Annotated in this window: 41 protein-coding genes and 1 pseudogene (1 of these 42 cut by a window edge); 22 read left to right on the plus strand and 20 right to left on the minus strand. The window is 63.4% G+C overall.

Going from position 1 to position 57,671, the window contains the following annotated elements:
* Window positions 1–115: 115 nt before the first annotated feature.
* The 4 genes from ASD22_RS15170 to ASD22_RS15185 are packed head-to-tail and all read left to right on the plus strand — an operon-like array spanning window position 116 to window position 6,159.
* On the plus strand, window positions 116–3,736 hold the full coding sequence (locus ASD22_RS15170; protein WP_056085375.1) for a response regulator: 3,621 nt from the start codon (window positions 116–118) through the stop codon (window positions 3,734–3,736).
* Window positions 3,733–4,611 carry a protein-glutamate O-methyltransferase CheR gene (locus ASD22_RS15175; RefSeq protein ID WP_056085377.1) on the plus strand — a complete coding sequence of 293 codons (879 nt, stop codon included), beginning with the start codon at window positions 3,733–3,735 and terminating at the stop codon, window positions 4,609–4,611. Before ASD22_RS15170 ends, ASD22_RS15175 begins: the two co-directional genes overlap by 4 nt.
* Window positions 4,598–5,164 (plus strand): chemotaxis protein CheB, encoded by a 567-nt coding sequence (locus ASD22_RS15180; protein WP_056085379.1) that lies wholly within the window; start codon window positions 4,598–4,600, stop codon window positions 5,162–5,164. Before ASD22_RS15175 ends, ASD22_RS15180 begins: the two co-directional genes overlap by 14 nt.
* On the plus strand, window positions 5,161–6,159 hold the full coding sequence (locus ASD22_RS15185) for a diguanylate cyclase (protein WP_235577663.1): 999 nt from the start codon (window positions 5,161–5,163) through the stop codon (window positions 6,157–6,159). Before ASD22_RS15180 ends, ASD22_RS15185 begins: the two co-directional genes overlap by 4 nt.
* Window positions 6,160–6,219: 60 nt before the next feature.
* Here ASD22_RS15185 and ASD22_RS15190 read toward each other — a convergent pair whose 3' ends face one another.
* Window positions 6,220–8,712, minus strand: coding sequence for an acyl-CoA dehydrogenase (locus ASD22_RS15190; protein ID WP_056085380.1), 2,493 nt, complete (start codon window positions 8,710–8,712; stop codon window positions 6,220–6,222).
* Between the two features lie 4 nt (window positions 8,713–8,716).
* A complete protein-coding gene (locus ASD22_RS15195; protein ID WP_056085382.1) occupies window positions 8,717–9,622 on the minus strand; it encodes an alpha/beta hydrolase in 906 nt (301 codons plus the stop codon).
* Between the two features lie 109 nt (window positions 9,623–9,731).
* On the opposite strand from ASD22_RS15195, the gene ASD22_RS15200 reads away from it, so the two are divergent.
* The 4 genes from ASD22_RS15200 to ASD22_RS15215 all read left to right on the plus strand — a co-directional run bounded on the left by ASD22_RS15200 (window position 9,732) and on the right by ASD22_RS15215 (window position 12,308).
* A complete protein-coding gene (locus tag ASD22_RS15200) occupies window positions 9,732–10,310 on the plus strand; it encodes a TetR/AcrR family transcriptional regulator (protein WP_007080640.1) in 579 nt (192 codons plus the stop codon).
* A 93-nt stretch (window positions 10,311–10,403) separates the two neighbouring features.
* On the plus strand, window positions 10,404–10,949 hold the full coding sequence (locus ASD22_RS15205; RefSeq protein WP_056085592.1) for a sigma-70 family RNA polymerase sigma factor: 546 nt from the start codon (window positions 10,404–10,406) through the stop codon (window positions 10,947–10,949).
* On the plus strand, window positions 10,946–11,389 hold the full coding sequence (locus ASD22_RS15210) for a hypothetical protein (protein WP_056085384.1): 444 nt from the start codon (window positions 10,946–10,948) through the stop codon (window positions 11,387–11,389). Before ASD22_RS15205 ends, ASD22_RS15210 begins: the two co-directional genes overlap by 4 nt.
* A 16-nt stretch (window positions 11,390–11,405) precedes the next feature.
* Complete coding sequence (locus ASD22_RS15215) at window positions 11,406–12,308, plus strand: DUF4097 family beta strand repeat-containing protein (protein WP_056085593.1); 903 nt, start codon at window positions 11,406–11,408, stop codon at window positions 12,306–12,308.
* Window positions 12,309–12,383: 75 nt separating this feature from the next.
* On the opposite strand, the gene ASD22_RS15220 is transcribed toward ASD22_RS15215, so the two are convergent.
* Entirely contained in the window at window positions 12,384–13,274 is an 891-nt protein-coding gene (locus ASD22_RS15220; protein ID WP_056085385.1) for a hypothetical protein, read from the minus strand.
* 241 nt (window positions 13,275–13,515) lie between these two features.
* On the opposite strand from ASD22_RS15220, the gene ASD22_RS15225 reads away from it, so the two are divergent.
* Window positions 13,516–16,416, plus strand: coding sequence for an EAL domain-containing protein (locus ASD22_RS15225; protein WP_056085387.1), 2,901 nt, complete (start codon window positions 13,516–13,518; stop codon window positions 16,414–16,416).
* Between the two features lie 24 nt (window positions 16,417–16,440).
* On the opposite strand, the gene ASD22_RS15230 is transcribed toward ASD22_RS15225, so the two are convergent.
* Window positions 16,441–17,340 carry an Hsp33 family molecular chaperone HslO gene (locus ASD22_RS15230; protein ID WP_056085389.1) on the minus strand — a complete coding sequence of 300 codons (900 nt, stop codon included), beginning with the start codon at window positions 17,338–17,340 and terminating at the stop codon, window positions 16,441–16,443.
* Between the two features lie 181 nt (window positions 17,341–17,521).
* Between ASD22_RS15230 and mtgA the strand changes: the two genes are divergently transcribed.
* Both mtgA and ASD22_RS15240 read left to right on the plus strand, forming a co-directional pair.
* Window positions 17,522–18,253, plus strand: a complete 732-nt coding sequence (gene mtgA / locus ASD22_RS15235; protein ID WP_200946386.1) for a monofunctional biosynthetic peptidoglycan transglycosylase — start codon at window positions 17,522–17,524, stop codon at window positions 18,251–18,253.
* Window positions 18,254–18,339: 86 nt separating this feature from the next.
* Window positions 18,340–18,768 carry a CBS domain-containing protein gene (locus tag ASD22_RS15240; protein WP_007080632.1) on the plus strand — a complete coding sequence of 143 codons (429 nt, stop codon included), beginning with the start codon at window positions 18,340–18,342 and terminating at the stop codon, window positions 18,766–18,768.
* Between the two features lie 46 nt (window positions 18,769–18,814).
* Here ASD22_RS15240 and ASD22_RS15245 read toward each other — a convergent pair whose 3' ends face one another.
* The 3 genes from ASD22_RS15245 to ASD22_RS15255 all read right to left on the minus strand — a co-directional run bounded on the left by ASD22_RS15245 (window position 18,815) and on the right by ASD22_RS15255 (window position 22,768).
* The gene (locus ASD22_RS15245) at window positions 18,815–20,113 is read right to left on the minus strand and encodes an MFS transporter (RefSeq protein WP_082520321.1); all 1,299 of its coding nucleotides are present in this window, start codon (window positions 20,111–20,113) and stop codon (window positions 18,815–18,817) included.
* A 133-nt stretch (window positions 20,114–20,246) separates the two neighbouring features.
* Window positions 20,247–22,130, minus strand: a complete 1,884-nt coding sequence (locus ASD22_RS15250; RefSeq protein WP_056085392.1) for a M48 family metallopeptidase — start codon at window positions 22,128–22,130, stop codon at window positions 20,247–20,249.
* Between the two features lie 50 nt (window positions 22,131–22,180).
* Window positions 22,181–22,768, minus strand: a complete 588-nt coding sequence (locus ASD22_RS15255) for a LemA family protein (RefSeq protein WP_056085393.1) — start codon at window positions 22,766–22,768, stop codon at window positions 22,181–22,183.
* 55 nt (window positions 22,769–22,823) lie between these two features.
* Between ASD22_RS15255 and ASD22_RS15260 the strand changes: the two genes are divergently transcribed.
* Window positions 22,824–24,131: a serine hydrolase domain-containing protein gene (locus tag ASD22_RS15260; protein ID WP_056085395.1), complete on the plus strand. Its 1,308-nt coding sequence runs from the start codon at window positions 22,824–22,826 to the stop codon at window positions 24,129–24,131.
* 91 nt (window positions 24,132–24,222) lie between these two features.
* Here the strand turns inward: ASD22_RS15260 and ASD22_RS15265 are convergent, their stop codons facing one another.
* The 8 genes and pseudogenes from ASD22_RS15265 to ASD22_RS15300 all read right to left on the minus strand — a co-directional run bounded on the left by ASD22_RS15265 (window position 24,223) and on the right by ASD22_RS15300 (window position 33,725).
* Window positions 24,223–25,230, minus strand: coding sequence for an energy transducer TonB (locus tag ASD22_RS15265; RefSeq protein WP_056085397.1), 1,008 nt, complete (start codon window positions 25,228–25,230; stop codon window positions 24,223–24,225).
* A 719-nt stretch (window positions 25,231–25,949) separates the two neighbouring features.
* Window positions 25,950–26,204, minus strand: a pseudogene (metJ, locus tag ASD22_RS17150) (met regulon transcriptional regulator MetJ); the annotation flags it as partial.
* Between the two features lie 554 nt (window positions 26,205–26,758).
* Window positions 26,759–27,154: a glycine cleavage system protein GcvH gene (gene gcvH, locus ASD22_RS15275; protein ID WP_007080625.1), complete on the minus strand. Its 396-nt coding sequence runs from the start codon at window positions 27,152–27,154 to the stop codon at window positions 26,759–26,761.
* Between the two features lie 97 nt (window positions 27,155–27,251).
* Window positions 27,252–28,352, minus strand: a complete 1,101-nt coding sequence (gcvT, locus tag ASD22_RS15280) for a glycine cleavage system aminomethyltransferase GcvT (protein WP_056085399.1) — start codon at window positions 28,350–28,352, stop codon at window positions 27,252–27,254.
* Between the two features lie 109 nt (window positions 28,353–28,461).
* Window positions 28,462–29,082 (minus strand): alpha-ketoglutarate-dependent dioxygenase AlkB, encoded by a 621-nt coding sequence (locus ASD22_RS15285; RefSeq protein WP_056085402.1) that lies wholly within the window; start codon window positions 29,080–29,082, stop codon window positions 28,462–28,464.
* A gap of 122 nt (window positions 29,083–29,204) precedes the next feature.
* Window positions 29,205–31,112, minus strand: coding sequence for a sulfate adenylyltransferase subunit CysN (gene cysN, locus ASD22_RS15290; RefSeq protein WP_056085405.1), 1,908 nt, complete (start codon window positions 31,110–31,112; stop codon window positions 29,205–29,207).
* Complete coding sequence (gene cysD, locus ASD22_RS15295) at window positions 31,112–32,026, minus strand: sulfate adenylyltransferase subunit CysD (protein WP_056085407.1); 915 nt, start codon at window positions 32,024–32,026, stop codon at window positions 31,112–31,114. Before cysD ends, cysN begins: the two co-directional genes overlap by 1 nt.
* Before the next feature lie 301 nt (window positions 32,027–32,327).
* Window positions 32,328–33,725, minus strand: a complete 1,398-nt coding sequence (locus ASD22_RS15300; RefSeq protein ID WP_056085409.1) for an amidase — start codon at window positions 33,723–33,725, stop codon at window positions 32,328–32,330.
* A gap of 211 nt (window positions 33,726–33,936) precedes the next feature.
* Between ASD22_RS15300 and ASD22_RS15305 the strand changes: the two genes are divergently transcribed.
* The 10 genes from ASD22_RS15305 to ASD22_RS15350 all read left to right on the plus strand — a co-directional run bounded on the left by ASD22_RS15305 (window position 33,937) and on the right by ASD22_RS15350 (window position 46,867).
* Window positions 33,937–35,544 (plus strand): electron transfer flavoprotein-ubiquinone oxidoreductase, encoded by a 1,608-nt coding sequence (locus ASD22_RS15305; RefSeq protein WP_056085411.1) that lies wholly within the window; start codon window positions 33,937–33,939, stop codon window positions 35,542–35,544.
* Window positions 35,545–37,632, plus strand: a complete 2,088-nt coding sequence (locus tag ASD22_RS15310; RefSeq protein ID WP_235577664.1) for a glycosyltransferase — start codon at window positions 35,545–35,547, stop codon at window positions 37,630–37,632.
* 50 nt (window positions 37,633–37,682) lie between these two features.
* Window positions 37,683–39,743, plus strand: coding sequence for a glycoside hydrolase family 99-like domain-containing protein (locus ASD22_RS15315; RefSeq protein WP_056085414.1), 2,061 nt, complete (start codon window positions 37,683–37,685; stop codon window positions 39,741–39,743).
* Between the two features lie 113 nt (window positions 39,744–39,856).
* Window positions 39,857–40,603: an electron transfer flavoprotein subunit beta/FixA family protein gene (locus tag ASD22_RS15320; RefSeq protein ID WP_056085416.1), complete on the plus strand. Its 747-nt coding sequence runs from the start codon at window positions 39,857–39,859 to the stop codon at window positions 40,601–40,603.
* A 103-nt stretch (window positions 40,604–40,706) separates the two neighbouring features.
* Window positions 40,707–41,651, plus strand: coding sequence for an FAD-binding protein (locus ASD22_RS15325; RefSeq protein WP_056085419.1), 945 nt, complete (start codon window positions 40,707–40,709; stop codon window positions 41,649–41,651).
* A 204-nt stretch (window positions 41,652–41,855) separates the two neighbouring features.
* Window positions 41,856–42,593 (plus strand): class I SAM-dependent methyltransferase, encoded by a 738-nt coding sequence (locus tag ASD22_RS15330; RefSeq protein WP_082520295.1) that lies wholly within the window; start codon window positions 41,856–41,858, stop codon window positions 42,591–42,593.
* On the plus strand, window positions 42,590–43,711 hold the full coding sequence (locus tag ASD22_RS15335; protein ID WP_056085423.1) for a glycosyltransferase family 4 protein: 1,122 nt from the start codon (window positions 42,590–42,592) through the stop codon (window positions 43,709–43,711). The genes ASD22_RS15330 and ASD22_RS15335 overlap by 4 nt, the downstream gene beginning before the upstream one ends.
* Window positions 43,704–44,630: an NAD-dependent epimerase/dehydratase family protein gene (locus ASD22_RS15340; protein ID WP_056085426.1), complete on the plus strand. Its 927-nt coding sequence runs from the start codon at window positions 43,704–43,706 to the stop codon at window positions 44,628–44,630. Before ASD22_RS15335 ends, ASD22_RS15340 begins: the two co-directional genes overlap by 8 nt.
* An 81-nt stretch (window positions 44,631–44,711) precedes the next feature.
* Window positions 44,712–45,665 carry a lysylphosphatidylglycerol synthase domain-containing protein gene (locus ASD22_RS15345; protein WP_162245080.1) on the plus strand — a complete coding sequence of 318 codons (954 nt, stop codon included), beginning with the start codon at window positions 44,712–44,714 and terminating at the stop codon, window positions 45,663–45,665.
* A gap of 233 nt (window positions 45,666–45,898) precedes the next feature.
* Window positions 45,899–46,867 carry a glycosyltransferase family 2 protein gene (locus ASD22_RS15350; RefSeq protein ID WP_056085429.1) on the plus strand — a complete coding sequence of 323 codons (969 nt, stop codon included), beginning with the start codon at window positions 45,899–45,901 and terminating at the stop codon, window positions 46,865–46,867.
* Window positions 46,868–46,872: 5 nt separating this feature from the next.
* On the opposite strand, the gene ASD22_RS15355 is transcribed toward ASD22_RS15350, so the two are convergent.
* The 5 genes from ASD22_RS15355 to ASD22_RS15380 all read right to left on the minus strand — a co-directional run.
* Window positions 46,873–49,377 carry a hypothetical protein gene (locus ASD22_RS15355; RefSeq protein ID WP_156459038.1) on the minus strand — a complete coding sequence of 835 codons (2,505 nt, stop codon included), beginning with the start codon at window positions 49,375–49,377 and terminating at the stop codon, window positions 46,873–46,875.
* 211 nt (window positions 49,378–49,588) lie between these two features.
* A complete protein-coding gene (locus ASD22_RS15360; protein WP_082520296.1) occupies window positions 49,589–51,499 on the minus strand; it encodes an LTA synthase family protein in 1,911 nt (636 codons plus the stop codon).
* Between the two features lie 334 nt (window positions 51,500–51,833).
* Complete coding sequence (locus tag ASD22_RS16515; protein ID WP_082520297.1) at window positions 51,834–52,679, minus strand: methyltransferase domain-containing protein; 846 nt, start codon at window positions 52,677–52,679, stop codon at window positions 51,834–51,836.
* A gap of 171 nt (window positions 52,680–52,850) precedes the next feature.
* The gene (locus ASD22_RS16940) at window positions 52,851–56,681 is read right to left on the minus strand and encodes a glycosyltransferase (protein ID WP_200946381.1); all 3,831 of its coding nucleotides are present in this window, start codon (window positions 56,679–56,681) and stop codon (window positions 52,851–52,853) included.
* 4 nt (window positions 56,682–56,685) lie between these two features.
* Window positions 56,686–57,671, minus strand: partial view of an ABC transporter ATP-binding protein gene (locus ASD22_RS15380; RefSeq protein WP_235577665.1) — the 3' portion only. 310 nt of this gene lie beyond the right edge of the window; the window shows 986 of its 1,296 coding nt (coding positions 311–1,296); the start codon falls outside the window, past its right edge; it ends in the stop codon at window positions 56,686–56,688.

Genomic DNA, 57,671 nt, shown 5'->3' on the forward strand with positions numbered 1-57,671 from the left:
GCCGCAACCACGCTGTTTTCCCGGCAGGGCCTACGCTAATCTTCGCGATGTCGGATCCACCTGCGAAACACGAGGTGGGGCGCAGGGGACGTCCTTCCAGACGGCGGGTGGGGGCATGCAGACAAGATCACGAAATCGATGGCTGACCCGGCTTCCGGGTCAGAAGAAAATCCTGCTGGCGGTGGTTCCGCTGCTGGGCCTGTTCCTGCTGACCAGCGTGGTGACCCTGGGTGCGCTGCAACGCCAGGAAATCACCCGCAGCTGGGCAAAGCACACCTACGAGGTCCGATTGGCCATTGCCGACACGCAACAGGCCAGCCAGGCCATGGCGACCGGTGCCCGCGGCTACGCCCTGTCCGCAACGCCGGCCGACCTGACCACCTTCAAGACCGGCCGCAGCCAGTTCGACGAAAACCTCGCGCGGTTGCGTGACCTGGTTGCCGACAACCCGCTGCAACAAGGCCGTGTCGATCAGCTGCAGACGGTCGGGACGCAATGGGCGAATGGCCTGAACCAGACCATGGACGCCATGACCGCCGCCAGGCCGGCCGACGCCGACGCAAACCGGCACCGGCTTGCGGCCGAGCGGCTCGCGTCGCATGCCGCGCAGGCAAGCACCGTCGCCGACCTGCTCGGGCGGATGTCCGAGACCGAGCAAAAGCTGCTGGAGCAGCGGCATCACGGCCTTGTCGGCGCGCTGGACAAGCTCCGCATCTTCACCCTGCTGGCGGCGCTGGCCGGCGTACTGTTCGGCCTGTATGTCATACGCCTGACCAACCGGCTGATCATCCTGCCGGTATTGCAGATCACGCGGCAGATGAATCGCGTGGCCTCCGGCGACACCTCGATGACGGTGACGCGACTGAGCCGCCCCGACGAAATCGGCGAGCTGTCGCGGGCGCTGCAGGTGTTCAAGCAGATGGTGATCGCCACCACCGACCAGGACTGGGTGAAATCGCATCTCGCCACGATCGCCCAGGACCTGCAGAAAGCCACCACCTACCGGGATTTCGGCCAGTCGCTGACCAGCCATCTGGCACCACTGCTGAAGACCGGCGTGGCGCTGTACTACACCCACGACGCGCGCCACGAGCGGCTCGAATTGCGCGGCGCCTACGGCCTGCACGCATCGTCCGATCCCATCCAGACTTATGCCTCCGGTGACGGCCTGGTGGGCCAGTGCCTGCAGGAGCGCGCGCCGATCGTGCTCGATCGGGTACCCGAGACTTACGTGCGGGTGCATTCGGCCAGTGGCGAAGCCGTGCCTTCGCACGTGATGATCCAGCCCATCCTGTACCGCGGCCAGGTCACCGGCGTACTGGAGCTGGCCGGCTTCGAGCCGATCACCGGCTCGCCGATGGAGTTGCTGACCGAACTGCTGCCGCTGATTGCGCTGACCCAGGAAAACCTCAGCCGCGCCATCAACACGCAGGAGCTGCTGGAACGCAGCCAGCAGCAGGCCGACGATTTGCGCGCGTCGGAATTGCTGATGCGCCAGCAAAAGGAAGTACTGCGCCAGAGCAACGAGGCGCTGCACATCAAGACGCTGGAGCTGGAAGAGCAATCGCAGCGGCTGACCGTGTCCGAAGAGGAACTGCGGGTGCAGGCGGAGGAGCTGCAGGCGTCGAACGAGGAACTGCGCGACAAGACCGACAGCCTGAACCGGCAGCGCCAGGTGCTGGAAGACCTGCAACTGGATACCGAGCACAAGGCCGAGGAACTGGCCCGCGCCAGCCAATACAAGTCCGATTTCCTGGCCAACATGTCGCACGAGTTGCGCACGCCGCTGAACAGCCTGCTGATCCTGTCGCGCAGCCTGGCCGACAACGACACCGGCAACCTGGATGCGGAGCAGATCGAGTCGGCGCGCATCATCCACGACGCCGGCAGCAACCTGCTGCGGCTGATCAACGACATCCTGGATCTGTCCAAGATCGAAGCGGGCAAGATGGAGCTGGTCATCGACGACCTGCCGCTGGCCGACTTCGAACGCTCCCTGCGGCGCACCTTCAGTCACGTGGCGCAGGAGAAGAAGCTCGATTTCGACGTCACCATCGACTCCGACCTTCCGGCCGTGCTGCGCACCGACGGCGCCCGGCTGGAGCAGGTCGCCAACAACCTGATCGGCAACGCGTTCAAGTTCACCGTGAGCGGCGGCGTCAGCATCCGCATCGGGCGGCCCGACCCCGCCCTTGGGCTGTCGGAAAAATTCGCCGGCCAGCCACTGCTGGCCATCAGCGTCATCGACACCGGCATCGGCATTCCCAGCGAAAAATTCGAACACATCTTCCACGCCTTCGAACAGGTCGACGCCAGCACCAGCCGCCAGTACGGCGGTACCGGCCTGGGCCTGGCCATCTGCCTGCGCATTGTCGAGCTGCTGGGTGGCGACATCGTGCTGCAAAGCGAAACCGGCAAGGGCAGCGTGTTCACCGTGGTGTTGCCGGAGCGGCCTCCGGAGCTGGCGGCCATGCCGGGCGATTCGACGTCGCCGACACCGTGGACGCCGGCGCCGCAGCCGCAACTGCCGACCTTGCGGCCCGAAGCGATCGAGGACGACCGGCATCACCTGGTACCGGGCCGGACCACGATCCTGGTGATCGAGGACGACCCCGCCTTCGCGCGCATCCTGACCGACATGATCCATCGCAAGGGCTACCAGGTACTGGCGGCCGCCGATGGTGAAACCGGCCTGGCGCTGGCGCACGAATACGCACCGACCGGTATCCTGCTCGACGTGATGCTGCCGGGGATGGACGGCTGGACGGTGATCGAGCGCCTCAAGGCCGACGAGGCCACCCGCCATCTGCCAGTGCATTTCATCTCCGCCTCCGGCGATGCCAACCGCGGCCGCGAGATGGGCGCCGTGGGGTTCCTCACCAAGCCGGTGAGCCGCGAAGCGATCGGCGCGGCGTTCGAACGCCTGCTGCATTTTGCCGAGGGCCGTACGCGGCATCTGCTGATCGTGGATGACGACCGCGACTCCCGCACGGCGGTGCGCACCATGCTGCATCGCGACGACCTGGACATCGACGAGGCCGAATCCGCCGAGGACGCGCTGGAGAAGGCCAGCCACACCCGCTACGACTGCATCGTGCTCGACCTGGGCCTGCCCGGCATGTCGGGCGTGGAGATGCTGCAGCACATGGCCGACAGCGACAGCGGCGTGCCGCCGGTGGTCATCTATTCCGGGCGCGAACTCGACCGCGAGGAGAGCCGCAAGCTGCGCCAGTACACCGACTCCATCGTGGTCAAGGGCGCGCGCTCGCCCGAACGTCTGCTGGATGAAGTCAGCCTGTTCCTGCACAGCATCCAGCACAACGGCCACCGCTCCAGCACGAAAGCGCCGGTCGGCGACGAGTTGAAAGGCCACAGCGTATTGCTGGTGGACGACGACATGCGCAACCTCTTCGCCTTGTCCAAGGTGCTGCGCGGCTGGGGCCTGCTGGCCACGATGGCGCAGGATGGCGAGAAGGCATTGAAGACATTGGCGGAGAACCCGCCACCCGACATCGTGTTGATGGACATCATGATGCCGGGCATGGATGGCTACGAGACGATACGGGCGATCCGCGCCCAGCCTGCGTTGGCGCAGTTGCCGATCATCGCGCTCACCGCCAAGGCGATGCGCGGCGATCGCGAGAAATGCATCGAGGCCGGTGCCAGCGATTACCTTTCCAAGCCGATCGACATCGACAAGCTCGGTTCGATGATTCGCGTGTGGCTGCCGCAATGAACCCGGTCGCGTTGAATCTGTCCGGCATCGACCCCGAACTCGACGACATCGAGTTGAACCTGTTCGTGAGCGCGATGCGCCAGCGCCACGGCTACGATTTCGCGCAATACGCACCCGCCTCGCTGAAGCGGCGCGTCTATCAGCTGGTCGAGCAGCACCACACCACCAACATCAGCACGCTGACCGGGCGTCTGCTGCACGACCCCACCTTCCTGCCGCAGGTGCTGGAGGGGTTGTCGGTGCCGGTCTCGGACATGTTCCGCGATCCGCCCGTGTTTCGCGCGTTGCGCGAACAGGTGCTGCCTGCGCTGTCGGTACATCCGCGCATCACGATCTGGCAGGCGGGCTGCGCCCGCGGGCAGGAAATCTACTCTCTGGCGATCCTGCTGGAAGAAGCCGGGCTGTACGACCGTTGCCAGATCTACGCCACTGACTTCAACGACGCCGCGCTGCGCCAGGCACGCGAAGGCATCTATCCGGCGCGGGAGGCGCAGGCGTGGTCGCGCAACTACCAGGCGGCCGGAGGAACCTGCTCGCTGGCCGACTATTACAGCGCGCGCTACGACTTCATCAAACTCGATCAGCGCCTGCGCCGCAACGTGGTTTTCGCCGACCACAACCTGGTTACCGACGCGGTGTTCTGCGAGGCGCAGCTGGTGCTCTGCCGCAACGTGCTGATCTACTTTTCGAACCCGCTGCAGAATCGCGTGCTGGCGATGTTCCGCGACAGCCTGCTGCCGGGGGGCTTCCTGTGCCTCGGTCTGCGCGAGAACCTGGCGCTGGCGCCCGCCGCACGCGACTTCGAGGCTCTGGACAGCTCGCTGCGCCTGTTCCGCCGTTGCCCCGAGCCGGTTCACGATCATGAAGGCGGTTGAAACCATCGTCATCGGTTGCTCCACTGGCGGGCCGGGCGCGCTCGCGCGACTGCTCGGGGCGCTCGACCATCGGCTGCCGGCATCCGTCGTCGTGTGCAGCCACGCCGCCAGCAGCCCCCACACCTTGTGCCAGCTGCTGGCGCAGCACAGCACCCTGCCGGTGATCGAGGCTTGCGAACGCGAGCCGGTGCGTGGCGGCATGGTTCAGGTGGCGCCACCTGATTACCATTTGCTGATCGAGCGCGGCCGCCGATTCGCGTTGTCGATCGATGAACCCGTCGGCTTCTCGCGGCCCTCGATCGACGTATTGTTCAGCAGCGCCGCCGAAGCCTACGGCGCAGGCCTGATCGCTGTAATACTGACCGGCGCCAACGCCGACGGCGCGGCGGGCCTGGCGTGCGTGCGGCGCGCGGGCGGCGTCGCCATCGTGCAGCAGCCCGACGACGCTGCAGCGCCCGCCATGCCGCGGGCGGCACTGGAACTGGCGGGTGCCGACCATTGCCTGACGCTGGACGAAATGGCTCCCCTGATCAACCGGTTGTGCATGACGTGAACACGGCGATATCCCCGAAAATCCTGGTGGTGGACGACACCCCGGCCAACCTGGTCGCCATGCGCCGCCTGCTGGCGCGCTGCGGTGCCCAGTTGCTGGAGGCCGGCAGCGGCAACGAGGCGCTGGCCTTGTGCCTGGACCACGATTTCGCGCTGATCCTGCTCGACGTGAACATGCCGGACATGGACGGCTTTGAAGTGGCCGCGCTGCTCAGCGAGACCGAGCAGATGCGCGACACGCCGATCATCTTCGTCACCGCCGCCTACGCGGACGATCTCAATCGCCTCAAGGGCTACCGCTCCGGCGCGGTCGACTACATCGCCAAGCCGATCAACGACGCGATCCTGCAGTCGAAGGTGCGGGTCTTCCTCGACCTCTATTCCGCCCGCGTGCAGTTGCAGCAGGCGATGGACGAGCTGACCGAACGCAACCAGCAGCTGCAGGTGGAAATCACCGAGCGCAAGCGGGTCGAGGCGCAGGTGCGACACCAGGCCACCCACGACATGCTCACCGGCCTGCCCAACCGCGTGCTGTTCCACGACCGCCTGCAGACCGCCATGCAACGAGGCGCGCGCCAGCACCACCCGTTCGCGCTGGCGTTGATGGACATCGACGGGTTCAAGGCGGTAAACGATACCTACGGACACCCCGCCGGTGATGCACTGCTGCAGGCGATCGGCATGCGCCTGCGCGGGCACCTGCGCTCCAACGACACCGTGGCGCGCCTGGGCGGCGACGAGTTTGCGCTGATCCTGGAGGACGTCACCGACGTGGCGCCAATCCTGGAACGCTGCCAGCAAGTGTGCGACCTGCTGGCCCGACCGTATCCGCTGGAAGGCCGCCACGGCCCCTTCGAGGCGAACATCAGCGCCAGCATCGGCATCGCGCTGTGGGAGGAAAAGGCGGACGACGAGGAGCTGATCCAGGCCGCCGATCGCGCGCTTTACCGGGCCAAGGACGGCGGCCGCAACCGCTGCGCGATGGCAACGGACTGAACGCGTTACAAAGACGGCGCGGCCATGCTGCAATGGCCGCGCGTTGCCTCACGGCGAAGATCAGGCCGTGCCGTTTTCAGCCTCGCTCCCGGCCGCGGCCTGCTGCCCGCGGTCGGCCCGGGTCACCTTGGCGCGCAATTCGGACGTATCGAAGTCGTCCACCGAGATGAACTCGAACACGCCTTCGCGCACCCGCTTCAGCAACTCCAGTTCGGCCGTCGAAATGACGCCCTGATCCAGTGCCTCGTGCAGTTGGCCGGCATAGTCGTGCGACTTGAACTGGCCCGCCTTCTGCGCCTTGCCGAACTTCCGCTCGACCGGCTCGGCAGCAATCACCTGGGGCAGCAAGGCTTCCATGCGACCGACGGTGTTGTTCGGCGTGGGCGTCAGGTAGATCCATTCCAGCAGGCGGTCGCGCGCCTCGCCCGGCGCCGTGATGATCGCCGCCACCCGGCGCCCCAGCCGGTCGGACGGCGGCACTTCGCGCCGGCCGAACGGAAACACCAGCACGCGCAGCATCCACGCTACCGGCCGCACCGGGAAGTTGCGGATCACGCCATCCAGCGCCATCTGCATCCGCCACACGCACTCGTGAAACGCCCAAGCCAGCAGCGGCCGATCGGCCTCGGGCCGGCCGTTGTCCTCGTAGCGTTTCAGCATGGCGCTGGCGATGTACAGATAGCTCAGCACGTCGCCCAACCGCGCCGACAGCTTTTCCTTGAACTTGAGCTTGCCGCCCAGCACGCCCATGGCCACGTCGGCGCACAACGCCAGCGCGGCGGAATAGCGGTTGAGCTTGCGGTAATAGCGGCGCGTGTAGGCATCGCCGGCGGCCTCGCCAATGGCTGATCCGGTCAAGCCAAGCACCAGGCTGCGCACGGCATTGGAGATGCCGAAACCGATATGGCCGAACAGGGCCCGATCGAACACGCGCAGTTGCTCGCCACGGTCGGCGATCGAGAGCGCCTGCATTTCCTTCAACACGTAGGGATGGCAGCGGATCGCACCCTGGCCGAAGATCATCAGGCTGCGCGTCATGATGTTGGCGCCTTCCACCGTGATCGCGATCGGCACGCTGGCCCAACCGCGGCCGGCGTAGTTCTTCGGCCCCAATTGCACGGCCTTGCCGCCGTGCACGTCCATGGTGTCGCTGGCGACCTGACGCGCCCATTCGGTGGCGTGGTATTTGGCGATGGCCGATGTCACCGCCGGCTTCTCACCGCGATCGACCGCCGCGGCCGTGGCGCGCGACAACGCCGTGGTGGCGTAGGTGAGGCCACCGATGCGCGCCAGCGCTTCCTCCACGCCCTCGAAACGCGCAATGGCCAGGCCGAACTGCTTGCGCATGCGCGCATACGCGCCGGTGGCCGCCGTGGACGTGCGCATCGCGCCGGTGGCGTTGGACGGCAGCGAAATGGCGCGACCCACCGACAACACCTCAACCAGCATGCGCCAGCCATGGCCGGCCATTTTAGGCCCACCGATCAGCACCGACAGCGGCACGAACACATCCTTGCCGTGCAGCGGGCCATTCTGGAACGGGATGTTCAACGGGAAATGCCGCCGCCCGATTTCCAGGCCCGGCGTGGCGCGCGGCAACAGCGCCAGGGTGATGCCCAGGTCTTCGTTTTCGCCCAGCAGCTTGTCCGGGTCGTACAACCGGAACGCCAGGCCGACCACGGTGGCGATCGGCGCCAGCGTGATGTAGCGCTTGTCGAAGGTGAGCCGCATGCCCAGCGTCTCGACGCCATCGACCATCTGCTTGCAGACCACGCCATGGTCGGTGATCGAGGTGGCGTCGGAGCCGGCGTACGGGCCGGTCAGCGCAAAGCAGGGAATCTCCTCGCCCACCGCCAGCCGCGGCAGGTAATGGTTCTTCTGCTCGTCACTGCCGTAGTGCAGCAGCAGCTCGGCCGGGCCCAGCGAGTTCGGCACGGCGACGGTGGAAGACACCGTGGCCGAGATGCTGGCCAGCTTCTGCAGCACGGCCGAGTGCGCCAGAGCGGAAAATTGCAGGCCACCGTACTGCTTCGGGATGATCATGCCGAAGAAGCGGTTCTTCTTGATGAAGTCCCATACCTCCGGTGGCAGATCGGCCAGCTCGTGGGTGATCTGCCAGTCGTCGATCATCGCGCAGAGTTCTTCCACCGGGCCGTCGAGAAACGCCTGCTCCTCCGCGCTCAGCACCGGCTTCGGCTCACGCAGCAGTTGCGACCAATCCGGCTTGCCCGAGAACAGTTCGCCCTCGAACCCCACGGTGCCCGCCTCCAGCGCGGTCTGCTCGGTTTCCGAAAGTTTCGGCGTGACCTTGGCGAACATCTTCAGCAGCGGCGCGCTGATCTGCTGGCGGCGGAAACCCACCATCAGCAACGGTACCGCGATCAAGCCCTCGATCACCAGCAGGATCACCATCGTCCACGGTGTTTGCAGCACCAGGCCCACGATCACGGTGGTCACGACCGTGGCGATGGCCCACGTGCGCAGGCTGCTGCGGTGGTAGGCACAGGCACACGACGCGATCAACGCTGCCAGTACGGTCAGTATCACGGTCATCTCACTACCTCATCACGACTTGGGGGTTGCCTGCGGCTTGGCGGGCAACGGGTTGATCAAGACTTTGCACGAAGCGGGCGATTTCGCGGGTGAACGCATCGTTGGCGTCACCTGCAACCATATGGGTGGCCTGCGGCAATTCCACGTGTTGCACACCCGGCGCCACCTGCAGGAATTCCTCCACCGTGGCACGGGAGACGACGTCGCTGCGGCCACCGGACAGCAACAGCACCGGCACGTCGATGTTCGCGGCCGCGGCCAGCAGCCGCGGTTGATGGCGCTCACTCTCGTGCACCATGTCCAGCAGCATCGGGTCCCAGTGCCAGCGCAGCCGGCCGTCGGCGCCCTCCCGCAACAACGGGCGCAATTGCTCACTGCTCTTGCGCTCGCGCCGCTGCGGCAGGTAAGCGGCAATCCGCTCGGCAGCCTCGGCAATGTCGGCAAAACCGTCGGGATACGCCTTCATGAAGGTCACGATGCGGGCAACGCCCTCGGCCTCCCAGCGCGGCGTGATATCCACCAACACCAGGGCGCGATACGGCTGCGGCGAAACCTCGGCGGCGGTGGCCATGCCCAGCAATCCCCCCATCGACGCGCCCACCAGAACCGGTGGCTGGGGTTGTGCGCGGGCAACGCGGACCAGGTCGTCGGCAAACTGTTCGATGCGGTAGCCGCCATCACGGTTGCGCCCGCTGTCGCCATGGCCGCGCTGATCAAAACTCACGCAGCGACATCCCTGCGCCGCCAGGGCCGCTGCCGTGGTCGTCCAGGCGCCACGTGTCTGGCCGAAGCCGTGCGCGAACAACAAGGTGGGGTTGCCGGCCGGATGGACCGTTTCCACGGCCAGCTTCAGGCCGTCGGCGGCAAGCACGGATGACAGGCGATCGGTGTTTTCGACGGGATTTACCATACGACTGAGTATGGACTGCGGCGCGGGTGAACGTCCAGAGCCTTCGTCAGCAAGCCATGCCTGCGTTTTTTGCCATTACAAAACCCCGCGTCGGGGCTACCATACGCGGATGAATGCGACCAGCAAACCGGAACGAAACCGCCTCTCCGCCGAAGACTGGGAGCTGGCCGCACTGCAATTGATCGCCGAACAGGGCGTGGGCGCCCTGGCGGTGGAAGCGCTGGCACGGCGGCTGGGCGTGACCAAGGGCAGTTTCTACTGGCACTTCCGCACCCGCGAGGCGCTGCTGCAGGCCACGCTGGAACGCTGGGAGCAATATGGCGAGCGCGAGATCATCAGCCAGATCGAGCTGATTGCCGACCCGCGCGAACGCCTGCCCGAGCTGTTCCGCCGGGTGGCGCACGAATTGCAGCCGCACCGGGTTTACGCGGCTTTGCTGAAGGCGCTGGACCACCCGCTGGTGGTACCGGTGATGGCGCGCGTCTCCAGCCGTCGCACCGAGTTTCTGGAAACCGCCTACCGCCAGGCTGGCCTGGCACCGGCCGATGCGCTCAACCGGGCGCGGCTGACCTACGCCGCCTACGTCGGCTTCCTGCAATTGAACTTCACCCTGGGCCTGCCCCGGCTCAGTCACGATGAGTTCGATGCCTATGTCGAGCACATGATCGCCACGCTGATCCCCGCCTGAGCGCATAACCGACCGACGCGTTCAAACGTTTTCGCAACGCGGCGCATCCATGCTGGCGATATGATCGCTGCCTGCCCCGACCTCGGAAAACCCATGTCGCCCGCGCCGATCGACGCCATCGACACGGACGACGTACACGCGGCCGCCGCCGGTGACCGCCATGCCTTCGAGCGCTTATACCGCCTGCACATCGGCCGGATCTACGGCGCCGTGCATCGGCTGGCCGGCTACGACCACGCACGGGCCGAGGACTTGACCCAGGAGGCCTTCGTGCGCGCCTGGCAGAAGCTGCCCGGCTTTCGCCACGAAAGCGCGTTCGGCACCTGGCTGTACCGGCTCGCCGTCAATGTGGCCTTGATGGATATCCGCGCGCGCGGCGCCGACCCAGTACGCATGGTCGACGACGACCACCTGCCCGATCTGGGCGAAGCCCCGTTCTGCGCCGCCGAGCGCGACGAGCTGCAACGGGCGATCGGCAAGTTGCCGCCGGGTGCACGCGCAGTGCTGGTCCTGCACGACATCGAAGGCTGGCGACACGAGGATATCGGCCACGAGCTGGGTGTGGCCGTCGGCACCTCGAAGGCACAGTTGCACCGCGCCCGCCTGCTGTTGCGCAACGCTCTGGGAGAGCCGCGATGAACGAATTCGAATGGCGACGCCAACTGCGCGACTTGCGCCAACCCGTAATGCCGCAGCACGACCTTTGGCCGTCCATCGATGCAGCGCTCGATCGGCCTGCCGCCGCCGCTGAAACGACGGCGAAGGCGCCACCGCGCCGGTCACGCCAGCGGCTCGCCCTGGCCGGCCTGGCAGCCTCGGCCCTGCTGGTCGCCGGCATCGGTTGGCAGCTCTGGCCCATGCGGCACGCACCCGATGTCGTCCGTACCGACGTCGCTGCGCCCGTCTGGAAGCCCTCCGACCCCCGCCTCACCGGTGCCGCCGTCGAACTCGCTGCGGCACGGATGGAATTGCAGCAGGCCCTGCAACAGGCGCCAGATTCCCCTGCCCTCCGGCGGCTGCTAGAGCGCACCCGCCTGCAACAGGCGCAATGGCAGGGGCGGATGCGCGATGCCGGCTGATCACCCAGGAATGACCATGCAAACCACTCGCCTTGTTCCGCTGCTGTTGTGCCTGTGCGTGGGCCAGGCGCTCGCCGGCACGCCCATCGACCTGCGCCACGCCGCCAGCGCCCGCACCCATCTCGAGATCAGCAATGTCAAAGGCGCGGTCAGCGTCATCGGCTGGGATCGGCCGGAGCTGCAGGTCAGCGGTGAGTTGGGCGATGGCGCCCAGCCGCTTGCCATCACCGGCCAGGGGCCGACGCTCTCGCTCAAAGTCGAACCCGAAGGCGGTGGCGGCTGGTTCGACTGGGGCCGTGACAAGACGATGGAGCCGACCTCGTTGATCGTGCATCTGCCGCGTTCCGCCTCCGTGGATGTACACGTCGTCAGCGCGACATCGAGCATCGAAGGCATCGACGGCGGTGCCATCGCCGTGAACACGGTCAGCGGCAAAACCCGCATCAATGCCATGACCCCATCACTCAAGGTGGAAAGCGTCAGCGGCAACATCGAGCTGTCCGGCCACGCGCAGGATGCCGAGTTGCAGACCGTCAGTGGTGACATCCTGGCGCCGGTGCTGGGCGGCAAGGTGAAGCTGCAGACCGTGTCCGGCGGGATCGAAGCCGCGGGTGGCCCCTGGCAAAGCTTTTCGCTCAGCACGGTGTCGGGCGATGTCCGCCTGAAAGGGGCTTTGGCCGAAGGTGGCGAGCTGGGCATCGACAGCATGAGCGGCGACGTGCAGTTGCAACTGCCAGCGGCCACCTCCGCAACGCTGCACGCCAGCACGTTCAGCGGGGACTTGCGCAGCGACTTCGGCAAGCCGGATGAAGCCAGCCACGGGCCGGGCAGCAGCCTGGAAACGCGTATCGGCGGTGGTCGCGGCAGTATCACCGTCGAAACATTCAGCGGCGACCTGCGTATTCGCCAGCAGGATTGAGCACCGGATGCGCCGCCCACAAAAATGCCGTCGCGAGGACGGCATGATGCGTGGTGCCACTAGTCGAATGACGCCTTACAGATCCTGATGGTATTGCACGTACGGCGTGCGCGACTGATCTGGCTCCGGACCCACCGGCGTGTTCACCGGGTTGCCGGATGACCACAGGTTCTGTGCGCCGATGCTCAACGCACCCTGCCACGGCAGGCGCACGGTCACGCCGAGGTCGATGCTGCTCCAGCGTTGATCCGCGCTCAGCGCGCCAGCGTTGCCAGCCAGCGGCTGCATGGTGCGGCCAACCAGGGTGCCGGAAAGCGGGCCGCTGTCCACGCCGAAGCTCAACGCCTTCTGGTCCAGCGTATCGATGCCCAACAGGTTGCCCGGCAACAGCCGGATACGCCCCACGCTGGCACCCAGGTCGATACCGGTGGTGCTGCCCAGGGCCACGCGGCCGTGTGCGTTCAATTGCTCGCTGCGGTCAAACGCGGACAAGCCATCCACACCCGGCGCCACACCCGGCAGCACGCGCGGCAACACTGTGCGCTGCGGTGCCTCGCTGGCCCCCAGACTGAGCCCCACGCTGTAACGTCCGTTGTTGTACGTGGCGCCCACTTCACTGTCGATCAAACGTGCCGGATGGTTGACCCACGAACGCTGGCTGACATCGGCATGCGCCTGCACGCCGGGCGCCAACTGGTACTGAAGGCCGCTGCTGAACACGTTGCCCGGCGCCAAGCCGCGAAACGCCAGCGAGGCCGGCATGGTCGCATCCGAATGACTCGCCCGCAGGCTCAACCACTGACCGTGGTTGTTCCGCCACAGCGGTACGGCCGAGGTGTTTGCGGGACCGACCGCATCCTGCTGCTGCAGCAGGTACTGCGCCTGTGCATCGGCGCCAGGCGCGGACTCGCCCGCCGCCGTAAACGGCAGCAGGGAAATCAGCAACAGGGCGAACAAGCGATACATGGCGTGGCGTCGGCAACTCTATATAACGGCTACGGAGGATCATAGCGTGATTTACGTTTTACTAACAACCGTGAAACACAAAAAACGCAAACCAGCGCACAGCGACATCCCTTGATATCCACAGATAGACCAGGCCCTGACCCGGGGGTTCCCGCCGCTGGAACTGGCGGCCATACTGCTGAACGGATATAAAACCCCTTTCGTCGTTGCTCCGGGATTGGCCGGATTCACAGCAAACCTGATGAGTGCCTCGTTGACCTCCCGTCTGCCCGCGCCCATTCCCCTCCTCGGGGAACACAACCTGTCGCGCCGCGCGTTCGAGCAACTGCTCGAGGCTCCCGACGCGGCCAGCGTCATGGGCATCTGCGAGCTTATGCTGTCGGACCTCGGCATCGACGGTCAACTGTGCTGGCACCCGACGAACGAGCCCGCCAACAGCGCCACATCCGGCGGTATCGACCTGGCCGAAGACAGCCAGACCGCGCGGACACTGACCCTGCTGTCCCACGGGGCGCCGCTGTCCGACGCGGCCAACGCACAACTTGCCTGGCTCGGGCGCATCGCCGACACCCGGCTGCGCCAACTGGCTGAAACCAGCCGCCTCTACGACGCGATCTCGCGGCTGGCGCAGGCGGAGCGGCTGCAGCGGGCGCTTTACGCGATTGCCGAGCAGGCCGGCGCCGAACACGACATGCCCGAACTGATGCGCTCGCTGCACGGCATCCTGGGCAGCCTGATGTATGCGGAAAACTTCTACATCGTGCTGTACGACGTCGCCACCGACAGCATTCGTTTTCCTTATTACGTCGACACGGTGGACGCCGAACCACCCGCGCCCGACGAGCAGATTCCGCTGAGCGACATGCCCAACAGCCTCACCTGGAACCTGCTGCAGGGCGGTCGCCCGCTGATGGGATCGATCGAGGAATTGTCGCAGCAGCTCACCGGCCATTTCGTGCCGGTGGGCCCTTATTGCGAGCACTGGCTCGGCGTGCCGCTGGTGCGCGACGACCGGGTGGTCGGCGGCATCGTGATGCAGAGCTATCGCGCCGATATCCATTATTCGCAGCGCGACCTGGAGCTGCTGAGCTACGTGGCCCAGCACGTGCAGACCGCGCTGGAAAGACACGGCGCCCATCTCGACCTGGAAAAGCGCGTCACCGACCGCACCACCGCCCTGCGCGAAGCCAACCGCGTGCTGCGCCAACAGGTATTGCAGCGGCAGCGCGGCGAACGCCTGCAGGCGGCGCTGTTCCGCATCGCCGAACTGGCCAACGCATCCGAAAGCCTGGAAAACTTCTACGCCGCCGTGCACCGGGCCGTGGGCGGCCTGCTGTACGCGCGAAACTTCTACATCGCTCTGGTCGACGGCGACAAGAAGCAGTTGGTGTTTCCCTACTCGGTCGACGAGATCGACAGCACGCGCCCGCCGCGCACGCACGGGCGTGGCGCCACCGAATACGTATTGCGCCACGGCAAGCCGCTGCTGGTGGACGGCGCCGCCATCGACCAGCTGATCGCCGAAGGCGAGATCGAAAGTTTCGGCACCCGCGCCGTATGCTGGCTCGGCGTGCCGCTGGTGTGGAGCGAAAAAGTGATGGGCGTGCTGGCCGTGCAGAGCTATTCGCCACAGCACACCTATACCGAGCGCGACCAGGAATTGCTCACCTTCGTGAGCTATCACATCGCCACCGCGCTGCAGCGCAAGCACGCCAGCGCCACGCTGAAACAGGCGTACGCCACGCTGGAGCGCCGCGTCACCGAGCGCACCCATGCACTGGCCCTGGCCAACCGCGACCTGCGCGAGCAGATCGCCGAACGCGAGCGCGTCGAACGCCGGCTGAAGTACGAGACCCTGCACGACTCGCTCACCGGCCTGCCCAATCGCACCTTGTTCCTGCAGCGGCTGGAGCAGGCACTGCAACGCAACCTGGCCAACCCGCAGGATCTGTTCGCGGTGCTGTTCATCGACCTGGACCGCTTCAAGGTCATCAACGATTCGGTCGGCCATCTGGTCGGTGATGACCTGCTGTTCCAGGTCGGCGGCCGCGTACGCGCCTGCCTCAAGACCCGCGACGTGGTCGCCCGACTGGGCGGCGATGAGTTCGCGGTACTGCTGGAAGACATGGACGACGCCGCCACCGCCACCCAGGTCGCGGACCGCATCATCAGTGCGTTGCAAACGCCGTTCCGGCTGGGCGTCAAGGAGATCTTCACCTCCGCCTCCATCGGCATCGCCCTGCCCGGTGCGCATTACCGCCAGCCGGAGGAGTTGCTGCGCGACGCCGATGCGGCGATGTACAACGCCAAGGACGGTGGCCGCCATCGCTCCGCCGTGTTCGATGACCGCCTGCGACGCGAAGCGCTGTCGCTGCTGGATATGGAGGGCGACCTGCGCCACGCACTGGTTCGCAACGAATTCGTGCCGTACTACCAGCCCATCGTGTCACTAGCCGATGGCCGCACCATCGGCTACGAAGCGCTGCTGCGCTGGAACCATCCCGAGCGCGGGCTGCTGCTTCCGGCTGATTTCCTGCTGATTGCCGAGGAGACCGGCTGCGTCGAACTCATCGACTGGCAGATCTTCGAACAGGCTTGCGCGCAGGCCAACCGCCTGGTGGGCGAACACGGCTTCATCAGCATCAACGTCTCCGGCCGGCACTTCCGCACCATCGATACGGACCAGCGCCTGCTCGAGCTGTTCGAGCGATACAACGTCCCCACCTCGCACATCCGCATCGAGGTGACCGAACACACGCTGCTGGAGAATCCCGCGCAGGTCAAACGGATGCTGCAGAACCTGCGCGACCACGGCGCGGGCATCGCGCTGGACGACTTCGGCACGGGCTATTCCTCGCTCAGCTACCTGCACCAGTACCCGTTCGCCACATTGAAGATCGATCGCTCGTTCATCACCGCGCTACCCACCGACGGCGAAGAAACCCAGGGCCTGGCCGTGGTACGTGCGATCCAGGCGCTGGCCGATTCGCTGCACATGCAGGTGATCGCCGAGGGTATCGAGGAAGAATCGCAACGGCAGGCGCTGCTGAAGATCGGCTGCCGTTTCGCCCAGGGCTTCCTGTTTGCCCGCCCGCAGCCGGCCGAAGCCTGGAAATCGCTGCAGGCGCCGCCCCTCAGCTGAGCACGGCAATCATTGCGGCCGCTGTCATTGTGGCGTTTGCGACTGGCCCGGCGCCGCGCTTTCGCTGAGCAGGTGCTCGGCATCGATGCGGTCGAAGTGGTACTGCTGGGCGCAGAACTCGCAGATCACCTCGATTTCGCCATCACGCGCAGCCAATGCCGCCTCCACTTCGTCGCGACCGAGCGAGCGCAGCATCGCGCCGACCCGCTCGCGGCTGCAGGTGCAACCGAACGCCAACGGCCGCGGCTCGAACATCCGCACCGACTCCTCGTGGAATAGCCGGTACAGCAACTGCTCCGGTGCCGTGGCCAGCATTTCCGCGCTGCCGAGCGTAGCGGTGAGGTGGGCCACCCGATTCCATGCGTCGTCGTCATGCGCGGCATCGCGGCCGCCTTCATCCGGCAGCTTCTGCAGCATCAGGCCCACGGCATGTTCGCCATCGGCAGCCAGCACGATTCGCGCGGGCAACTGCTCCGACTGGACAAAATAATTTTCCAGCGCGCCCGCCAACTCGGCATGCTGCAACGTCACAAGGCCCTGGTAGCGCTGGCCGCGCTCGACACTGCCGATGGTGATGGCCAGCACAGCGTCGCGCAGTGCATCCAGCGCCAGCGTGCGCGGCAGCGGATCGCTCCAGCGGGCCAGGCCGCGCAAGCGCCCCTGATCGGTGCATTCGGCAAACAGCAGGCGCAGGGCGTCCTGGCTTTTCAGTTCGATCGACAAGGCGCCATCGAGCTTGATGTTGCCGGTCAGCAGCGCGCTCGCCGCCAGCGTGTGGCCCAGCAACTCGCGCAATGGCGCCGGATAGTCGGCACGCGCGGCCACCTCGCGCCACGCCGGCCCCAGCCGCACCAGCACGCCGCGTACGCCGGCACGCTCAAGCAGGAAACGGTGAAGCACGTCGTCAGTGAAAGCGGTTTCCATGGATGGCGCATCTCTTGGTGGTCAAGCGCTTCAGATGGGGACGCAAGCGCGCGGGAGCAACGCCCGTATACTGAAAGAAACCGGTTTTCGCACGGTGGGTCGGGGGAGCCGCCAACGCCGCCGCCCGGCATCGCGGCCGCTGACCGTTCTGATTTGGGGTTCCGCACACCGCATGCACAAGATGTTTCATCGCCCGTCACTGAAGACACTGCTGCGCTGGCTCGCCCTGTTCGTCGCAGGATGGATCGCCCTCAGCTGGCTGGCGGTCCTGCTTTTGCGCTTCGTCCCGCCGCTGACTTCCGCAATGATGCTGGAGCGCCAGGTGGGCGCCTGGCTGCATGGCGAAAAGGACTTCACCCTGCACTACCACTGGGTGTCGTGGGAGAAGACATCGCCACAGGTACCGCTGGCCATGGTGGCCGGTGAGGATCAGCGCTTTCCGTACCACCACGGTTTCGATTTCGATGCCATCCAGACCGCACTCGATGCCCACGACGATGGCAAGCGGCTGCGCGGCGCCAGCACGATCAGCCAGCAGACCGCAAAAAACCTGTTCCTGTGGAACGGCCGCAGTTTCGTGCGCAAGGGGCTTGAGGCGTATTTCACCGTGTTGATCGAACTGACCTGGCCCAAGCAACGCATTCTCGAGGTGTACATGAACATCGCCGAGCTCGGCGACGGCATCTACGGTGTGGGCGCTGCCAGCAAGGCTTTTTTCCACGTCGCACCGGCCCGACTCTCCGCCGCGCAGTCGGCTCGACTGGCAGCGGTATTGCCCAGCCCGCGTCGATTCCACGCCGACCGTCCCAGCGCGTACGTGCTGCGCCGCGCGCAATGGATCCAGCAACAGATGCGGCAACTGGGCGGGCCCGGTTACATCGATGGCGATGCACCGGAACGGCCGCCCCACTGAGGTTCACACAACCGCTACACGCGACGCATCCGCGGACGCTAGACTCAACCCAACCGGCCCGCCGGGACCGGCAGGAGATTCCACGCATGCGCCAGGTCAAACATCTGCTGGAAGGCAAAGGCAACAAGATCTTCTCCATCGAGCCCGATGTACCGGTGCTCGAAGCGATCAAGCGTATGGCCGAATACCGCATCGGCGCCCTGATGGTGATGCGTGGCAGCGCGCTGGTCGGCGTGATGTCCGAGCGTGACTACGCGCGCAAGGTACTGCTGCAGGGCCGCTCGTCCTCGCAAACGGCGGTATCGGACATCATGAGCGGCACCCCGATCACGGTGAGCCCGGATACCGACGTGTTCGACTGCATGCGCCTTTGCACCGACAGCCGCATCCGCCACCTGCCGGTGGTGGACGGTGAGCAGGTCGTGGGTGTGATCTCGATCGGCGATCTGGTGAAGGCGGTGATCGACGCGCAGGCCGAAGAGATCGAGCATCTGCAGCGCTATATCACCAGTTAGCGGGGAATGGGGAATCGGCAAGCCGTAGCGACCGGACTCGCGCGGGTCACGTCTGCCTGTTGTCGTGCCCGGCAGGATTCTCCGGCGCAAGGTCGGGCGACCACCCCGCACGACGAGCCACCACGGTCGCCATGGCGGCCACGCCAGTGCCCAGCAGGGCGAGGCCACCGATACCCCAGCCGAGCGTGCGCAGGCCACTCACGGCACTGGTCACCAACACATCGCCGAAACGCCACACCGCAGTCTCGACGAAGTTCTTGCCCTTGTAGCGCGTCTCCCGCGGGACGCGCGTATACAACGCATCCACCGCCGGCTTTGTCATGCCGTAGGCGAAGCCGCGGGTGACCACAAGCATCACCGACAGCATCGGCACCACCGCGCCGAACAGCATCAGTGAACCGCCGCCCATCCATGCCACACCGGCCAGCAACACCGTGTTCACCACCGTCGGCACCACCAGCCCCCAGCCTGCACCGCGGCGTATCAGCAACCAGCGCGTGAGTGTCAGCTGCATCACCGCGCCGAGCAGATTGGTGGCCAGATCCAGGTCGTTGTAGAACGCGGTGCGCGCCACGGCATCGGAGAAATGCGCCTTCGCGTAGTCGGCCACCATCGCATAGGCCAGCGTGCCGATACCGTCGCCAAACAGCATCAGCAACGCCATGTAGCGCAGGAACGGTCGCGACCACAGCTCCTTGATGCCGGCCCACAGCGAGCCGCCGATGGCGACGTTGCCAGGATCCCCAGGCAGCTGGTCGTGCCGGGCCGACAGGCGCAGCAGCAGCGCCAGGGCAATGCCCAGCGCCAGCGCCGACACCAGCAGCAAGGGCGCCACACCGATCAGCTGCACCAGCAGCTTGGTCACCAGCGGCCCGAAAACCGCGCCCGCCATGCCGCCCAGCGCGATCAGCGAAAACACCCGTCGCGCCTGGCCGCTGTCGAAGATGTCGGCCATGAAGCTCCAGAACAGCGACACCACGAACAGGTTGAACACGCTGGCCCAGACGTAGAACACCAGCCCCAGCGAGCGAGCGCCGATCTGCTGCTGCGCCAGAAAGGCCGGCACGAAGGCCAGCAGGCACAGGATGAAAAAGCTGTAGCTCCAGCCGAGCAGGTGGCGCCGCTGGAAACGCGCCACCAGCACGCCGAACACCGGCGTCAGCAACAACATCACCAGGAACACGACGCCGTAGATCAGCGGCAGCGACGCCGAACCCAGCGCGCCGATCAACTGGTCCCTGACCGGCCGGATGATGTAGTACGACGCCATCACGAAGAAGAACGCCAGCGCGGACCATAACGGCGCGGTGGTCGAGTCGACAGCGGGTTGGCGGGACAAACTCACGGATACATCCAGCGTGGGGCGCGGCAAGCCTAGCATGGCGCCTGGCCGGGTCAGTGCAGCATGGAACCCGCCCCATCAACGTCATCAACCAGCAACGCTGCGGTGCGTGTCGAACGGCCGCGCGCGAGCGTCCCTACAGCGGCAGCGGGCAATGCAGGCTGGCGCAGATCACGCGCAGCAACTCCGCTTCCGCGGTGGTGATCACCTCGTCGGCACGGATCGCGTGGACCAGGCCTTGTATCAACAATTCCTTGGCCGGCGGTGACAGTTCGTCCAGCTGATCCAGCGCGTTGTCGAATGGTGTCTGCCATGCCGCGGGCGGTGCCTGCCAGGTCACGGTCTGGTTGGGGAAACATGACTGCATCGCCAGCAACCAGGCACGACGCGCCGCGGTTTCGTCGGCATTGCCATAAAGCGCCACCACCGCGCACACCAGCGCCACGCTGTCGCGGCGCGCCGTCAGTTTTCCCGAGCCGTCCAGCGGTGCCTGGCGCGGACGTTGCGCTTCCTGCAGTTGCATCCGCAAAAGCCGGGTCAGGCCATATTCGTTCAGATCGACCTGGCCGTCCGCGCGCACCAGCGCGCCCAAGGTATCCAGCAGGGTTTTCTGCCGCCCCTCGGAAAGCTGCTTCAGGGCCGGGAAGGCCAGCGCCGCCAACGGCAGGCGCGACTCCGACACCAGCGACGCGACCTCGTGCGTCAGCGCGGTGACCGTGTCGAGCACATCGTCACCGAAGGCGTCGGCCACTTGCCGCTGTTGCAAACGCCGGATCTCCTCCTGCACGGACATCGCCAGCGCGAGCACCACAGCCAACGCGGACTCCGGCTGCCGCGTCGCATCGACCAACACCTGCGGCAGACTTCGCCGCACCGCGCCTGCGCGCTGGAAACCCGGCTGGCCCGCAGCCAGCGCGGCACCCATCAGCACGGGCAGAGGCGGCATGCCCATACCCGGCGCAGCGGTGGCAGGCGCTGGTGGCGGCGTGGCCAGCGGTGGCGCGGTGGCCGCTTCCATCGCGCTGGCCAATCGGGCCAGCTCCTCTTCACGAAAGCCGGGTTGCAGCGCCCGGATACGATCGAGCAGCGGTGGATGGGTGGCGAACAAGGCATTGAACCGGCCCGCCTCGCCGAACAGCATGTGCGCCACTTCCTGCTTGTTCGCTGCCTGCAGGGTGGAGCCTTCGCTGAGCACGGCGATCTTTTTCAGCGCACCGGCAATGCCATCCGTTTGCCGGGTGAACTGCACGGCCGAGGCATCCGCCAGCGATTCACGCGAACGCGCCACCGCCGCCTGGATCAGGCGCGCGAAAAAGTAACCGATGTAGCCCACCACGATCAGCGCCAGCCCGATCATCCAGACCTGGTTGCCACCACCGTCGCGACGGCTGCTGCGTCCGCCGCCGAACCAGATCACGCGCTGGCCCACGATGGCCAGCACCATGATGCCGAACAGCAACCCCATGAGGCGGATGTTGAGCCGCATGTCGCCGTTCAACACATGACTGAACTCATGCGCGATCACGCCCTGCAGTTCGTCGCGGCTCAATTGCTCCAGGCAGCCACGGGTCACGCATATCGCGGCGTCGGAGGCCGAGTAACCGGCGGCGAACGCGTTGATACCGGGCTCGTCGGGCATCAGGTAGATGTCCGGTACCGGCACGCCCGCGGCGATCGCCACCTCTTCGATCACGTTGCGCAGCTGGCGCAGCATGGGCTCGCGCGTATCCGGCGGCACCGGCACCGCGCCGAGGCTTTCGGCCACCTTCTTGCCGCCACCGGTCAGGCTCATGATGCGGAACAGCGAGCTGAGGCCGATGCCCATCAGCACCACCACCGTGGTCGTCGCCAGCAAGGGCAGGTTCGACGGCGCGGGGCCGCCATCGACCGGGCGCTGCCCCATGGCGACCCACACCACCGCGTCGATCGCCACCACGATGGCGACCACCGCCAGCGCGAACAGCACGACCAGTCGACGGCTGCTGCCGCGCACGCGCGCCTGTTGCGCAAAGAAATCCATGGGCACTCCGAACCAGGCGCGTCACGGCGGGTGCCGTGACGCGATGACGATCAGCTGAAGGAAACCTTCGGCACGTCGCGCACGGCCGGGTCTTCGACCTTCAGCGGCTCGGCCGCCACGAAGCCGAAGCTGTTGGCCACCACCGACGCCGGAAAGACTTCGCGCTTGTTGTTGTAGGTCAGCACCGAATCGTTGAACGCCTGCCGCGCGAACGCCACACGGTTTTCCGTGGAGGTGAGCTCCTCGGACAACTGCATCATGGTCTGGTTGGCCTTCAGGTCGGGGTACGCTTCCTGCAACGCGAACAGATGCCCCAGGGTCTGCGTCAACGCGTTCTCGCTGCCGGCCAACTGCTGCATCGCGGCGGGGTCGCCGGGGTTGGCCTTGGCGCCGGCCAAACCGTTCACGGCCGCATTGCGCGCCTGCACCACGGCCTCCAGCGTGCCGCGTTCGTGGGCAAGGTAGCCCTTGGCCGTTTCCACAAGGTTGGGAATCAGATCGTGTCGGCGCGTAAGCTGCACGTCTATCTGCGCGAAAGCGTTCTTGTAGCTGTTGCGCGAGGTAACCAGTCCGTTGTAGATCGCCACGAAGTACAAGACAATCAAAACGACTACTACCAGCAAAATAATCAGGCTCATCGGTATCGCCTCCTCTCCCCAGCACGTGTTCGCGCCGCAACGAAATCAGAATAACATGCCGTTTCGAAAGATATTTTTGGTCGCCGCCGGTGCACTCTCCCTGGCTTGCGCACCGCTTGACACAAGTAACGCCGCGCCCGTCGCCCCGGCTTCGGCCACCCCCGCCCCTGGCGTGCAGAAGCTGCCGCCGGCGCGCGTCAAGGCCACGCTCGACGACTATCGCCAATGGCTGAATACGCTGGGCAAGCGTGATGCCGTGGCCGGCCTGGCCACGGCCGTCGTGATCGGCGACAAGGTGGTGTTCGAGGGGACGGTCGGCTACGCCGACGCGGCGACGAAGGAGCCGGTCACGCCGAAGACGGTCTTCCGGCTGGCGTCATTGTCAAAGGCCTTCGCCACCGCGATCACCGGCTTGCTGGTCGACGACGGAAAGCTCGGCTGGGATACCCGGCTCATCGACGTGCTGCCGTACTTCAAGCTGAAGGATGCGCACGCTTCCGATCAGGCCACGGTCGGTGACATCCTCGGCCAGCGGCTGGGCTTGCCACGCAACACCTACGACAACCTGCTCGAAGGCGACGTGCCGTACCAGGAGCTGGTGCGCAAGCTGGACGAAGTCGACATGACCTGCGGCATCGGCCAGTGCTACGGCTACCAGAACGTGGCGTTCGGCATGATCGGCGACGTGCTGTTCGCGCGCACGGGCGACTTCTTCTATCACCTTGTCGACAAGCGGTTGTTCTACCCGCTGGGCATGACCACGGCCAGCTACGGGTTGGCCGCGTTGGAAACCAGCAAGAGCTGGGCGCGCCCGCATCACGCCAGCCGCCGCGGCTGGATCCCGTTCACGCCCAACGAAACCTATTACCGCGTGGCGCCGGCAGCCGGCGTCAACGCCAGCCTGCGCGACATGGAGAAATGGCTGGTCGCACAAATGGGCGGCCGTCCCGATGTGCTGTCGCCCTCCTTGCTCAAGGTGCTGCACGCCCCCGGCGTGGCCACCCCGAGTGAACTGCATGCCACGCCGTGGCGCCGCGGCCGCCTCACCGCGGCGCATTACGCACTAGGCTGGCGCGTGTACGACTACGGCGGCGAAACGCTGATCTACCACGCCGGTGCAGTGGCCGGTTACCGCACCATGATCGGCTTCTTCCCCAAGTATCAGGTCGGTGTGGTCACCTTGTGGAATTCCACCGGACCCACGCCCAGCGGCCTGATGCCGATGGTGCTGGACGGCCTGCTGGGATTGCCGCACGTCGACTGGGCCGGTCTCGAACACGCACCGCCACCTTCCCGCCCGGTGCGCAAGGCGGCGCCGAAGCACAAGAAAGCCGTCAGGCACCGGAAGCCCAGCCATCATTGAGCCGGAAGCGCGGCATGCGGTACCGCGCGTCGGTGATGCAAAGGTTGAAGGACATGCAAGCTCAACGAACCTGCATGCCCCGGGGCTTCACTCAGCGCAACTTGAACTCGATGCGCTGCTGCTGCTTGCTGGCCGTCGGCACGCCACCTCGCGTCGCCGGGGTGAACACATAACGGCTCACGGCTTCTATCGCGGCACGGTCGAAGACACGACGAGGTTCCGAACTCACCACGTCGATGTGGCTGGTCCTGCCATCGGGATCGATCATGAAGGACACGATGACCCAGCCTTCCTGCTGCGCCCGCATCGCCGATGGGGGATAGCGCGCCGCCGCGCCCTTGACCAGCACGGCCTCGGTGATTGCGGCATTGTCTTGCGCACTCGGGGCCGGCGCGGTATCAGCCGCTGTCGTCCTTTGCGGCGTACGTGTCGGCTGCGCTTTCTGCTGAGCCGCCACCTGCGCGGCCTGGGCCGCCTGCTGCTCGGCCGCCAGCTTGTCCGCCGCCGCTTTCTGCTGCGCAAGCTCCTGCGCCTTCTGCTGGTCGAGCACCAGTTGCTGCTGCTTGTCCAGCACCTTGCGCTGCGCATCGAGTTTCGAGCGCAGGATGGTCAAGGTGAAATTCGTCGGGTCCGCCTTGGCGAGCAAGTCGATCTGCCGCTGTGCTTCACCGAAGTCACTTCGGTTGATGACCTGTTCCGCCGACGTGGCCGCGAACGGAAACGTCTCACGCAACGCATCAGTCGCCACCTGGTTGCCCGGCTGCTTCTCAAGCACGCGCAGGTAGAACTCGAACGCATTGTTGCCGGCCGGCGCCAGCAATCGTTGCTCCCTTACCGCCTTGCCCGCTTCGGAAAGGAGCTCGCTGGTACCCATCGCCTGCACGTTGGCTGGCGGTGGCGCGGCGTTGGACGTGGTGGCTGCCACCGGTGTGGAAGGATGACCACCCGCATCAGCCAGCACTTGCGCCTGGTACGGGCGCACGATCAGGAACCATGCGGCAATGGCCAGCAAACCGATGACGACCAGAATGGCAATGGCCACGGGCCTGAACGCACCGCGCGAACGCCGGCGCGAATGAAGTGTATTTCGGGTATCCATAGTCTCTCGCTGAGTGTCGATAGATACCCGCGCTTTTTTCCCCCTGTAGATCCAGGAGCGACCGGTCCCCTGACAGGCCGCAGCGCGGATGTGCGACAAGGTAACCCCAAACGAAGTGGCACGGCAAATCAACGTTCAACGTATCGTTTGCGCGGGCGGCGGCAGGGCCGGCGTGGACGGCGACGTCCTGCGAACGAGCCGTGCGGCGAGGGCAATCCGGAGAAAACGGCGGTCCGGCAGTTTTGCGTCCCGCGCATAAAACCGGGAGCCCGGAAACGAAGCGTCCCGGCCAGGCCGGGACGAAGACTTTCGAAGTGCTCTCCCCGCGCTGGGCACCGCGGGGAGAGAAAACAACGATGAATGCGACAACGTACAGCGTGTTTCTTGGGTGCTTATTTCTTCGCTTTTGCCTTGGCGGTCTTGGTGGCCTTGACCACCCGAGCCGGTGCAGCTTTCTTGACGGCGGCTTTCTTCGGCGCCGCTTTCTTCGCGGCAACCTTCTTCACCGCAACCTTCTTCACGGCGGCTTTCTTGGCGGCCGCCGGTTTCTTGGCGGCAGCTTTCTTCGGAGCCGCTTTCTTCGCGGCAACCTTCTTCACCGCAACCTTCTTGGCAGCGGCTTTCTTCGCGACCGGCTTCTTCGCTACCGGCTTCTTGGCAGCAACCTTCTTCGCGGTGGATTTCTTGGCGGCCTTCTTGGCGGCCGGTTTCTTTGCAGCAGGTTTTTTGGCAGTGGCCATGGTTCGTCTCAGCTCCTCATCAGTTGGCAGTGGTTGCCCAGTAAAAGCGTGAAGGAACGCTTCGACCAACAAGTCGCTGTTGGTAGCGTGCCGAAGATTGTTGACCTGGCGATACGTGCGCAGATCGGACAGCTTGTGCAGTACGTGAAGCGGAATCGAGACGGTGATCTTGCGTACGGCTGCCGCCTTCTCACCGTGCTCTACATAAGGCTTGATAAATTTTGATGTCGCCATGGCAACGTTCCCCGTTATCTGATGCGAAAGCTAGCCCCGAAGATTTCACCTGTCAATGGATTTTAGGCATGAAATCCATTCGGTTGAAAGGCACCTGGAAGGACTGAAAACCCGTTGTAGCCCGGGTCGCCCCGCCAAGTACCCTTGCATGTCATGGACGTCTATACGTCCATTCCATATTTCACTGAAATTGCAAAAAAGCGCTGTATTGCGCTGGATACGCGCAATAAGGCGCAATAAAAGAAATTCGACCGCCGTGCCTGCCGTTGTGACAAGCATGGCAGGCAACCGCTCTTTTTGGTGCTGCGCATATGAACAGAACGCCACTGAAAGTTCGTCGCGGCGTCGATCACAAGCTGAAAAATAATTCTGCCTGGTCGATCCTGGCGTGACGAAAACGCGACGAAGCGGGTTGTTCGGCACGCAGAAGGCGAAGCGCAACGCGTCCTCGTCGACCGCGTTTTCGCACACACCGATCGCCGATCTGCATCATCGACGAGTCAAAAAAACGACGGCCGCATAGGCGGCCGTCATTCGTTCCGGACACGTCGCGCTCAATGATCTTCGTTTTCGATCAGGGCTTCGTAGTCGTGGGCGTCGAGCAGTTCGTCGAGTTCGGCGCGGTCGCTGGGACGCACCAGGAACATCCATCCATCGCCGTAGGCGTCTTCGTTGATCGTCTCGGGCTTGTCGCCGAGCAGCTCATTGATCTCGACCACCTCGCCGGAGATCGGCGAATAGATATCCGATGCGGCCTTCACCGATTCGACCACGGCCGTGCCGGCACCGGCCACGACGCTGGCGCCGACCTCCGGCAATTCCACATAGACCAGGTCGCCGAGCTGCTCCTGCGCGTGCTCGGAGATGCCCACGCGGACCAGGCCATCGTCTTCGGCGCGTGCCCATTCGTGGGACTTCAGGAACTTCAGATCACCGGGTATTTCGCTCATGGTCGGATCCAGTCAGTAAGAGGTTGGGCAGAGTAACGGCGGCAATTCTAGACGCAACCGTTGTGTACAAACCGTGCCATGGGCGCGGTGAAAACGCTCATATGCCAGCGCACGGCTGACCATCGCGGACAAATGGATACTTCACCTGCCGCACCGGCAGCTCGCGACCGCGAATGTCCACGCTGATCTCGCCCGGATCGCCGGCCGGGATGCGCGCGAAGGCCACCGCCTTGTTCAAGGTCGGGGCGAAGCTTCCGGAGAGGATTTCCCCGCTGCCGTTGGCGGTCGTTACGCGCTGGCCGTGGCGCAGCACGCCTTTCTCATCCAGCACCAGGCCGATCATCACGCGGGGCACGCCGGCGGCCTTCATCGCCTCCAGCGGACCTCGGCCGATGAAGTCGCGGCCTTCGTCCAGGGCGATCGTCCAGCCGAGGTTGGCCTCCCACGGCGACACCTCATCATCCATGTCCTGGCCGTAGAGGTTCATGCCGGCCTCCAGGCGCAAGGTATCGCGCGCACCCAGACCGGCCGGGGCGACGCCCGCCTCGCTCAATGCCTGCCACAACGCAACGGCATCGTCATTCGGCAGCATGATCTCGAAGCCGTCCTCGCCGGTGTAGCCGGTGCGCGCGATGAACAGCGGCATGCCGCGCGGGCCCTGCGCCGCGGCCGCGGTGAACTTGCCCAGCGCTTCGATGCGCGGGCGATCCATGGCGTTGAGCAGGTCGAGCACCTTGCCGCGCGCGTTGGGGCCTTGCACCGCGATCATGGCGAAGTCGGGACGCTCCTTCACTTCCACCGCGAAGTCCTGGGCCTGCTGCGTGATCCACGCCAGATCCTTGGCGCGGGTGCCGGCGTTCACCACCAGGCGGAAATGCGCTTCATCGAAGAAGTACACGATCAGGTCATCGATCACGCCGCCGCGTTCGTTGAGCATGCACGAGTACAGCGCCTTGCCCTGTTTCTTCAGCTTGTCGACGTTGTTGGCCAGCAGATGGCGCAGGAACTCGCGCGTGCGCGGGCCGTGCAGGTCGATCACGGTCATGTGCGACACGTCGAACATGCCCGCGTCGCGGCGCACCGCGTGGTGCTCCTCGATCTGCGAGCCGTAGTTGATCGGCATGTCCCAGCCGCCGAAGTCGACCATGCGCGCGCCAAGTGCGCGATGCGTGGCGTTGAGTACGGTCTTTTCGGTCATGGGGAAACGGCTTGAAAGGAAGTGGCTGCATTATCCCCAGCGCAGGCACGCAATCCAAGCGCGCCTCTGGCACTGGACTTCCGCCACAACGCGCGCCATGCACGGAGTATCAGCGCGGTTCGATCCAGCGGAAGGTGAGGTTGATGCGCGGGCCCACGGCGACGCGCGTCTTCGGCAGATCGTGCCGATACAGCCGCTGGGTGGCGCCAGCCATGCGCAGCACGCTGCCCGGCGGCAACAGGAGGTTCACCGTATCGGCGGGCGATGGCTTGAGCGTGCGCGGCAGGCGCCGCCGCAGGCGAAAGCGCCGTTCCGCGCCCAGGCTCAACGATGCGATCAATGGCTGGGCGCCAAGCTCGGGTTCGTCGTCGCTGTGCCAACCCATCGAATCACGGCCATCGCGATAGAGATTGGCGAGCACACTGTTGAACCGGGCATCGCAGGTCTGCTGCAGGCGTTCGCGCAGTTCGGCCAGCAAGGGTGGCCAGGGGCGAGGCTCGAAGCGGGTGCCGGAATAGGCATAGCTGGTGTGTGGATCGCCGATCCAGCAGCTCAACCGCGGCGCAGCCACCTCACGACCGAACAGGCGCAGGCGATGGGTTTCCCACGGGATGGCCGCGTACAGCGCAGTGAAGGTGGCCGCGGCTTCCTGCGACCCCAGCCATTGCGGCAACAGCGCCACGTCGGCACCGGCCTGCAGATCCACGCGCTGCCATTCGGTCATCGTCATGGCGCGATTATCCGGCAGGCGATGATCCAACTGTAGGAGCGACTTCAGTCGCGATGCTCTTGCCTTGGAATTCCAGAGCAGAAGCGTCGCGACTGAAGTCGCTCCTACAGAAGGGTGGTGGATCAGTCGACGTCGGGAGCGTTCAACCGCGCCAGCAGTTGCTGGGTAACCTGCTCGGCCAGTTGTTCCGCCCGCTGCCCGGCCGTGACCAGATGGATATCCGGCGCCTCGGGCTTTTCGTACGGCGAGTCGATACCGGTGAAGTTGCGGATCTCGCCCGCACGCGCCTTCTGGTAGAGGCCCTTCGGATCGCGCGCTTCGCATTCGGCCAGCGTGGTGTCCACGAACACTTCCAGGAACTCGCCGGTGTCGAACAGTTCGCGTGCCGAGCGGCGCTCGCTCTGGTACGGCGAGATCACGCTGACCAGCACGATCAATCCGGCGTCCACCATCAGGTGCGCCACCTCGGCCACGCGGCGGATGTTCTCCACGCGAGCCTCCGGGGTGAAGCCCAGGTCCTTGTTGATGCCGTGGCGCACGTTGTCGCCATCCAGCAGGTAGGTGTGATAGCCGAGCACGTGCAAGCGCCGCTCCACCAGGTTCGCGATGGTGGATTTGCCGGCGCCGGACAAGCCGGTAAACCACAGGCACGTCGGCTGCTGGCCCTTGCTGGAGCCACGCACGGACTTGTCGATATCCATGTGCTGCCAATGCACGTTGGACGAACGGTCCAGCGCGAAATCCAGCATGCCGCAGGCGACCGTGGCGTTGCTCTGCCGATCGATCAGGATGAAGCCGCCCAGCGTGCGGTTGGCGGTATAGGCCTCGAACGCGATGGCGTCGTCCAGACCCACCGTGCAATAGCCCACCTCGTTGAGATCCAGGTGGCGCGCAGCCAGCTTGGCCTGGCTGTTCACATCCACCTTGTGCTTGATCGACATCACCCGCGCATTGACGGTGCGGGTGCCGATCTTCATCCAGTAGGTGCGGTTGGGCAACAGGGTGGTGTCGCCCATCCACAGCAGGTGGCAGGTGAACTGGTCGGCTACCGGCGCCGGGCGCAGCGCATCGGCGATCACGTCGCCGCGGCTGGCGTCGATCTCGCGGTCGAAGCAAAGCGTGACCGCCTGCCCTTCGACGGCGCTGTCCAGATCACCATCGGCGGTGACGATGCGATCGATGCGCGCGCGCTGCACGCCCGGCTGCACCACGATCTCGTCACCGCGCGAAACGCGGCCACCACTGATGGTGCCGGCGTAACCCCGGAACGATTGATCCGGGCGGTTTACCCATTGCACCGGCATGCGGAAATCGTCGGCATGTACTGTCGCCACATCGACCGTTTCCAGCACTTCCAGCAGGCTTTCGCCCTGGTACCACGGCATGCGCGGCGAACGGCTGCCCACGTTGTCGCCGGTAAGCGCCGCCACCGGCAGGCAATGCACATCGGTGATACCCAGATCCTGCGCCAGTTGCCGGTACTGGGTGGCGATGGTTTCGTAGGTGGCCTGGTCGTAATCGACCAGATCCATCTTGTTCACCGCCAGCACCACGTGGCGGATGCCCAGCAGGCCACATATATAAGTGTGACGGCGCGTCTGCGGCAGCAGGCCCTTGCGCGCATCGACCAGTACCACGGCCAGCTCGGCATTGGAGGCGCCGGTGGCCATGTTGCGGGTGTACTGCTCGTGTCCGGGGCAATCGGCCACGATCAGGCTGCGCCGCGCGGTGTGGAAGTAGCGGTACGCCACGTCGATGGTGATGCCCTGCTGGCGCTCGGCATCCAGGCCGTCGGTGAGCAGGGAGAAGTCCAGTACGTCGCTGCCGTCACCGCGCTGGCGCTTGCTTTCGCGCGCCAGGGTGTCGAGCTGGTCGTCCGACAGCATGCCGGCGTCATACAGCAGGCGGCCCAGCAAGGTGCTCTTGCCGTCGTCCACGCTGCCGCAGGTGATGAAACGCAGCAGGCTCTTGGAAGCCGTGGCCGCGGCCACGGCGGCCGTATCGACGACGATGTCAGGTTGTGCATTCATCAGAAATAACCCTCCTGCTTCTTGCGTTCCATCGAGGCGGTGGGGTCCTGGTCGATCACCCGCCCCTGTCGCTCGGAACTGCGCGAGGTGGCCATTTCCTCGATGATGCTTTCCAGCGTGGTGGCGGAGGATTCCACCGCCCCGGTCAACGGGTAACAGCCCAGCGTGCGGAAGCGCACCTCCCGCATCTGCACGGTTTCACCATCGCGCAAGGTGAAGCGCTCGTCGTCGACCATGATCAACGCACCATCGCGCTCGACAATCGGCCGCGGCTTGGCGAAATACAGCGGTACCACCGGGATGTTCTCGCGCTGGATGTACAGCCACACATCCATTTCGGTCCAGTTGGACATCGGGAACACCCGCACGCTTTCGCCCTTGCGGATATGCGTGTTGTAGGTGTGCCACAGCTCGGGACGCTGGTTTTTCGGGTCCCAGCGATGCTGCGCGTTGCGGAACGAGAAGACGCGCTCCTTCGCGCGCGACTTTTCCTCATCGCGCCGCGCCCCGCCGATGGCCGCATCGAAGCCGTACTTGTCCAGTGCCTGCTTCAACGCCTGGGTTTTCATCACATCGGTATGCACGGTGGCGCCATGCGTCAGCGGGGAAATACCCTGGCGCACGCCCTCTTGATTGGTGTACACGAGTACGTCTACATCACCTGCTGCCGCCACCTCGTTGCGGAAAGCGATCATCTCGCGGAACTTCCAGGTGGTATCCACGTGCAGCAGCGGGATCGGCGACTTGCCTGGATAGAAGGCCTTGCGCAGCAGATGCAGCAATACCGACGAATCCTTGCCGATCGAATACAGCATGACCGGCTTCTGGAAGCTGGCCATCACCTCGCGAAAAATGTGGATGCTTTCCGCCTCGAGGTCATCGAGGTGCGTACGCGGTGCTGCAGGGATGGTCATCAGTGGGAAGCTCGACATCGGGTGGCATCGGGAAACACGCCAACAGACCCAACTGATACGCGTCCCGGGGCACTCATCTTAGGCCAATTTCATGAATAGACGTCCAGACGTCTTTTCATATCTTAATAACACGCGGCCATATGGACAGCCGCCACGGGGGCGCCCTTCGACTCCAGCCTGCGGCCTACGCTCGGGGTGACCGGCTGGGCGGGACCCTGGCCAACTCCGCCGAACACAAGCCCCCTGAACCGATCACCCTGAGCGTAGCGCAGCGGAGCCGAAGGGCCACCGCCCGCCAACGCTAGGCAATCACCGGGTACGTCGGCGCCGTATCCAGCGTAGCCGCGCACACTGATGCCAGCTCCAGCAGCCGTAGATCCGAACCCCTGGCGCCCACCAGCTGCAACCCCACCGGCAGCCCGTTGGGCAGATGGCCCATCGGCAGGCTCACGGCCGGGCAGCCGGCCAGGCTGGCAAAACTGGTGAGATCGGCCTGGGAGTCGGGTACCGGGCCATCCAGCGGGAAAGCACCCTGCGGCGTGGTGGGCAGCACCAGCACGTCGACCTGGGCGAACAGGCGGCGCATCTTCAAGGTGGCGGCATCGAGCACGCGGTCGGCGATGGCGTAGTCGGCGGCACTCTTCTTCGCGGCAAAGTCGAGCATGCCGCGGAAGCGCGCGGACACCGGCTTGTCGGTATGGGCCAGGTCGCTGGCGAACGTGCCCAGCATCTCGGCCTCCATCAACAGCAGGCCGGCGCGGCGGGTGCGGCTGAAATTCCAGTCGGCGAAATCGACGGTGCGACGGTCGCTGAGGGCGTGCGGCAGTTTCGCCATCGCCGCCTCGAAGACCTCGATCACCTCGGACTCCACGCCTACGGCGGCCAGGTTCGGCAGCAGGCCCACGCGCAGGTGGCCCGGCTCCCAGTCCGGCAAGGCGAACGCCACCCGGCGGCGGCGCGAGCGTGCATCGTCGGCGTCGTAACCGGCCAGCACCTGCAGCAGCACGGTGAGGTCGTCGGCGCTGCGCGCCAGCAGGCCGACCGCATCGAGCCGACGCGCGGCCGTCACCATGCCGCGGGCGGAGATTTCGCCATGGGTGGGCTTGAGCCCGTAGACGCCGCAATAACTGGCCGGGATACGCACCGACCCCAGGCTGTCCGACGCCACCGCGGCCACCGCCAGCCCCGCCGCCACGGCCGCCGCCGCGCCGCCGGACGAACCGCCCGCGGTGTAACCGTGCCGGTGCGGATTGTGGGTGGCGCCAAAATGCGGGTTGTCGGTGGCGGCGCCCAACGCGCCTTCATCCATATTGGTCTTGCCGATCAGCAAGGCGCCGGCCGCGCGCAACCGGGCGGTGACGTGGGCGTCGTCCTGTACCGGCGTGTTGCGATCGGGCAGGCCCGCCCGGGTCGGCCAGCCAGCGACGTCGAAGTTGTCTTTCACCGCCAGCGGAATCCCGTCGAGCCGGCCGATCACGCCGTCGCGGCGGCGGCGATCCGCCATTTGCGCCTGGTCGTGCAGCAAACCGGCGCGCACATCCACGTAACTGTTGAGTTGCGGGTCGATCCGCTCGATCGCGCTCAGGTAGGCATCGGCCAGCGCCTGCGGCTGGACCCTGCCGACGGCCAGCCAGTGCAGCAATTGGCACAGGCTGGCCCGGCGCAGTTCGAAATCGGCGATCGGTGGCGTTTGATTCATGAGCATTCCCTTCGGATCGTGCCCTGATTATCGCCATTGAACGCAAGTCGATTGCAAGCGCCGGTGCGTCTTCACACACATATCACGACACCGCCAACGGTCGCGTGTTTCCGCCTGCGTTGCCGCGCAGCACGCGAAACCGGACAATACGCAGTGGTATCGCGCATCCTTGGCGCCATGCCGCCCTTCCCACCTGCTGCCGGAGTCCGCGATGAGCGAACGCGAAACCATGGAATACGACGTTGTCGTGGTCGGCGCGGGGCCGGCCGGGCTGTCGTTTGCCATCCGGCTGAAGCAGCTCAAGCCCGACGTCAACGTCTGCGTGATCGAGAAGGCCTCGACCATCGGCGCGCACATCCTGTCCGGCGCCGTGATCGAGCCGCAGCCGCTGGATGCGCTGCTGCCGGGCTGGCGCGACAACCCGCCGCCGATCTGCATCCCGGCCGGCGAGGACCAGTTTTTCCTGCTCAGCAAGACCGGCGCGCGCAAGCTGCCGCTGCCGCCGGGCATGCACAACCACGGCAACTTCATCGTGTCGCTGGGCGCGCTGTGCGCCTGGCTGGCGCCGCAGGCCGAGGCGCTGGGTGTCGACGTGTTCCCCGGCTTCGCCGCCGCCGACAACATTTACAACGAGGATGGCTCGGTCGCCGGCGTGCGCATCGGTGACATGGGCGTAGCCAAGGACGGCACGCACAAGCCCGGCTACACCGAAGGCATCGACATCAAGGCCAAGGTCACCGTGCTGGCCGAGGGCGCGCGCGGCAGCCTCACCAAGCAGCTCGTCAAGCGCTTCAAGCTGGATGCGGACAGCGACCCGCAGGGCTATTCCATCGGCATCAAGGAGCTGTGGCAGGTGCCCGCCGGCCGCGCCACGCCCGGCAAGATCGTGCACAGCTTCGGCTGGCCGGCCGACACGCGCACCTATGGCGGCGGCTTCATCTATCACCTCGATGGCGACCGCATCGCGCTGGGTTACGTCAGCGGCCTCGACTACAGCGACCCCGAATACAAGCCGTGGGAAGCGTTCCAGCAATGGAAGCACCACCCGCTGATCAAGCCCCTGCTGGAAGGCGGCAGCATCCTCTCCGCCGGCGCGCGCGCGATGGCCACCGGCGGCTTCCAGTCCCTGCCCAAGGTGGAAATGCCCGGCGCACTGCTGATCGGCGACACCGCCGGCCTGCTCAACGTGCCCAAGATCAAGGGCACGCACCAGGCCATCAAGAGCGGCATGCTGGCCGCCGAGCACGTGGCCGAAACACTCGATACCCGCGGCTTCGACGCGCGCCTGCGCGGGTCGGACGTGATGGCCGAACTGAAAAAAGTGCGCAACGTGAAGCCCGGCTTCAAGAAAGGCCTGTGGTTCGGCATGGCCAATGCGGCCTGGGAAACCGTCACCGGCGGCGCCTCGCCGTGGACGCTGAAGAACAAGGCGGACTGGTCATCGCTGCACAAGCTCGGCGAATACGACGAGCCCGAGCGCGACTACGTGCAACGCACCCTGCCCCCGCGCGACCGCCTGGCCAGCGTCTACTTCGCCGCCACCGAACACGACGAAGACCAGCCCATCCACCTGCACGTGGCCGACACCGACATCTGCGCGACCAAGTGCGTCGAGGAATACGACAACCCCTGCACCCGCTTCTGCCCGGCCAACGTCTACGAGATGGTGGCCGACGAAACCCAGCCACACGGCAAGCGCCTGCAGATCAACTCAGCCAACTGCGTGCACTGCAAGACCTGCGACATCAAGGACCCGTACGAGATCATCACCTGGGTCACGCCCGAGGGTGGCTCGGGGCCGAATTACCAGAATCTCTGAGTGGCCGAGGGCAATCCGCTGATCGGCCAATTGTCATGGCGACTGAAACGCCTCGGGTACCTGCTGCAGCGCACGCGCGGCAGCTTCGCGCTGCGCGGCATACGCGGCACGCTGGCGCGCATGCGCCAGGAATTCGAGTCACGCCCCGAGCGCGATGAGGCACTGGCGCTGCTGCCGCTGGACGAACCGTTCACCCCCTTCGCCCTGCCGGTCAGCAACCAGCCGCAGGTATCGGTGATCATTCCGGTCCACGGCAAGCTCGCCTATACCCTGGCCTGCCTGCGCTCGCTGGCGCGCCACGGCGCACAGGCGCCCTTCGAAGTCATCGTGGTCGACGACGCCTCTCCCGACGACAGCGCCACCACACTGGCGCAGATCGATGGCGTACAGCTGCTGCGCAACCCGGCGAATCTCGGCTTCATCGGCAGCAGCAACGCGGGCGCGGCGCAGGCGCGCGGCGAATTCCTGCTGTTCCTCAACAACGACACGCAGGTCACGCCGGGCTGGCTGGATGCGCTGCTGCGTTGCTTCGCCGAGCGCGCGGACTGCGGTATCGCCGGCAGCCGGCTGGTCTACCCCGATGGCCGCCTGCAGGAAGCCGGTGGCCTGGTGTTCGCCGACGGCAGTTGCTGGACCACCGGCCGTTTCGAGCGGCGCGATGCATCAGCATTCCGCTACCGTCGTGAGACCGACTATGTCTCCGGCGCCTCATTGATGATCCGACGCGAGGTGTTCCAGCGCCTCGGCGGCTTCGACGCGCGCTACGCACCGGCTTACTACGAAGACACCGACCTCGCCTTCGCCGTGCGCCACATCGGTCTGCGCGTGTATTACGAACCCGCCAGCCTGGTGATCCACTGCGAAGGCATCAGTGCGGGCACCGACCTCGGCAGCGGCATGAAGCGGTACCAGTCGATCAACCAGGCGAAGTTCATCGACAAGTGGGCGACCCAGCTGGCAGCGCAGCCGCCCGCCGGCACCGCGCTGGAGCGCGCGATCCGCTGGCGCAAGCGCGGTCGCGTGCTGGTGGTGGATGCGATGACGCCGGAGCCCACCCGCGATTCCGGGTCGTTGCGCCTGCACGCGATCCTGCAACTGCTGGACGCGCAAGGCTGGAGCACCAGCTTCATTCCCGACGACGGCCGCGCAAGCAGCCGTGAAATCGCCGCCCTCGGCGAACTCGGCTGTGAAACCTCGCTGGAGAGCGTGCCCGCCTGGCTGCGCCGGCATGGCCACGAACTGCACGCGGTGATCCTGTGCCGGCACACCGTGGCCGGCCAGTATGCGGAGCTGGTGCGTCGCGATGCGCCGAAAGCGAAGCTGCTGTTCGACACCGTGGATCTGCACTTTCTGCGCGAGCAGCGCGCGGCCGAACACGGCGGCAGCAGCATGCTGGCGCACCAGGCCGCCGCCTCGCAGCGCAGCGAGCTCGCCCTGATCGCGCGCAGTGATGTCAGCTTCGTGGTCAGCCCGCACGAGAAGGCGCTGCTGGCAGAGCTGGTGCCGCAGGCGCAGGTCGAGCTGCTGTCCAACATCCACCCGGTTCACGGTTGCGGGCAGCCTTTCGCCGGGCGCGCCGACCTGCTTTTCATCGGCGGTTACGGCCACCCGCCCAACAGCGACGCCATCCGCTGGATCGCCAGCGAGATCCTGCCGCGACTGCGCCAGGTCATGCCAGACATCCGCCTGCACGTCTTCGGCGACATGCCGGATACCGCACGACGCGAGCTCGACACACCCGGCCTCGAACTGCACGGGCGCGTCGCCGACCTGACGCCGTGGATGGACAGCTGCCTGGCTTCGCTGGCGCCGCTGCGTTTCGGCGCCGGCGTCAAGGGCAAGATCAACCTGTCGATGAGCCACGGCCTGCCGGTGATCGCCACCACCATCGCCGTGGAAGGCATGCAGCTGGGCGACGGCACCAACGTGCTGGTGGCTGACGATGCCGCCGCCTTCACCGACGCCGTGCAACGGCTCGCGCACGACGAAGCGCTGTGGCGGCAATTGTCCGAACAAGGGCTGGACAACGTGCGCCAGCACTTCTCCGCCGACGCCGCCGACGCCGCCCTGCATCGCGTGCTGGATTGACCCCGGCCACCTCAACCGCGATGCTCCGGCATCACTCCCGATAGGCCGTCATGTCACCCCGCGACCTTGCCAAACGCTATCTGTTCACCGTGCTGCGCACGGGTTTTCGGCTGACCCCGATGCCTGTGGCCACACGCGACCGGCTGCGCCAGCGTTTCCTGGAACGGCATGCCGAACTGGTGCCGCAAGGGCCGCGTGGACAGATCGCCGACGTGTCGCTGGCCGCGCGTCGCCCCCGTCGTCACGCCGCGGGACGCGCGATCGGTTACATGCCCCATCGCGTCGGCACCCTGCCCGCACCACTACCCGCCACCGTGGTGGCGTTCTACCTGCCGCAGTTCCATCCGATCCCGGAGAACGACGCGTGGTGGGGCGCTGGCTTCACCGAATGGCATAACGTGACTCGGGCGCTGCCGCAATTCGAAGGCCACGCGCAGCCGCGCCTGCCTGGCGAGCTGGGTTTCTACGACCTGCGCCTGCCCGACGCGATGCGCCGGCAGATGCAACTGGCGCGCGAGTACGGCATCGGCGCGTTCTGCAGCTATTTCTACTGGTTCGCCGGCAAGACCCTGCTCGAACAACCGCTGCGGCAATGGCTGGCCGACCCATCGCTAGACCTGCCGCTGTGCCTGTGCTGGGCCAACGAAAACTGGTCGCGACGCTGGGATGGCCGCGCCGACGACATCCTGATCGGCCAGCAGCACAGCGCCGACGACGACCTCGCCTTCATCGAATACATCGCGCCCTATCTCGCCGACCCACGCTACCTGCGCGTGGATGGCCAGCCGCTGCTGCTGATCTACCGGCCCGGCCTGCTGCCGGAGCCGCGCAAGACGGCGGAACGTTGGCGCGAGTGGTGCCGCAGCCACGGTATCGGCGAGATCCGGCTCGCCTACGTGCAGAGTTTCGACCGCGTCGATCCGCGCGACATCGGCTTCGATGCCGCGGTCGAATTCCCGCCCAACAACATCTCGCCCTCGCCCATCACCGCGCGCCAGCACCTGCTCAATCCCAACTACAGCGGTGACGTACACGACTGGCGCGAACTGGTGCGGCAATCCGTCGCGCAAGCCGATCCCGCCTATCCGCGCTATCCCGCAGTCAATCCGGGCTGGGACAACGAACCGCGCCGCAGCGGCCGCGGCCGCGTGTTCGCGCACGCCTCGCCACGCGGCTATCGCGACTGGTTGCGCCACGCTGTCGACACTGCGCAGCGACGGTTTCCCACGCAGCCGATGGTCTTCGTCAACGCATGGAACGAATGGGCGGAAGGCGCCGTGCTGGAACCGGATACTCGGCTCGGCCACGCCTGGCTCGACGCCACCCGCACGGCGCTGCGCCCGGTGCCGGCCACGGACTCGCGCCCCTGCGCGGTGCTGCATATCTGGTATCCGGACCTGCTGGACGAACTGGCCGCCGCCTTGCGCGCCAGCCGCGTCGACTGGCGCATCATCATCACCACTGCCCACGAACGCGAGCAGCAAGTTCGCGAGCGCGCCGCGCAGCTCGGCATCGATGCGGAGATCGAGGTCTTCGAGAACCGCGGGCGCGACATCCTGCCCTTCCTTCACGTCGCCAACCGCCTGCTCGATGAAGGCGTGGACGTGGTGCTGAAACTGCACAGCAAGCGCTCGACCCATCGCGAAAACGGCGACGCGTGGCGCACCGACCTGCTCGGCAAGCTGCTGGCGCCCGAGCGGGTCGGCCGCATTCTCTCCGCGTTTGCCGACGATCCAGCCCTGGGCATTGTCCACGCCGAGGGCCACCTGCAGCCGCTGGACCACTACTGGGGCCAGAACCGGGCCAACGTGGATTACCTCTGTCGCCGCGCCGGCATACCAATGCCCGAAGCCGGGTACGGCAGTTTCGTGGCTGGCACCATGTTCTGGTTGCGCCCCACCGCGTTGCGGCTGTTGCTCGACGCCCATCTCGACGTGCTGGATTTCGAAGCCGAGGCGGCCCAGCGCGACGGCACCCTAGCGCACGCGGTGGAGCGCACGTTCAACCTCGCCGCCTCCGAAAGCGGATTTGCCACCAGGAGCATTGCCTCGCTGATGGGCCTGGAAGAAGGCAAGGCGACCACCTACCCGTACGCGCAGCGCAGCGGCTGATTCCCCCACGCCACGGAAGTCCCCGCGGATTCATTTCGTACGACGGTTTGATGCCGGTTAGAATGGGTGTTCACGCGTCCCGACAGGGGCAGCCAACGAAGTAGGAATCTCCGATGAAAATTCTGGTCGGCTACAAGCGCGTCGTGGATTACAACGTGCGCATCCAGGTCAAACCCGACGGCAGTGGTGTGGTGACCGATGGCGTCAAGCTGTCCGCCAATCCATTCGACGACATCGCGCTGGAAGAAGCCCTGCGCCTGCGCGAGAAAGGCGTCGCCGAGGAAGTGATCGTGGTCGGCATCGGCCCGGCCAACCTCACCGCCCACCTGCGCAATGGCCTGGCGATGGGCGCCAACCGCGCCATCCACGTGACCACCGAAGACGCGGTGCAGCCGCTGACCGCCGCTCGCGTCTTCCTGAAGCTGATCGAGAAAGAGCAGCCCGGCCTGGTGATCCTGGGCAAGCAGGCCATCGACGACGACGCCAACCAGACCGGCCAGATGCTGGCGGCCCTGTGGGATCGCCCGCAGGCCACGTTTGCCGGCAAGGTGGAGATCGCCGACGGCAAGGCCACGGTAACGCGCGAAGTCGACGCCGGCCTGGAAGTGATCGAGGCCGACCTGCCCGCCGTGATCACCACCGACCTGCGCCTCAACGAGCCGCGCTTCATCAAGCTGCCCGACATCATGAAGGCCAAGTCCAAGCCGATCGACGTGATCGAATTCGGCTCACTCGGCGTTGAGGCGCACGACCACCTGAAAACCACGCATTACGCCGCGCCCGCCAAACGCAGCAAGGGCGTGATGGTGAAGGACGCCGCCGAACTGGTCGCCGCACTGAAGCAGAAAGGCCTGCTGTAACCCCTCATACCTGTAGGAGCCCACCCTGTGGGCGACGCTTTTCAATAACCACAAAGAGCATCGCCCACAGCGCGGGCTCCTACATGAAGCTTCGGAGACACTCATGAGCAAGATTCTCGTCATCGCCGAACACCTCGGCGGCAAGCTGAACTCATCCACCGCGCGCGCCGTCAGCGCTGCCGCCGCCATCAAGGGCGATGCCATCGACGTGCTGGTGCTGTCCGACGCCCCCGACGCCATCGCCGCGGAAGCCGCGAAGATCGAAGGCGTGAGCCGCGTGCTGACCGTCGCCAAGCCTGAGAACGCGCATCCGCTGGCTGCCGTGCTGGCACCGCAGATCGCCAAGGCCGCCGATGGCTACAGCCATGTGTTTGCGCCTTCCACCACGTTCGGTAAGGACATCGCCCCGCGCGTGGCTGCGCTGCTGGGTGTGGCCCAAGTCAGCGACGTGATGAGCGTCGAGGCCGCTCACACGTTCAACCGTCCCATCTACGCCGGCAACGCCATCATCACCGTCGAAGCCGATGCCAATCACACCGTGGTCGCCACCATCCGCACCGCCTCGTGGTCGGCGGCCGCCTCGGGCGCCAATACCGCGCCGGTCGAAGCACTGACCATCGACGTTCCGCTGCCCACCCACACCCGCTTCGTGGAACTGAACCAGGGCAGCAGCGACCGCCCCGACCTGCAAAGCGCCGCCAAAGTTGTCTCTGGTGGCCGTGGTGTCGGCTCGAAGGAAAACTTCGACATCATCTACAAATTCGCGGACAAGATCGGCGCTGCCGTCGGCGCCTCGCGCGCCGCCGTCGACGCCGGCTACTGCCCCAACGAAATGCAGGTCGGCCAGACCGGCAAGATCATCGCCCCCGAGCTGTACATGGCCATCGGCATCTCCGGCGCCATCCAGCACCTCACCGGCATCAAGGACGCCGGCACCATCGTGGCGATCAACAAGGATGGCGAGGCGCCGATCTTCGAGGTGGCGGACTTCGGACTGGTGGGGGATCTGTTCAAGATCATTCCAGAGCTGGAAGCGGCGTTAGGCTGAGCGGTCGAGGCCGCTTCAGCACTCCAGGCGGCCGGTCACGCCTCGGGCCGGGTGATGGTTTAGCATTAGCGCTCATTCCATCCAGGTTCGGGAATTATCAATGGAGCAACACGGTCTCGTACCGCGAGGATCAACTTCTTTGCGTGTCCTTACCGTGCCAGTTCGGGCAGGCGCCGCAGCGGACCTCCCAAAGGAGATCCTCTGATGGGCTTGCTACATGAATGCGCACGGATACTCAGGCGCACCCCCATTCACCCCCAGTGGCTATTGGGTAAACGTCAGGTACCACAAGGTCTGACCAGCGCCACAGGCGTAATTCTCGATATAGGCGCCGCCGACCGGTGGATTGCGGCCCATCTGCCGAAGGCAGTCAATTACATTGCCCTGGATTATCCGGCAACCGGTAACGAGTTCTACGATGCCCGCCCGGATATTTTTGCCGACGCCTGTATTCTTCCCATCGCCGACCAATGCGTCGATGGCGTGGTCTGCTTTGAAGTCATTGAGCACGTCCCCGATCCGGCGCTTGCGCTGAAGGAAATCGCGCGCGTGCTCAGGCCCGGTGGCCGGGCCTGGATCTCCATGCCGTTTCTATACCCTCTGCACAACGAGCCTTTCGACTTCCAGCGATTTACGGAATTCGGCCTGCGCCGCGATGCGGCACGAGCGTCTTTGGAAGTCGTTTCGCTGCACCGATCCGGGCATGCGATCCGCGCCGCCGGCTTGATCATGTGTCTCGCTATCGCAGGTGGCGTGGATGCCAAGAAGGGGGTTCTGAAAATTCTTCTGTTACCCATCGCATTGCTGGCGATCGTTCTTACCAATGCGGTGACCTGGTTGATGTCGCAGCTATGGCCGGACTGGAAAAACATTGCCACCGGGCATTTCCTGGAACTCCGCAAGGGCACGGAACCGGCAACTGGCGATGGGCCTAAAACATGAAGGTTTTTTTCGTCAGCACCATGTATCCGCGCGATGCAGCCGGATACCGCGGCGTGTTCATCAGGAACATGGTGTTCGGTCTTTCTCGCGCCCCTTCGATCGAGCTGAGCGTATGGGCGCCCCCCGGCGAATTGCCTGAAGGCGTCGCGAAAGCAACCACACCGTCGGACAGTGATTGGCTGGGCAAGCTCGTCGATCTCGGCGGCATCTCGCACATGATGCGCAGCGGCGGCGTGCGCGCCCTGCTTTCGCCCGTTCGCTTGTTGCGGATACTGGCCGCGGCATACAGGCGGCAGCGCGATGTCGATGTCTACCACATCAACTGGTTGCAATCGGCCCTGCCGTTGCCGCGCGATGGCAAGCCCGCACTGATCACTGTTCTAGGCAATGATCTCCGTTTGCTCGGGCTTCCATTCATGCGGCCGCTGTTGAGACGCGTGATGCGCCACAGACGGGTAGCCATCTGTCCCAATGCCGAATGGATGTGCGAACCATTGCAGCAGGCCTTTGGCGATATTGCCGAGATCCAGCCGATCTCGTTCGGCATTGATCCGGTCTGGTACGCAATCCAGCGCAAGCCTTTGGACCAGAGCCCGAAACGGTGGTTGGTCGTCGCCCGACTCACGGCGGAAAAAATGGGGCCCCTGTTCGAATGGTCCCGATCACTCTTTGAAGATGGGTCGCGGGAACTACACCTCTTTGGTCCCATGGAACAGGCCATCGACGTGCCGTCGTGGGTGCACTATCACGGTCCGGCCGCGCCGAAACAGCTCGCCAGGGAATGGTTTCCGCAAGCCTGCGGACTCATCACGCTGAGCCGCCATGCGGAAGGGCGCCCCCAGGTCATGCTGGAAGCGATGGCTGCGGGTATGCCGATCATCGCATCGCGGATGCCTGCGCACGCCACGGTGGTCATCGATGGGGAAACCGGCTTGTTGTGCGACTCACCGCAAAGCTATGGCGATGCTCTGGCACGCCTGGAGGATGCCGCGACCAATCAGCAATTCGGAGAAGCCGCTCGTCGTCGAGTGAACGACGAATTGGGTACATGGGACGATTGCGCACAACGCTATATCCGGGTTTACAACCACCTGCGCGGAGATTCGCACGGTGGCTGATTCCATTCTGGTTCTCGGGGCCAGCGGGTTCATTGGCCGCAACCTCACCCGATCCTTGGCGGAACGAGGGATACCGGTGATCGCGGTAAGCCGAAACGGCGACGTCCCCCACCATGCGCTGATCGAGCAGGTGATCGGCGACCTCCGCGAGCCCGAACAACTCGACCCATTGCTGCAACGCAGCCGGGCCGTCGTGCATCTGGCGACGACGTCCACGCCCGGTACCTCTGCCGCACGACCGCTGCATGAGGTCGAGACCAACCTCCATCTCACTGCCGCCTTGTTACAGGCTCTCCACGAGCATCCGCAGGTCGACTTGCTGTACATGTCTTCAGGAGGGTCGCTGTACGCCGATACGACCACGCAGCCGTCCAGCGAATCGGCGCGGCTTCAGCCGCGCTCTTACCATGGCGCAACCAAGCTGGCCTCCGAGACATTCATCGCGGCCTGGTGCAGCCAGTCTGGCGGCAAGGCGACCATCCTGCGCCCATCCAATGTCTATGGCCCAGGCCAGCCGGAACGCAAGGGATTCGGTGTGATCCCTGCAGCGTTCGGCACGATGTTGCGCGGCGAGACACTGCATGTGTGGGGCGACGGATCCGCACAACGCGACTACGTCTACATTGATGACCTGGTCGAGCTGTGCGCACTTGTGCTGACCAACCCGATGCCGGCAGGGGTGCGTACCTTCAACGCCTGCAGTGGAACAAGCGTCAGCCTCAACGAGCTCTTTGGCATCATGGAATCAGTTGCCGGCCAGCCTCTGCAACGCAGTTACGAACCTGGGCGGGTGGTTGATGCCTCATGCATCGCCATGGATCCCACCTTGGCGGCACAGGCATACGGGTGGCAACACGGAACATCGCTGGAAGCCGGGATCAGGCAAACATGGGAGCATTTCCGCCGTGCGACCCACTGAGCATCGTGTTACCGATTGTCCAATCGCGGGCGCTCCTGTTGCGGCTCGATCTCATGCGAGTCGGCAGCAACGCACCCGATGATGAAACACATCTTCAAGGCCCTCGGTATTCTGCTGGCGCTCGCGGCCGGCGCGTATTTCGTGCTGTACGCCCATCAGGCGCTTGCCGGCAAGGATTTATCCGCCCTGCTCGATGGCAAGGTGATGCTTGCGGGAGCCTCCCTGACACTGCTCTACGCTTCGTCCATCATTACGACGGCGATTGCCTGGACACTGCTGCTTCGATCCATGAATCAGCAAGCCAGGTTCGGCCGCCTGCTCCCCATTCTCGCTACGACGCAATTCGGCAAATACCTTCCAGGTAACGTGGCTCAGCATATTGGCCGTATCGCACTCGCACGTGGGGCCAACGTGCAGCTCCCCGCAGCTGTCTTTTCCGTAGCTTACGAACTGCTGCTGGCGCTCGTCGCAAGCGCACACATCGGCGCTCTTACGCTCCTGTGGTCGCCACCCGCAGCCCTGCTGACGTGGAGAATCACCGAATATCGGCTGCCACTGCTGGCGGCCGTCACCGCCTTTGCAGTGGCAGCCCTGTGGCTGGCGCCACGTTTCGCTGTCTTGTTGGGTCGCCTGAGGGGAGGTCAACACCCGGAGGAAGAATCCGGACTCACGCGCCTTCACCTCGACCCCACTACGGTGGTCGCCTGCTATGCGCTTTATGCCAGCAGCTTTGTGATGATCGGAGCCGGCCTGTGGCTGGTCGCGCACACACTGGTCGATCCGACTTCGCAGGTTCCTGGCGTACTGTTTTTCGTAGGCGCATTTGCGAGCAGTTGGATACTTGGCTTTGTCGCACCAGGTGCACCGGCGGGATTGGGCATCCGTGAAGCCCTGCTCAGTGCCTGGCTAAGCGGCGTCATGGCACCTGTCGACGTAGTACTGGTCGTGGTGACGTTGCGCATCGCCACCACACTGGGTGATCTGTTGAACTTTGCGTTGGGCAGCGTGTTCATGCTGCGCCGACCCGTCAACTAATCGAATCTCGGAACTGCATGCACAATCGGAAAGCCCATTCGCCCAAGTCCGCTTGAGGCGAAGGATCAATCACCAGGACCAGACTCACCCGTTGCCCAGCAACCGCCGCAATATCACAAGACGATCAGCGGCAGGCAGAGAACTACGGGAGGCGCGGAGAGCACGCCATCCAACAACAGAACCATGCAGAACCTGTTTCGAACCGAACGACACTCAAGCATCAAGGTGAACCCATGAAACTCATCATCCAGATCCCCTGCCTCAATGAGTCCGAGACACTGGCTATCGCGTTGGCTGACCTGCCCCGTGAAGTCGCTGGCTTCGACGCGGTGGAATGGCTGATCATCGATGACGGATCGACCGACAATACGGCGGAGGTCGCACGCCAGAACGGCGTTCACCATGTGGTGCGCCATCCGGTGAACCGCGGCCTGGCGGTTGGCTTCATGTCCGGACTCGATGCGTGCCTGCGGTTGGGCGCCGATGTCATCGTCAACACTGATGCAGACAATCAATACTGCGGCGCCGACATCCCCAAGCTCACTGCACCGGTATTGGCGCATGAGGCGGACATTGTCATTGGTACGCGGCCGATCGACGACACGGAGCACTTTTCCTGGATCAAGAAGAAACTGCAGCGCCTCGGCAGTTGGGCGGTGCGGGTAGCGAGCAAGACCGACGTTGCCGACGCTCCCAGCGGCTTCCGCGCCATGTCGCGCGAAGCGGCGCTGCGCCTGAATGTGTTCAACGCCTATACCTACACCCTGGAAACAATCATTCAGGCCGGCCAGAGCAACCTGACCATTCTCTCTGTTCCAATCCGTACCAACGGCGACCTTCGGCCGTCACGGTTGGTCAAAAGCATATCCAGCTACGTGAAGCGCTCGTTGGTGACGATTCTTCGCGTATTCGTGATCTATCGGCCGCTTGCACTGTTTTTCTATGTTGGCTCGGTTTTCTGGCTGATCGGATTGGCCGCGGGCGGACGTTTTCTGTACCACTACTTCGACGGTAGCGGTGCGGGCCATATCCAATCGGTGATTCTTGCCTCGCTATGCATCACGCTAGGCATGCTTTTGTACATGATGGGTTTGATCGGCGACCTGATTGCCACCAATCGAAAGCTCTCGGAGCGCATTCTTCTCCGCGTCAGGCAACTCGAACTCAAGCGTGATTCGCGTCAAAACGATTCCACACCATAACCCGATCAAACGTTGGTGTTCGGAGACGCCCCCCTGCGACGCCTTGCAAAAAAAGCCCACCCCGACAAAAGTCCCAACAGAGTGATCAGGGATATCCAGGTGCCATAGCGTAGTGAATTCGGGCGATAGCTGAATTCCAGCGTGGTCGGCCCATTCACGGAGAATGCTGGTAATCCACCGAGATACCATTCGGGAAAGACTTCGGTGCCATCCATGCGAACCAGCCAGTCTTTCTTCGGAAAGTTCATTGGCACCACAACAAAACCAGGACGGGTGCCGAGGTATTCCAATGTGAAATCCGTTTCGTCTCGACCCAGCAGTCGCACCTCATTTGAGCTCTCGCGACCTGGCCACGCACTTAGCGTTGGCAGAAAATAGGGCCCGGACGGGACGTTGGTATTTTCCATCAGGTGCATGCCGTTGTCCGAGGCAACCGGCACGAATGTCCCGGCGTCATCGCGGGGCGCAGCCAGGTCAAACTCGATACAACCTGATATTGGATTGCCATCCACCCGCAGCGAGCAATTTTCTGCGGCCGCTGGCGTATACCACGCAGTGATACGGTCTGTGGCGCCCGCATGTTGATAGGAAAATATGAACCGATAATTCCCCGGTGCAAGGACAAGTGTCTTTGGAAGCTGGAAAACCGCCATGTGGTTATCCAACACTGTTGATGCATCAACAACACTACGAGCTATCGGTTCAGCCTCACCGTCCCTGTACAAGGTCATCACAACCTCGCCAACCAGGTCCGCCCTCGAATAAGTAGCCAGACGTACCAGCATCGCCTGTGGATGATAGCTGCTGACCAGATTGAGCGACTGCACCCATTCGTGGCCCGGCATGGGCGGAAGCGGTTTGTGCACGGGAATCTCTACGTCCTGACCAAAGTTGGGTCGCAGGCCAGCAAACGCCACTTCAGCGCCACCCAATACATAGCGCACCCCCAACGCGGACATGGCCGGACTATTCATCCGTATGTCTTTCGCCATTACGAGAGTCGCTGTTGGCGTGGTAAATGGATCGTCAATAACCCTATCCAGCACCGATTTTATTGCGGTGCTCTTGAAGGCATGTGCGAACCACTCCGGGATGCCATAGTAGCCAAGCGTTCCCGATATCAGAAAATTCCTGTCCGTTATTACACTTTGGAATGGCCGGATGTTTTTATTTATTTTCGTCAGCAAAGTATTTTCAGGATAAAAAAAGGTTACCGGGACAGGACCGTTGAACTGTCGAAAGAGTGACGCCAGATCCACCGCCTGGTAAGCAATCAAGGAAACGAATACGGACTGAACGAGAAGCTTCCACCGTATTCTCGTCAACATTTCATTGAGGAGAAACGCCGAAGCAACAGCCAACGCAATATCGAGAATAATGATGCTTCGGGACCAGGGATTGTGTGCCAAGCCGGGCACCCAGCTCAGATAGGGAGCCGGAATGATTTCAAACACCAGTGTTGCTGCCACAGCCCCCAGCAACAGTGAATAGAGCCCGAGGACGCTGACCTTACCGCGTCGCCACAATATGAAACCGAACGCCAATAAGCCAAGCACGAGTCCAAGCAGACCTACATACATGGTGGATTCGACGCGTGGCATCAGCTTCGCGAAATGGGGCAGCAAAAACCTGGCATCGTCAGGCAAGTGCAGCGAGCTCCCGCCGGAACGGTAGCTGACGTCAAATCCGGCGAACCAGGTAAGAAATGAAATGAGCGGTATGGCGCAGAGCAACATCGCCACGATCCAGGCCACGCCGAATCCACCGACGCGCATGAATGCACGGGGCTGGTTGTCCACGGCACACAAGCAGAGAAGATAGAGCGCCGCGCTTCCCGCGCCGAGCAAGACAACGAATGGAAACCCACCAAGCAGAAGCAAGACGCTAAAACCCACCATCGATATAAAACGCCCATAACTGGGAGTCTTCCACCAACGGTCGATCGACCAAAGCAGCCAACCTATCCAGATGGAGGTCAGGGTATGTGGCCAGTACAGCCATGCTGTATGAAAACCACAAAGCATGATGGTGACGGCACCGAAGATCGAGGGCAGCAGGGTTGCTCGACGGCGTAACCAGAGATGAGCCCCCCAACCCGCCATGGCCAGATTGAAAAGCGTTGCCAGATAGAAACCGAGTGCCGCATTCGGCGCCATGGAAAATATTGCAAACGCGGGAGTCAACTCCGCGTTTGAGAGATCTTGAATGCCGGGCCGCCCTCCTGCCGGAAGCGGATTCCAGGCGGATAAATGCCCCTTGCGGATTTCATCCCGTTGGTAGACCCAACTCGGTAGCAGGCTATCGAGCACATCCGAGCGCTCCCGGCTCCGCACTGTCACCGGCTCATCGGGCACCGTCCAGCCAGCTTGTGCCACGAGCAGGTCGAAGGGCCCAACAGTCTCCCCAGCAAAAGGGTTTGCGCCGATCACACCTATCGCAAAAGCAAGGTAACCCAGTAGCGGCAACAATCTTACGCCAACGCGTGCACCTGACCCGGAGATGAAATTCATTGTGCCTCTCTCTTTGCTTATGCATGCCAAAGCCGCATTGGCAGCGACTACTGTCTTTGGTATGTGCAATTGTTAAAGATCTTGGATGAAGAGGATCGCCGTTAACCCACTGTCAAATCCGCCGGCACAGCTAGGTCTGCGGGTAAGCCAGCATACCTTTGAGTAGACGTCATGTGAGGCCGGGAAATATATGGGATGTAGGCGCCCCAAATCAGTCAACTTTGAAGATGTGATTGTCTTTTTCGACTCCATAATACTGACGCACCACGTTTATCTCGCAGTCGAACTGATCTTTCAATTCCGCAGGGATCTCATCCCTTCCGAATACGCCATCCTTAGTCGTCATGTAGTACCAGCGACCCAACGATGAAATGCCTATCGGAAAGTTGCGTGGTTCAAACAGGGAGTGGCCAAGGAAGCTGTTGGCCACGATACGTTTGCCAATCAGTTGAAGCACGGTAGGCGCCAGATCCAACGAATTTCGACCCCGTGCATCGAACTTACCCGATATGCCATGGATAGGATCATATATAAGCAGCGGAATTCGGTCGACAAAATACGGCTTCAAATCCTTCCCCGCCACTTCTTTGAATAAAGGCTCGGGATACGTCGAATGATCGGAAGTAAAAACGAGGATGGTATTCTCGGCGAATGGGCTCGTATAGAAGTAGTTTAGGAAAGAACCGACTGATGCATCCAAGTTGTGAACTTTGTTGAGGAATTCTTGCGAGCCATCCCCATATGCGACGTCACCTTGGGGATTAATATTGATAAAAGCATGGGTGCCGATGTTGTATGTGGCTATAAAGAATGGCTTGCCACCAGGTGACGCAGCGCGCTGGCGAAGAAACTCGGTCAGACCAGCAAAGAGGCTCTCATCATCCAGCGCGCCCGTATTATGGCGTACCACATACTTCCCCCTCAGAAGGTCATCTCCAATCGATTGATAGGTATATACCTCATCGAAACCCAGCGACCGTAACATGAGCGTAAAAGGCCGCTCTGATTTATGAGGGGAGAAAAAGTAACTCTGATAACCAGACTCGCTCATGATTCGAGGAAGCGTCTGACGCCGAATCTCACTGAGCGAAGATTTGTTGGCACCCGATTCCCAGCCCGCCCCCCCTCCGCCGCCGGCAGCCGAATAACCCGACGACAGCTGACCAATGAGTCCTCGATAAGTGGCTGCCGTATGGTTGAAGTAGTTCTCAACCTGCATCGATTTCTTCGCCAGGCCATCGATGTTGGGTGTCAGTTTTTTGTAATGACCACCATAAGAACCCAACAAGCGGGTCGAGGTGCCTTCGGAAAAAATGACTATAACGTTTGGCGACGATCCCTTAAGTTCAATTCGCGGCGCGAATGGCAGCGGATATGTGTAGGCCTCGCTCTTCTGGAATGGATAGTTGGCCACAGCGGACGCGGCGCGAGGGTAGCTGAAGCAATGCCCGCCGACGCCTTTAACCGCAATCTCCTCATCGACATCGAGATCGAACTTGGCCACAACAAAGTTGTGCACAAAGTTGGCCATCGGAACCTGCCAGAAGGCAGCTTCAAGTCGATGATTCTTCTTTTTCTGAAGGGCTAGCACCGCGCAATTAATTAGGATGACCGCCACAAGCAAACCCATTAGCCTCCCCCGGGAATAGCCTACAAAGCTGGTCATCGGGGAGCTGGTTGTCGGATAAAATTCCTTGGTCAACCCATACAAAAAAAACAGCAGCCAGGCCAAAGCCAGAGCGGCGAACTTGACCACCACCAAAGAAGTTACAAAACCAGAAGATTCCGTATTTTTCAGCGCGAGAACACTAATGAAATTATCGGAGAGATACACCGAATATATCTGCGCAATATAGATGATATAAACGACCGACACCGCAGACCCTGCCAACACGAGCCATGGCAGCTTTCGCCCATGACGAGACGCATGCAGACACGCAACACAAATCAAACTGAGCAGCGATAGTTCCAAAAGAGGCAGGACAAGCCGCACCAAATCATGGCCTACGTCCCCTATATCGCTAGGCTCGGAGCGAAGGAGGAGAACGTACAAATACAGCACATACATCGAAAGCAAGAAAGCCATTTGATGCCATCGACTAAAATTTGCCTGAAGTTTCATTCAATTCCCATACACGCAATCGCACAAGTATCCCCGGCGAAGCCGGGCTGTAGTTTGTACCGCTCGAAGCGGTCCATGCGCCCCTCTGGTGACCAATCTATGGTGATTGGCCCACCTCAACAGCTGCAACTACTCCCATCTTCGATTTCCCGCCTCTTGCGGATAGACGCTCGGATCATTCGTCTGCCAGAGCCTGGTGAAATCTCTAGTTGGTTCAGGAGCCGCCCCGCCCTCGATCAGAATAAATACCGCGTCGGTCGCAGCCAATCGAACGACCTATGCCATGACTGCCGAAGATTAAACGCCGATCGCCTAGCGCCAGAATACGCTCTCGCTATTTTGCACAAGCCTCGCTCATGACCTTCCAGCTCATTACTGCAGCACCCCGATCAGCCGTTGGCCTCAGGCCGACAAAAAACTCCATGGTCATCGGCGCTGTATCGAAAAACTGCGTGCATTCAAAAACGGCCAATCCATGGCTCACGAGGTCAACCATGAGATCGGCAAAGGTGGATGGGGTAAAAACCCAACAATGCACGTCGTGGTAGACGCCATCCATGGCCTGTGCCGCGCAGGCCATGGCATGCGCCAGAGAATGGTGACGCTCAAGCGTCTCGGCCTGCAACGCGCCCCTCCACGCCGCGCCGCCGTCGACCTTGACCACGTTCAGCACGTAATCGAGCACGATGTGGGGCAAAGGCGTACGCGCACGCATCATGTGCGCATAGACCACATCGTTCAATCGCGTTTCCCTGCGCAGATAGTCGAACGTGAAGCGCCGATCCGGAATTGCCAACCGTATTTCACCGCCCGGCCTCAGAATAGACGCCAGTTCACCGAGCCATGAAATGAGATCGGGCACATGTTCGACCACGTGGGATGCCACCACGTAATCGACGCGCTCCTCCAGCGCCTCGGCCAATGGCCGCTCTCCCCACACCGCGTCGACATCAACCAGCGCATCCAGATCCACATCGGGATCGGCTCGATATTTCTCACGCAATGTCGCGGTATCGGCATGATCGACATAGAACACACGACCATCCTGGCGTGTGACGAGCGGCCGGCAGAGGGCGCCAATTTCCACCCCTGCACACTTTGCAACATCTATGTTGCAAAGAAGCCTTTCTCTTCGATTCACCGCGATTCGTGATCGTCGGAAAAAAGTGCTTAATTTCACTTTTTATTGGCACTCATCATATGGGCCAAGGCAGGAAAACTGAGGCTGGAAGAACTTGACCACGCGCGAGGAGATTGAGATCTAAAATGCCTTGGAGTCACCCCTCCTTCCGAGGACGGAGCGCCTACCGCGGTACGACGTTCGACAAAAGTCTCCGGAATGTGCAGGCCATTATAAAATTTGATCTCCGCGGATATGTTTCAATCGCGGGGGGAATGCCAGCTCGAACGGCGTCCCTATTAGCGTGAGATTGAGACTGTAAACCGGATCAGCGGACAGTTCACGCGGCCATTTCTGCTGCATCGATTCGACCTCACTCGCAAAGCGGGCCTTCTTCTCAGGTGAATCTTCGTAGCCTCGAGTGGCCGATTCGTGGTGATACAGCTCCGCAAAAGGGGTCCACAAATTGCGATAGCCCCGCTGTTGTACGCGCAGGCAGAAGTCAATATCGTTGAACGCCACCTGCAAGGACTCGTCCAGGCCGTTCACTTCGTCGAATACCGCACGCCGGATAAGCAGACAAGCAGCGGTCACCGCGCTCATGTTCTGGACAAGTCTGGCTCGCCCCATCTGTCCGGGGTAACCACGTGGCTTGCCGCAGTACGCATGTGCCGCCACGCCATGCACGCCAAGCACGACGCCGGCATGCTGGATGGTATCGTTGGGGTAGTACAGCATCGCGCCAACGGCTCCGATCTCCGGCCTCATGGCATGCCCAGCCATCTCCTGCAGCCAATCAGGAGAAATCGCCTCGATGTCGTTGTTGACCAGCCCGACAAGCTCACCGCGGGTCTGCCGAACCGCGTAATTGTTCAGCGCCGAGTAGTTGAACGGCTTGTCGTACGCAAGCACGCTCACCCGCGGATCGGCCACGACGTCGCGCAAGTACTGCAACGTGGCGGGATCACTCGACTGGTTGTCGACGATGATGATTTCGTAGTTGTCGTAGGTGGTCAGCGTGAGAATCGAATCGATGCAACGCTGGAGCAAGTGAAGCCCGTCGCGAGTTGGAATGATCAGGCTGATTTTTGGGGACGGTGCAGGCAAGGCGTAACTGACACGGAAATTTCCGGGTCGCCCGTCGATTTCCTTCACCTCGGCGTTGGCGTTCACACGCTCAAGGTGCTCGGCGATGGCCTTCATGCCGGCCGTGCGCGCGTAGCTCTTCTCGTCGACGGCCACGGCGGTGGAGCCGGGAATCGCACGCCAGTGGTAGAGCACGCGGGGGATATGCCCGATGTCTGCCGGCGTCAGCCGCTCGATACAACGCAGGGCAAGGTCCCAGTCTTGGCTACCTTCGTAACCTTCACGAAAACCACCCACGTCGAGCATGAGCTGGCGCTGGTATATGCCGAGATGACTGATGCAATTCTGTGAAAGCAGCAGATCGTAGTTCCAGTCCGGCTTCATGTATGGGTCGTAACGTCGCCCATCCTGATCGATCTTGTCTTCGTCGCTGTAGACAAGCTTCCACGAGCGATGAGACTGCAACGCCTTGACCACTTCGAACAGGGCCAACGGATGAAGCTCGTCATCGTGATCGAGCAGCGCAACGTACTCACCGGTTGCTAAAGCCAGGGCGCTGTTGGAGGTGGCCGAGATATGTCCATTCTGAGGGCGCCGCACGACCCGGATCCGGCCATCTTTTGCGGCATATTCATTCAATATCCGGGTGACATGCGATGCCGGGGAGGCGTCGTCCGCCAGACACAGCTCCCAATGCGGATAGGCCTGGGCCTGGACACTCTCGATGCAACGGCGCAGCCACTTCTCTTCGGTGTTGTAAACAGGCACGAGAACCGAAACCAGCGGCTGGAATTCCCAGGCAGCACTCAGTGAACGCGCCTGCTCGACAGCCTGTGGCGTGACGCTGTCGTAGTTCTCCAACCATGCGTCATACGTATTCGCAATGCCGACGGGCCGTGTATATGACGCGTAGAGCGCCTTCCACATGCCGCGGAAGCCGACCGAACGAAACTTGTTGAGCACCATGCGCGGGCTGATCCCTTTCCCGCCCGGCTGACTGGTGGAAATTCGGGTTGCCTGCAGCAACGCCAACCCCGCCCGCAACTTGCTCACACGCTTGATGATGAGTCGGCGCACGGACAACTGACAGGGAGACGTGGCCGGATCGAATCGCAAGCCATGCAGAGGATGGGTAAAACACACAAGACCACGATGTGATGACTGGCCCGGTTTGACGAACGACAGATTGATGCCTTGCATATCCGACGGTACGCCGGGGCCGTAGTCCGGGTACAGCACTGCCTGCACGGGGCTGCCATCATGCTGCTGCATGTCCAGACTGACCATGTACCAGCCCGGCGCAAGCGGAAAATTGTCACTTCCGCAGGCAAACATCGGATCGTTGCCCGTCACTTGCCAGCGCCTGTCCGCGGGGTCCAGTGCACCCAGGTGCTGCAGAGGCATCAACCGGAACTCGGTTCGCGAAAGCCGCAGGCGCAACCGCGACAGCAAACTGCGCCGCTGAAGCAGGCTGCGCAAGACCGCCTCCTGGCGGGCCAGCCCTTGTAGCAGCGGCTCTACAGCAACAATCACATGCTGATCGATATCGTTCGTACGTTTCTGCAGTGCCGCCAAGCCTTGTCGCAAAGGGCCGACAACAGCGGTCAGATGCTGATCAATGGCGCTCAGCCGCCGTTGCAATTCAGCCTCTCCCTGCATGATTCGCTCATCCAGGGTCTGCGCCATGTGCCGCTGGGCATGATCCAGCCGTTCCACGCTTCGACCCACGGTACGCAAGGCGATTTGCCCCGCAGCCGCTTGCCGGATCTCGCCTAACGCCTTGGCCTGCGTTGCAGTCAACTCCCACGCAGCGGGCTCGTTGAGCACGACCTCAATCGTCAACTCCAGACGAAGGGTCAGCGCGCCAGCCGACGGCAGGTCAGCCACGAGATCGCCAATCTCGATCTCCACGTAGGGATCGCGTTCAAGCGAGACGATGCGCAGCTCGCTGGCCACCTCCGCCGGGCAAACGTCGCAATGCAGAAAACCCAGCCGGGCATGGATATCCGGCATCGCCACCTCATGCGAAGCGTCGCCTTCGATAGCCAGACGGATCGCGCCCAGGCGAAACACGCCGGGTGCTTCGCCTGGGTCCAGCCGGATAAAGTCCGGGCGCACGCCCGATGGCAACAGAAATTCGATCGCCCGTTTGCCCGTGGTGACATCAAGCTTCGCGCTGAGCAACCGCTCTTCGCTGAAGTGTCCGTCGCGTTGCCGGTAGAAAAGGCTGCAGACCAGATCCGGTGTGGTGACCTCCACGCGCGTTGGCGCCCCACCGTCCGCATGGACAATGGTCTGACCCAACTGGCTGAAGCATTCACGCATGCGTTCGGGTTCGGCCTGCGCAGCCTGCATGAAAGCCTTGAATTCCTCAGGCGCGTGCGCGCCGACCTGCACTACGCCCAATCCATTGCTGTGGGCAAAGTCGAACGTCGGGTAGTGTCCGGCCAACTCCTCGATCAGACGGTAAACACCGAACCCGCGATCGCGCACCTGGGTGTCATGAAAAAGCACGACGGCGCGATCACTCAGCTTCGGGAGCCAGGTCTCGAAATCATTCCGCACGGCTTCATAGGAATGCAATCCATCAATATGAAGCAGATCGATACTTCCATCAGCAAAATCAGCCACTGCGTCTTCGAAGAACGCGCGCTTCAAATACGAAAAACTTCCATACAGCGGGTCGTGATATGCCTTCAGGCCAAGATACACATCGTCCGCGTATTTTCGCGCATGTGCATCGCCTTCCCACGAATCGATTGCGGTGCAATGGGTTTCTGCACCCAGGTGACGAATCGCCTGGCAGAAGGCCAGATACGAATTGCCGGAATCGGTACCCAGCTCGACCAGGCTGCGTGGACGCAGCAAGTCGATCAGCAAATACGCAAACGGGATATGTCCAGCCCAGGCGAATGGAAACGAAAGCCGCGGCCGCAGAAAAGCGACCGGATGATCGTCAAGGCGAAATGGTTTCATGAAATCATTCACGGTCAAGGGTAATGTCGTGCATAGGCAGGCCAATAATGCCTGCGGGAGCCTGGGTGCCCTGCGATTTGAACATCAAAGCCTCATGAACCCAGCTCTGGATGACATGGTCGTCCTGGCTACCCTCGGCGACTCCGGCTGTAATGAAATAATCGCCCGCCTGGAGGCGTGGCATGTCGAAGTGGAATCGAGCACGAAAGGTTTCCCCGGCGGCCACCGAAAAACCTTCATCCAGATAACTGAGATAGGTGTTGTCGCCGAACAGCAGCTGGCCGAGCCTGTCTTTCACATAGAAACCCACGATCACACTGTCCAGCGGCTCATCCGCTTCGGCGGTGAGCTCCAACACCACACTTTCACCGCCAACAACCCAGGCCAACTGCGCATCGTTCTCGTCGAGAATGGCCACGTCAGTCACGCGCGCCTTCAATTCGCCAAAGCTCCCGGCGTCAGGATGGAACGGTGAAATATGGATATCGTTGCGAAGCGAGGAGCGGTCAATCAGCTCCTGACGGGCATCCTTGCGTCGCGGTGGCAGCACGCGTTTCGCTGCCCCAACCGTCTCGCGCCGCAAGGCTCCGCCCTGACGCTCGGCCATGAACGCCTCCAGATACGCATGCACCACTTCCTTGGCCGTACCGCACGCCTGTTGCGTCCCATGATCCAGCCAGACGGCGCGCTCGCATAACCCGGTTACTGCCGAACTGTCGTGACTGACGAAAAGCAAGGTGCCCTTCGTCTTGAATTCGCGCAGGTAACGCATGCATTTCTGCGTAAAGAACGCATCACCCACCGCAAGCGCCTCATCGATAATCAGGATGTCTGCATCGACATGGGCCATCACGGAAAACGCCAACCTCATGGCCATGCCGCTTGAGTAGTTCTTGACGGGTTGGTCGATGAAATCACCAATGTCGGCAAATGCCGTGATCTCGTCAAAACGCTTGTCGATCTCGCTGCGCGACAAGCCCAACACGGACC

This window comes from Rhodanobacter sp. Root480 (assembly GCF_001426645.1).
Taxonomy (GTDB): domain Bacteria; phylum Pseudomonadota; class Gammaproteobacteria; order Xanthomonadales; family Rhodanobacteraceae; genus Rhodanobacter; species Rhodanobacter ginsenosidimutans.

Coding starts and splice junctions, on each gene's coding strand:
- ASD22_RS15170 (WP_056085375.1), top strand. CDS start 116: ATGCAGACAAGATCACGAAATCGATGGCTGACCCGGCTTCCGGGTCAG.
- ASD22_RS15175 (WP_056085377.1), top strand. CDS start 3,733: ATGAACCCGGTCGCGTTGAATCTGTCCGGCATCGACCCCGAACTCGAC.
- ASD22_RS15180 (WP_056085379.1), top strand. CDS start 4,598: ATGAAGGCGGTTGAAACCATCGTCATCGGTTGCTCCACTGGCGGGCCG.
- ASD22_RS15190 (WP_056085380.1), bottom strand. CDS start 8,712: ATGACCGTGATACTGACCGTACTGGCAGCGTTGATCGCGTCGTGTGCC.
- ASD22_RS15195 (WP_056085382.1), bottom strand. CDS start 9,622: ATGGTAAATCCCGTCGAAAACACCGATCGCCTGTCATCCGTGCTTGCC.
- ASD22_RS15200 (WP_007080640.1), top strand. CDS start 9,732: ATGAATGCGACCAGCAAACCGGAACGAAACCGCCTCTCCGCCGAAGAC.
- ASD22_RS15205 (WP_056085592.1), top strand. CDS start 10,404: ATGTCGCCCGCGCCGATCGACGCCATCGACACGGACGACGTACACGCG.
- ASD22_RS15210 (WP_056085384.1), top strand. CDS start 10,946: ATGAACGAATTCGAATGGCGACGCCAACTGCGCGACTTGCGCCAACCC.
- ASD22_RS15215 (WP_056085593.1), top strand. CDS start 11,406: ATGCAAACCACTCGCCTTGTTCCGCTGCTGTTGTGCCTGTGCGTGGGC.
- ASD22_RS15220 (WP_056085385.1), bottom strand. CDS start 13,274: ATGTATCGCTTGTTCGCCCTGTTGCTGATTTCCCTGCTGCCGTTTACG.
- ASD22_RS15225 (WP_056085387.1), top strand. CDS start 13,516: ATGAGTGCCTCGTTGACCTCCCGTCTGCCCGCGCCCATTCCCCTCCTC.
- ASD22_RS15230 (WP_056085389.1), bottom strand. CDS start 17,340: ATGGAAACCGCTTTCACTGACGACGTGCTTCACCGTTTCCTGCTTGAG.
- mtgA (WP_200946386.1), top strand. CDS start 17,522: ATGTTTCATCGCCCGTCACTGAAGACACTGCTGCGCTGGCTCGCCCTG.
- ASD22_RS15240 (WP_007080632.1), top strand. CDS start 18,340: ATGCGCCAGGTCAAACATCTGCTGGAAGGCAAAGGCAACAAGATCTTC.
- ASD22_RS15250 (WP_056085392.1), bottom strand. CDS start 22,130: ATGGATTTCTTTGCGCAACAGGCGCGCGTGCGCGGCAGCAGCCGTCGA.
- ASD22_RS15255 (WP_056085393.1), bottom strand. CDS start 22,768: ATGAGCCTGATTATTTTGCTGGTAGTAGTCGTTTTGATTGTCTTGTAC.
- ASD22_RS15260 (WP_056085395.1), top strand. CDS start 22,824: ATGCCGTTTCGAAAGATATTTTTGGTCGCCGCCGGTGCACTCTCCCTG.
- ASD22_RS15265 (WP_056085397.1), bottom strand. CDS start 25,230: ATGGATACCCGAAATACACTTCATTCGCGCCGGCGTTCGCGCGGTGCG.
- gcvH (WP_007080625.1), bottom strand. CDS start 27,154: ATGAGCGAAATACCCGGTGATCTGAAGTTCCTGAAGTCCCACGAATGG.
- gcvT (WP_056085399.1), bottom strand. CDS start 28,352: ATGACCGAAAAGACCGTACTCAACGCCACGCATCGCGCACTTGGCGCG.
- ASD22_RS15285 (WP_056085402.1), bottom strand. CDS start 29,082: ATGACGATGACCGAATGGCAGCGCGTGGATCTGCAGGCCGGTGCCGAC.
- cysN (WP_056085405.1), bottom strand. CDS start 31,112: ATGAATGCACAACCTGACATCGTCGTCGATACGGCCGCCGTGGCCGCG.
- cysD (WP_056085407.1), bottom strand. CDS start 32,026: ATGACCATCCCTGCAGCACCGCGTACGCACCTCGATGACCTCGAGGCG.
- ASD22_RS15300 (WP_056085409.1), bottom strand. CDS start 33,725: ATGAATCAAACGCCACCGATCGCCGATTTCGAACTGCGCCGGGCCAGC.
- ASD22_RS15305 (WP_056085411.1), top strand. CDS start 33,937: ATGAGCGAACGCGAAACCATGGAATACGACGTTGTCGTGGTCGGCGCG.
- ASD22_RS15315 (WP_056085414.1), top strand. CDS start 37,683: ATGTCACCCCGCGACCTTGCCAAACGCTATCTGTTCACCGTGCTGCGC.
- ASD22_RS15320 (WP_056085416.1), top strand. CDS start 39,857: ATGAAAATTCTGGTCGGCTACAAGCGCGTCGTGGATTACAACGTGCGC.
- ASD22_RS15325 (WP_056085419.1), top strand. CDS start 40,707: ATGAGCAAGATTCTCGTCATCGCCGAACACCTCGGCGGCAAGCTGAAC.
- ASD22_RS15330 (WP_082520295.1), top strand. CDS start 41,856: ATGGGCTTGCTACATGAATGCGCACGGATACTCAGGCGCACCCCCATT.
- ASD22_RS15335 (WP_056085423.1), top strand. CDS start 42,590: ATGAAGGTTTTTTTCGTCAGCACCATGTATCCGCGCGATGCAGCCGGA.
- ASD22_RS15345 (WP_162245080.1), top strand. CDS start 44,712: ATGAAACACATCTTCAAGGCCCTCGGTATTCTGCTGGCGCTCGCGGCC.
- ASD22_RS15350 (WP_056085429.1), top strand. CDS start 45,899: ATGAAACTCATCATCCAGATCCCCTGCCTCAATGAGTCCGAGACACTG.
- ASD22_RS15355 (WP_156459038.1), bottom strand. CDS start 49,377: ATGAATTTCATCTCCGGGTCAGGTGCACGCGTTGGCGTAAGATTGTTG.
- ASD22_RS15360 (WP_082520296.1), bottom strand. CDS start 51,499: ATGAAACTTCAGGCAAATTTTAGTCGATGGCATCAAATGGCTTTCTTG.
- ASD22_RS16940 (WP_200946381.1), bottom strand. CDS start 56,681: ATGAAACCATTTCGCCTTGACGATCATCCGGTCGCTTTTCTGCGGCCG.